This window comes from Streptomyces sp. BE303 (assembly GCF_036290945.1).
In the GTDB taxonomy this organism is placed as follows: Bacteria; Actinomycetota; Actinomycetes; order Streptomycetales; family Streptomycetaceae; genus Kitasatospora.
This window is the reverse complement of the sequence record NZ_JAQYWZ010000301.1, coordinates 1-55531: the sequence shown is the minus strand read 5'-3', so window position 1 is coordinate 55531 and position 55531 is coordinate 1. Positions and strand designations below refer to the sequence as shown.

Below are 55531 nucleotides of genomic sequence, written 5' to 3'. Positions count from 1 at the left end.
GTCGCGCGTCCGGCCGTCGTGTGTCCGGCCCGTTCCCGGCCCGTTCCTCCGGCCGTCGCGCCTCCGGCCGCCGCCCGGGAGGCGGCGCGACGCGGCCGTCCCGGCGCCGCCCGGTCCTACACTGACCCGCTGTGAACGAAACCATCGAGGACGCCGCGCTCGTCCTCGTCTTCATCGCCCTGGGCGGCCTGTTCAACGTCGCCGAGATCTCGCTGATCTCGCTGCGCGAGGGCCAGATCCGGACGCTGGGGGCCCGGGGCACCCGGCGGGCCGCCCGGGCCGCGCACCTCGCGGCCGACCCGAACCGCTTCCTGGCCGCCGTCCAGGTCGGCGTCACCTGCATGGGCTTCCTCTCGGCCGCGTTCGGCGCCGACACGCTGGCCGGCAAGGTGGCTCCGCTCTTCGTCCGGGCGGGGCTCTCCGCGGGGGTGGCCGACGCCACCGCGCTGGTCGGCCTCACCCTGCTGATCAGCTACGTCTCGCTGGTGCTCGGCGAGCTCACCCCGAAGCGGATCGGCCTCCAGCGGGCCGACTCCATCGCGGTGCTGGCCGCGCCCGTGGTGGACGTCATGTCGGTGGTGCTGCGGCCGGTGATCTGGCTGCTCGGTCACTCCACCGACCTGATGGTCCGGCTGTTCGGCGGCGATCCGACCGCGGGGCGCGGCTCGATGAGCTCCGAGGAGCTCCGTGGCCTGGTCGCGGCCAACACCGAACTCGGCAGTGACGAAAGGACGTTGATCGCGGACGTGTTCGCCGCCGGCGAGCGCCAGCTGCGCGAGGTGATGGTCCCGCGCACCGAGGTGACCTTCCTGGACGCCGAGCGCCCGCTGGCCGAGGTCCGCGAGCAGGCGGGCACCTCCCCGCACTCCCGCTACCCCGTGGTCGAGGGCAGCTACGACGCGGTGACCGGCTTCGTCCACGTCCGCGACCTGTACGGCGCCCGCGGCGAACGGGCCGCCAAGGTCCGTGACCTGGCCCGCCCGGTGAAGCTGCTGCCCGGCACCAAGCGGGTGCTGGCGGCGATGGGCGAGATGCGCCGCGAGGGCCACCACCTGGCGATCGTGGTCGACGAGTACGGCGGCACCGCCGGCATCGTCACCCTGGAGGACCTGGTGGAGGAGGTGATCGGCGAGATCCGTGACGAGTACGACAGCCAGGAGCCGACCACCACCCGCCGGCTGGTCGGCGGCGGCATGGAACTGGACGGCCTGCTGAACCTGGGCGACTTCGCCGAGGAGACCGGCGTCACGCTCCCCGAGGGCCCGTACGAGACGGTGGCCGGCTGCCTGGTGGCCGCGCTGGGCCGGCTGCCCGTCGACGGCGACGCGGTCCGGATCCCGGCCGGCCCGGGGGAGGAGGTGCTGCTGACGGTGGCCAAGGTGGAGGGCCGGCGGATCGCCCGGGTCGGGGTGAGTGCGGTCACACTGACGGAACCGCCGGGGGCAGAGGTTTCCTGACCGGTCGGTGGAACTGGAACAATGGCCCGCATGGTCAACGCAGCGGTCACTGGTCCGGTCAAGGACCGTCCCCGGGTTCTCTCCGGGATCCAGCCCACCTCCGGCTCGTTCCACCTCGGCAACTACCTCGGCGCGGTGCGCCAGTGGGTCGACCTGCAGGAGGACAACGACGCCTTCTACATGGTGGTCGACCTGCACGCGATCACGGTCGAGCAGGATCCGGCGACGCTGCGCGAGAACACCCGGGTCTCCGCCGCCCAGCTCCTCGGCGCCGGGCTGGACCCCGAGCGCTGCACCCTGTTCATCCAGTCGCACGTGCCCGAGCACGCGCAGCTCGGCTGGGTGATGAACTGCCTCACCGGCTTCGGCGAGGCCTCCCGGATGACCCAGTTCAAGGACAAGTCGGCCAAGCAGGGCGCCGCCGGCACCTCGGTCGGCCTCTTCACCTACCCGGTCCTGCAGATCGCCGACATCCTGCTCTACCAGGCGGACGCCGTCCCGGTCGGTGAGGACCAGCGCCAGCACCTGGAGCTCACCCGCGACCTCGCCGAGCGGTTCAACACCCGCTACAGCCCGACCTTCACCGTGCCGAAGCCGTACATCCTCAAGGAGACGGCCAAGATCCTGGACCTCCAGGACCCGGGCGCCAAGATGAGCAAGTCCGCCTCCTCCGCCAAGGGCCTGGTGAACCTGCTCGACGAGCCGAAGGCGAGCGCCAAGAAGTTCAAGAGCGCCGTCACCGACACCGGCACGGTCGTCTCCTACGACGAGGAGGAGAAGGCCGGCGTCTCCAACCTGCTGCGGATCCACTCGGCGCTCAGCGGCCAGTCGATCGACCAGCTGGTCGCGCACTTCGAGGGCAAGATGTACGGCGCCCTGAAGACCGAGCTGGCGGAGCTGTTCGCCGACTGGGTGACGCCGTTCCAGCAGCGCACCCGGGGCTTCCTGGACGACCCGGCCGAGCTGGACCGCGTTCTCGCGCTGGGCGCCGAGAAGGCCCGTGACGTGGCGTCGCGGACGCTGGAGACGGTGTACGACCGGATCGGCTTCCTTCCGGCCGCCAAGCGGTGACTCCGCTGACGAGCCTGCCCGGTGGTGGCGGTCTTCCCGGGACCGTCACCATCGGCGTGTCCGTGAGCGTCCCGGATCCGTACGGCTCGGCGATCCAGGACGCGCGGGCCGGGCACGGCGACCCGCTGGCCCGGTCGATACCCACGCACGTCACCCTGCTGCCGCCGACGGAGGTGCCGGCCGAGGCGCTGCCGAAGATCGAGGAGCACCTGGCGGCGGTGGCGGGCGCGCACCGGTCGTTCCGGATGGTGCTGCGCGGCTCCGGCTCCTTCCGCCCGGTCTCCCCGGTGGTCTTCGTCCGGGTCGAGGAGGGCGAGCAGGAGTGCCGGCTGCTGGAGGCGGACATCCGCTCCGGCCCGCTGGCCCGGGAGCTGGCGTTCCCGTACCACCCCCACGTGACGGTGGCCCACGGGCTCGCCGACGACGTGCTGGACCAGGCGTACGAGCAGGCGCGGTCGTTCCGGGCGGCGTTCCCGGTGCCGGGGTTCAGTCTCTCCCGCTTCGACGACGACGAGGTCTGGCGGCCCTGGCGGGCCTACGACTTCGGCTGAGCGCGTCCGAGTCCGAGCATCCGGTCGACCACCCGGCCCGCGGCGCCGCCGTCGTCCAGCGCGCAGTGGACGTCCCGGAAGCGCCGGTGGCGCTCGGCGTGCCCGGCGGGCAGCCCGCCGTCGTCGGCCAGTCCGCGCAGCGCCGCGACCACCTGGTCGGAGTCGTCGAGCAGCGGCCCGGGGGCCTGCGACTCGAAGTCGAAGGTGAAGCCGCGCAGGGTGTCCCGGTAGTGCGCCAGGTCGTAGGTGAAGAAGAGCATCGGGCGGCCGGTGACCGCGAAGTCGAACATGACGGACGAGTAGTCCGTGACCAGCACGTCGGCGATCAGCAGCAGGTCCTGCACGTCCGGGTAGTCGCCGCAGTCCCGCACGAAGCCGTCCCGGTCGCCCGCCAGCGGCTCGCGGACGTGCGCGTGCTGGCGGACCAGCAGGACGTGGTCGCGGCCGAGCGCCTCCCGGGCCCGGTCGAGGTCGAGCCGCAGGTCGAGCCGGAAGCCGTCGCCGTCCGGGCGCTGCTGGTCCTCCCGCCAGGTCGGCGCGTACAGCACCACCCGCTGGCCGTCCGGGACGCCGAGCCGGCGGCGGACGGCGGCGGCCCGTGCGGTGTCGGGCCGGGCCAGCAGGTCGTTGCGGGGGTAGCCGGACTCCAGGATCTCGCCGCGGTAGCGGAAGGCCCGGCGCAGGTGCGGGGTGGCGAAGCCGCTGGGTGAGACCAGCAGGCTCCACTGCGGGGTCTCCCGGGCGAGCGCGTCGAGGTAGCCGTGGTCGGCGAGCCAGGGGTTGTCGACGTCGTGGGCGATCCGCTTGAGCGGGGCGCCGTGCCAGGTCTGGACGACGACCTGGCCGGGGCGGCGGCGCAGGAAGTCCGGGAAGTGCGTGTTGCCGACCAGGTACCGGCTGGTGGCCAGGGCCCGGTACCACTCGGGGCTCCAGACCCGCACCGCCCGGACCCCGGGCGGCAGCTCGGCCTGGCCGTCGTCGATCACCCAGAGGTGTTCCAACGGGGCTCCCCGGCGCACGAGTTCGGCGTGCACGGCACGTGGCGAGTCGGCGTAGCCGCGCCCGCCGAAGACGTCGTACAGCACGGTCTCGCGCAGCGGCTCGCGGCGGGCGGCGGGGTAGCCGGCGGAGCGCTGGCGGGCCTGGGTCCAGGCGCTGCGCTCGGTGGCGGTGAGGACGGGCGTGGAGTCCAGCAGCAGGGTGTCGTGCCAGCGCCGCTGGAGCAGGACGCGCTTGCCGCCGGCCCGGGCGGCGGCCGGCAGGGCGGCCAGGACGGCGGGGGCGGCGATCAGCGGGCGCGCGGGGCCGGGCCGTCCGACCGGGTGGAGGGCAGCCTCCCAGAGCCCCTTGCGCAGCGGCAGTTCGGTGCCGTCGGAGCCGGTGCGGGTGGCGGGCAGCCGGACCAGGAACCGGTGGTCGGGGCCGAGGTCGACCGGCCGGCGGATCTCGCTGCCGGTGCCGCTGTGCCGCAGCACCAGTTCCAGCGGTCCGGGGGCGGGGCAGTGGCCGGTGAGCTCGAAGCCGCCGCTCCGGACGGCGAGCCGTTCGACGTAGCCGGCGGCGGGCTGGACGCAGAGCTGGAGCCGGCCGTCGGCGAGGTGCTTGAGGTAGAGCGCCCGGTCGTCGGTGCCGGGCAGCCGGTGCTGGCCGGCGACCGGGCCGTGGCGCTCGTCGAGGACGAGTGGTCCGGCGGAGCCGTCGGGGCGGAGCAGCTCCGGTTCCCAGTGCTCCGGCTCCTGGCCGCCGCGCCCGTCGGCGGTGAACGGCCGGTACGGCAGGTGGACGGCGAGGGACCGCCCGGAGGTGGTGACCGGGTGGATCAGGACGGCGCCGCTCTCGCGGTGGCGCAGTCGCAGCACGGTGCCGGCCGGGCAGGGGGCGGTGGTGGCGCCGCGCAGCCGCAGCCCGTCCGCCGCCGGGTCGGCGCCGGTGAGGCGGGCGCCGGGGCGTTCCAGCCGCAGGCTCAGCCGGCCGTCGGCGAAGTGCGGCTGGAGGCGGACGTCGTGGTCGACCCAGCGGGCCGGCGGGTACTCGCCGGAGCCGCACCAGTGGGCGCCGAGGGCGCCGTACTGCCGGCGCAGCCGGGTGGGGCGGGGACGGGTGAAGAGGGTGGCCTCGACGGTCCAGTCGCCGAGCAGCCAGTCGTCGCCGGGGCGGAGCCGGCGGGGTTCGACCAGGGCGGTGAAGCCGGCCCAGTCGTTGTTGTGGTCGGGGTGGGCGGCGTCGTCGGTGATCTCGGGAATGCGGCGCGGCCGGGTGGGGAGGTGGAGGGGCGGTTCGTGGTCGTCGCGACGCAGGGTGAGCCAGGTCCAGGCCGAGCCGGGGCGGGCGGTGTCCCGGTCGTCCGGGCGGGCGTAGCCGGTGAGTTCGAGGCCCCTGGCGGTCCAGCGGGCGCGCAGCAGCCCGAAGGCGGCGTCCTCGTCGCCCCCGGGTGACGGTTCGCCGGAGCGGGGTGCGGCGTGCGGGAGGACGAGCCGGGTGAGGACAGTCATCTTCCACGAACCTTTCTCGGCAAGAAATCGCGAAGTTACCGGGAAATGATTCCTGAAGTCAATTAAATGTTTACCTGAATATTGCCTGGGAGTTCTCTCGGAGAATGCGTTTTCGACGGTGCCCACGGAAAAGGGCGCCCGACGCGAACATCGCGTCGGGCGCCCTTTTCCGTGGACCGCGGCGGCTACGCCTCGCGGCTCAGCATCGCGTCCACCACCCGGGCGGCGGCCTGGCCGTCGTCCAGGTCGCAGTACTTCTCGCGGAACGCCGCGTACCGGTCGGCGTTCTCCGCGGCCACCTCGTCCACCCGGCCCAGCGCGGCGACCAGCTCCTCGGAGGTGGCCAGCAGCGGGCCGGGCGCCTCCTTCTCCAGCGGCAGCGAGAACCCGCGCAGGTTGTCGCGGTAGTGCGCCAGGTCGTAGGTGAAGAACAGGATCGGCTTGCCGGTCGCCGCGAAGTCGAAGACCGACGCCGAGTAGTCCGTCACCAGCACGTCGGCGACCAGCAGCAGCTCGGCGGTGTCCGGGTAGCTGCTGACGTCCCAGACGTAGCCGTTGCCGGCGCCCGGGATCGGCTCGCGCACGTTGGAGTGCCGGCGGACCAGCAGCACCTGGTCGTCGGCCAGCGCGGCCTGCGCCGCCTCCAGGTCCAGCTGCAGGTTCAGCTGGTAACCGCCGTAGTGGCGGCGGCGGTCCTCGCGCCAGGTGGGCGCGTACAGCACGACCTTCTTGCCCTCGGGCAGGCCGAGCCGCTCGCGCACCTGCTCGGCGGTCTTCTCCCGGTCGGGGGAGAAGAACAGGTCGTTGCGCGGCAGACCACTCTCCAGGATCTCGCCCTTGAAGTCGAACGCGCGACGCAGCACCGGAGCCGCCCAGGTGCTCCCCGCGACCAGCAGGTTCCAGTTCGGGACCTCCTTGGCGAGGCCCTTCAGGTAGTGCGCGTCGGTGAACCAGACCTTCTCGAAGTCGTGGCCGATGTTCTTCAGCGGGGTGCCGTGCCAGGTCTGCAGCACGATCTGCCCGGGCCGGCGGACGAAGAAGTCCGGCAGGTGCGCGCTGGTCACGATGTACTTCGCGGTGGCCAGCGTCTCGAACCACTCGGGGCTCCAGAGCCGGACCGCGCCGGCCGTCTGCGGCAGGTCGGCCTGGAGGTCGTCACTGCCCCACAGGTGCTCCAGCGGCAGGCCGCGGCGGACCAGCTCCTCGTGGATCGCCCGCGGCGAGTCCGCGTAGAGCCCGCCGAGCGCCACGTTGTACAGCACCGTGTCGCGCAGCGGCGCCCGGCGGGCGGCCGGGTAGTCGACCTTCCGCAGCTGGCGCTGGCGCCAGCCGCTGCGCTCCTCCGGAAGCAGTATGTTCTCCGACTCCAGCTGCAGGCCGTCGTGGTGGCGGCGCTCCAGCACGATCCGCTTCCCGCGGGCCTCCACCTCCAGCGGCAGCGAGCCGAAGCACTCGGGCGCGATCAGCGCGTACGAGCTCATGTCCGGGTTGTAGACGACGCCGGCCGGGCGGAACGAGATGTTCCAGCCGCCCTGCGCGAGCGGCGCGTTGCCCGCGAACGAGGCCGTCGGCACGGCCGGCAGCGCGGTCCGGAAGCGGCCGTCCGAGATCTCCACCGGGTAGACGTGCTGCTCCTCGCCCCAGTGGTGGCGGACCAGCAGCTCCCAGTGGTGGTTGCCGGGCAGCGGGAAGGTGCCGCTGAGCAGGAAACCGTCCGCGCCGCGCGAGGTGATCTCGTGGACCACCGGCTGCAGCAGCTGGTCGGAGAGCTGCAGGTAACCGCCGGGGGAGGGCTTGGAGTACAGCGTGCGCTGCGCCGCGACCGGGGCCTCGGGGTTCAGCAGCACGTTGAGCTGCTCCGGGGCGTTGCGGTCGTCCAGGGCGATCGGGACGCTGAGGCCGTTGGCCAGCTCCAGGGAGGCGTCCCAGCGGTCGCGGGCGCGCTCCTCGGCGATCGGGTCCAGCTTCGCCCAGGCCTCGCGGACGGCGGTCAGCTCGGCCGTCGGGAAGGAGATGTGGAACGGCTGGAGCGTGCCGACCGGGGTGCCCTGCGAGAGCGGGAAGAACAGCTCGCGCTCGGACTCCACGTGGGTCAGCCGCAGCCGCGCCCCGGCCAGCCGGACGCCGGCGCGGGCGGCGCCGGAGATCTCGACCGTGTTGCCGTGCGCGGCCAGCCCGGTCACCCGGACCTGGACGTTCTCGACCCTGACGTAGACGCTGCCGTCGCGGACGAACGGCACGATCCGGACGTCCGGCTCGACCCAGTGCGAGGGCAGGTACAGCGCGGTGTCCGCCCAGCCGGCCCAGATGCGGCCCTTGTAGACGCCGCCCTTGCCGGCGCCGGCCACCAGGACGCGCCAGTTGCCGTCCTTCCACTGGCCCCGGTGCTTGAGCTTCGCCGGGTCGAGGGCGACGGTGAAGCCGGCCCAGTCGCAGTTGTACAGGTCGTGGTGGTTGGTGGCGGTGGCCTCGGGGCTGTACTGGGTCTTCATCGGCACGGCGACGACCCGGCGGCCCTTGGTCTCGCGCAGCACCAGCGTGCGGACCATGTCGAGCTTGTTGGCGGCGCCCAGCTGCTCCGGGTAGGCGTGCCCGGTCAGCCGCAGCCGGCCGCCCTCCCACGCCGACCCGTAGAGCCGGCTGCGGATGACGGTGGAGTTGCGCAGGCTCAGCAGGTTCGACGGCACGCTCTTGCGGCCGCCGCGCAGGAACGGGTAGTCGGCGTACGGGCGCAGCAGGCCCTTGGCGACGACGCCGCCGTTGCTCTCGCCCTCGTACTTGATCTGCTCGACGAACTCGTCGACCCGGCCCTGGAGGGTCAGGTGGTACTTCAGGCGCAGCGGCGCCCGGAGCTTCTTCACCGGGTCCGGGCCGATCGACCGGAGGAGGCGGCTGACGCACTTCACGTAGGCGTCCCGGTACTCCTTGTCGCCGTCCACGACGGACCAGAAGAACATCGGGAGCTCCTCGACGAGGGTGTTCTCGTCGTAGGTGCGCAGGTACTCGGCGAAGCGCGGCTCGGTCTGCTTCTTCAGCCAGCCGCGGACCAGCTCGACCGAGGTGACACGGTCGATCAGGCCCTTCGGGTTGGTGCGCATCTGCGTGATCGACATCTCGCCGACCTCGCGCTCGCGCCAGTGGTAGATCGGCTCGGAGAGCACGTCCACGCTCTTGGCGAGGTAGTGGTGCGGCACGCTGACCGGCGCGTCCTCGTACAGGATGCCCTCGGGGTAGAGGATGCCCGCCGCGTCGAAGAAGGAGCGGCGGTACACCTTGTTCCACGCGGTGCGGTCGGTGACCAGCGAGGGGATCTCGGTGATGTGCGTCTTGAGCACGGTCTTCGCGAACGGGCGGCTGTGGCCGCCGGACTGGTAGTAGCCGATCGCGCGGAACCGCAGCACGTTGCCGGTGGCGAAGTCCGAGCCGGTCTCGTCGAGCGTGTTGATCATCAGCTCGTACGCGCTCGGCGGCATCGAGTCGTCGCTGTCGACGAAGCAGAGGAACTCGGAGTCCGGGTCGATGTGCCGGATACCCGTGTTGCGGGCCGCGCCGAGGCCCTTGTTGACCTGACGCACCAGGCGGAACCGCGAGTCCTCGGCGGCGTAGGCCTCGGCGAGTGCGGCGCTGGTGTCCTTCGAACCGTCGTCGACCATGACGCACTCGAAGTCGGTGAACGTCTGGGCGGCGATCGAGTCGAGACACTCCACGAGGTAGCGCTCGACGTTGTAGATCGGGACGACGATGGAGAGGCGGGGAGCCATCGGCTACGCAGGCCTTTCTCGGGAAGGAGCGTGGCAGCCCGTTCGGGGTCTGACCGCACTTTGAATCGGTGCGTACGTGCCTGTCGATCCTACCGTCCGGCCCAAGGGGCCCCCGGGCAACCGTGGTCCGCCGGCCACTACCCTGTGCCCATGCCCCGCTTCAGCGTGATCGTTCCGGTCCACAAGGTCGAGGAGTACCTCGTCGAGTGCCTCGACTCGGTGCTCGGCCAGGGTGGTCCGGACCTCGAACTGATCGCGGTGGACGACCGCTCCCCGGACGGCTGCGGCGCGCTGCTCGACGCGGCCGCCGTCCGCGACCCGCGGGTCCGGGTGCTGCACCTGCCGGAGAACGTCGGCCTCGGCCGGGCCCGCAACGCCGGCCTCGACGTCGCCACCGGCGACTACGTGGTCTTCCTGGACAGCGACGACACGATGACCCCCGGCCTGCTCGAGGCCGTCGACGACCGGCTCGCGGCCGGCGGCGACCCGGACGTCCTCGTCTACGACTACGCCCGCACCTACGCCGACGGCCGGATCACCCGGGCCGCCTCCTCGCACGTCTTCGGCGCGGCCTCCCCGGCCGTCTTCGACCTCGCCGCCCGCCCGGACCTCCTCGACCTGCTCCAGGTGGTCTGGAACAAGGCCTACCGGCGCGACTTCGTCACCGCGCAGGGCCTCGCCTTCCCGGCCGGCTACTACGAGGACACCCCCTGGACGTACCCGGCGCTGCTCGCCGCGCGGAGCATCACCCTGCTCGACCGGGTCGGCGTGCACTACCGCCAGCGCCAGGAGGGCGGCAACATCCTGGCCACCGCGAGCCGCCGGCACTTCGACGTCTTCGCCCAGTACGACCTGGTCTTCGCCTTCCTGGACGGCCGCCCCGGACTGGACCACTGGCGCCCGGTGGTCTACGGCCGGATGCTGCACCACCTCAACACCGTGGTCTCCCGGCCCGGCCGGGTCCCGCCCGGCGACCGCCGCGAGTTCTTCCGCCGCGCTGCCGCGCACTGCGCCCGGCTCCGCCCGGCCGGCTACCGCCCGCCCGCCGGGGTGGCCGGGATCCGGGCCGAGCTGCTCGCCCAGGGCCGGTACACCCCCTACCAGGCGGTCCGCGCGCTGGCCCGGGCCCGCCGGCTGGTGCGGCGCTGACGCTCCGCCCGCGGAGCGGGTCGGCGGACCTGCCGGTGCGCCGGGGAGTCTGACGGCCATTCGGGCGACCTGCCGGTATAACCGGACGGGTGGACTTCCTGACCCGCCTTCCGGTGATCGGCCCGCTCGTGGCACGGGTGCTGCACAGCCGCCCGTACCGTGCCTACGAACACTTCACCGCCGTCCGCGGCAACCGGCTGGCCGGCGCGGTCACCTTCTTCGGCTTCCTCGCGCTCTTCCCGCTGCTCACGGTGGCGCTGGCGATCGCCGTCGCCACCCTCAGCGACGCCCGCGTCCAGGACATCCAGGACCGCATCTCCGAGCAGCTGCCCGGTATCTCGGACGCGCTCAACCTGCCCTCCCTGGTGGCCAACGCCGGCGCGGTCGGGCTGGTCAGCGGCGTCCTCCTGCTGCTCTCCGGGCTCGGCTGGGTGGACACCATGCGCACCTCGATCCGGGACGTGTGGCAGCTGCCCGACGAGGAGGGCAACCCGCTGCTGCGCAAGGGCTGGGACTGCCTGGTCCTGGGCGGCCTGGGCGTGGTCTCGCTGTTCTCGCTGGGGGCCTCGGCCGCAGGGACGACGCTGGCCGGCCGGATCGCCGACTGGATCGGCCTGGGCCGCGGCGGGCCCGGCGGCTACCTGCTCACCGGCGTGGGCCTGCTGGTCGCGGTCGCCTCGGCGATGCTGCTCTTCGCCTACCTGCTGGCGCCGTTCGCGCGGATCGGCGGGCAGCGCCGGCGGGTCGTGCTGCAGGGGGCGCTGATCGGTGCGGTCGGCTTCGAGCTGCTGAAGATCCTGCTCTCCTCCTACCTCGGCTCGGTCGCGGGGAAGAGCCTCTACGGCGCCTTCGGGGTGCCGGTGGCACTGCTGCTCTGGATCAACTTCGTCTGCCGGCTGCTGATGTACTGCGTGGCCTGGACGGCGACGGCCGACCCGGAGGCCGCCCGGGACCGGGTCCGCGAGCGGGCCCGCACGATGGTCGAGGCCGCCGACGAGGCCGTCGACCAGGCCGCCGACCCCGCGAAGCCAGGAGCGAAGGCCGGAGCGACGAAGGCCGGAGCGGAGGCCCCGGCCGGAGGCGCTGCGGACGGCGGCACGGACGGCGGGCGTGAGAGCGGCCCCGGGGGCGAAGCGGACGGCGGCGCGACGGAGGCCCGGCCCCGGACGTGAGACCGGGCCCCGTCACGGGTTTCAGCCGCCGGCGGCGCGCCGCCGGTTGAGCAGCAGCAGCCCGGCGGCGCCGCCCGAGGTGAGGGCGAGCGCGACGGCGATCCAGCCGACCGGGCCGAGCCCGTCGCCGTCGCCGCCAGTGTGCGCGGCGGATGCCGTGTCCGCGGCGGTGGTCGTGGCGGCCGGCGAGGGGTGCGGCGGCGGTGCGGGTGCGCCGGCGGCGCCGCCCGCCTGGCCGGTCGGGACCGGTGCGGCGGTCTCGCCCTCCTCGACCAGCTTCCCGACCGGGCTGACCTTGCCGGCCGCGGCGAAGCCCCAGTCCAGCAGCGCCGCCGTCTCGTCGTAGACCTTCTGGTACGAGGTCGGGTGCATGACCGTCACCAGCAGGGTGCGGCCGTCCCGCTCGGCGGCGCCGACGAAGGTGGAGCCGGCGTTGGTGGTGAAACCGTTCTTCACGCCGATCAGGCCGGGGTACTTGCCGAGCAGCCGGTTGGTGTTGGCGATCCCGAAGCTGCCGCGCTGCCCGGTGTTCTTGTCCACCGCGCCGGGGAACAGCATGTCGCGGGTGGCGCAGTACCCGCGGAAGTCGGGGTTGCGCAGCCCGGCGCGGGCGAACAGGGTCAGGTCGTAGGCCGAGGAGACCTGGCCCTCCGAGTCGTAGCCGTCCGGCGAGACCACCCGGGTGTCCCGGGCCTGGAGCGCCTCCGCCCGGGCCTGCATCTCGGCGACGGTCTGCTGGACGCCGCCGTTCATGTGCGCGAGGACGTGCACCGCGTCGTTGCCGGAGCTGAGGAAGACCCCGCGCCAGAGGTCCTCGACCCGGTACTCCAGGTCCTCCTTGATGCCGACCAGGGAGCTGCCGGCGCCGATCCCCTGGATCTCCGCGTCCGCGACCTTGTGCACGGCGTTGCGGTCGAACTTGGGCAGCACGGTGTCGGCGAAGAGGATCTTGAGGGTGGAGGCCGGGGCCAGCCGCAGATGCGGGTTGCTGGCCGCCAGCACCTCGCCGGACACCGCGTCGGCGACTATCCAGGACTGCCCGGTGAGATCGCCCGGCAGGGCCGGGGCGCCGGCCAGTGGCGCCACCTGGACCCCGGGGAGGCCCAGCCGCTCGCCGCCGACCGCGGCCGGCGGCGGTGGTTCGTTCGGGGCCGCGACGGCCACCGGGGCGGCGAGGAGGAGCGGAAGGGCCGCGACGGGCGCGGCGATCACACGTGCGAGCTTCGAGCAAGTGGGCACCAGCAGACGGTACCCAGTGCAGGCCCCCGCCGTCCGCCACTCCGTCGTCCTCCGCCGCAGGAGGGGCCCGCCGTACTCCGAACGGCCGCCCGCGCATACTGGGGAGGCACGTCGTCTTCACCGCTCCGCCGCCTTCACCGCGTCGCCCCGCCGCCCCGCCGCCCCACCGTCCCACCGAGGAACGCCCCATGAAGCTCAGTCGCCGCACCTCCTGGTTCCTGACCGCCTTCGGCGTCTGGTCAATGATCATCTGGACCACCTTTGATGAGAAGGTACCTAGCAAAGCTTCGGCAAAGCGGAAAGCGCAGGTCAGACGGTGCGGCAAGCTCAGAACATGGCAACCTTTCTCGCTCCGGGCATCCCCTCGGACCAGCTAGACGTCGTCCGGGTCGGGCTGTACGCCCGTCAGTCCAGCAAGCGGCCGGACGCCTCCGAGGCGTCGCCCGAGGCACAGCTGAGCGCCGGTCACGCCCTGGTGGCCGCACGCGCCACCAGCAAGTGGCAGGTGGTCCGGGAGTACAAGGATGTGGGCAAGTCGGGGTGGGACCCGAAGGTTGTCCGGCCGGACTTCGAAGAAATGATGCTCTCCGTCGAACGCGGGGAATTGGACGTCATTGTTGTCAATGAGCTTTCGCGCCTGACCCGGCAAGGCGCTTACGAAGCCATGACGATTGACAAGAAGCTGCGCGAGTACGGCGTGCGACTTGTCAGCGTTCAGGAGCCGTTCCTTGACACCAGCAATCCTGTCGGTGAGGCAGTTTTTGCGCTCATCGCTGCGCTGGCCAAGCAGGACTCCGATATCAAGGCGGCCCGCACCGCCAGCGCAAAGGACGAGATTCAAGCCGTCGGTGGACGCCACTCCTCCACCCCACCTTTCGGGATGAAGGCCCGCCGCGAGATGATCGGAAAGCTCACCGTCACCACGCTTGAGCCCAATGAGGATCATTGGGAGGAAGCGGGGATGGCCTACGCCGAGGTGGTCCGGAAACTGGTTGGCCTGGCGTTCAAGGGGTACGCCTACAACCGTATTGCGGCAACCATGAACCAGGAAGGCGTACCCGCCCCGGGCACCACGGCGCAGCGCAACACCGAAGCGCGCAAGAAGGCCGTCCTGGAACGCGGATTCCCTGGCAGGCAGCGGACTGGGATCATTTGGCGGGCGCAGACCGTGCGTCACATCCTCACGCATCCCTGTATCGGAGGGTTCGCCTCCGCACGTCTCCCAAAGGGCCCCAAGGGTACACTGACCAACGTCATTGCCCGGGACGGGTCAGGGGCCCCTCTTACGCCACACAAGGGCATCATCCCCGGCCAGACATGGCTAGAGCTTCAGGAGAAAATCGGTCAGCGCGGCCTTGCTGAGCGGCAGTACGAGAACAGCGTGCCGGAGCTGCTTTCGGGGTGGAAGTTCTCCCGCTGCGCCAAGTGTGAGGGCTCGATGGGCAAGAGCGGGCGGTACTACATGTGCGCAAACCCGATTGGGCATGGCGGCCTTTCCGTGCAGATCACCCACCTTGACGACTTCGTGGCCCGCCGGGTGTGGGCAAAGATCAGCAATGCCGATCTCTCCGACCCGGAAGACCAGGCATGGCTTGTGGCAGCTGCCGTACGGTTTGCAGAGCAGCAGGACCTTGCCGGAGTCGAGGACGAACGGGCCGAAACGCAGGCGCACCTTGACCACGTCCAGCAATCCATCACGGATCTTTATGCGGACCGGAAGGCAGGCGTCTACAAGGGGGAGCGTGGAGCGGCGGCATTCCAGGGAACCATGCTCCAATACCTGGAATACGAGGAGACGTGCTTTGAGCGCCTTCGAGAACTGAACGATAAGTCGGCGAATGCGGTGCAGATCCCGGCGGAGTGGTTTGCTGCTGAATCTGACCCGCTGGGACCGGAGTCCCCGTGGGCAGGATGGGACGTCATCAAGCGTCGGCAGTTCCTCGATTTGTTCCTCTCCGGCGTAGCCGTTGGCCCTGGGCGGCGCGCTGACCGGTCCGTAATCCCTGTTGCCGACCGCGTCACCCTGGATTGGCGACCGACACCCGCACCCGAAGAGCTGGCGCACATTATGGGGAACAAGCGCCCGCTGGTGGTCATCTGACGATTCGCCGGAGCCGGCCCGGATTGCAGAGATTGAGTCTCTGTGGTCCGGGCCACTTTTGTGTCAGCGAGGTGCGACGACTGAATGTAGTTTGCCTCTTGGCAAGATCGCACAGCGAGTGTCTGACCTGCACGAATGTAGAAATGTAGAAATGTAGGGGTCCCCACATCCACCCTAAGTGCATCTAGATCCCTCTTACGGGGGAAACCGAGAGGCTCGACACTCCTACATTTCTACATCCATGCTGGTCAGAACGAGTGCCGCTCGGCGCTGGCTGCATGGAACTACATGGGGCCGACCATGGCAGCCCACCGCCCGACCTACCAGGCCGGGACGGGCGGTCCTCGGGCGCTCAGGGCCGACGGCGCCGCCGACCCCTCGCAAACCCCGTGCACGCCGGCAGGAGAGGGCGGCCGTTAGCTACTCCGCGTAGATCCCGTTAACGAGCCGCCGTAGATCCCTACGAGGACACCCCTCGCCACTTGGCCGGACAGGCGCTGAATGTCAGCCCAGCGAACCGACGGCCCGGGAGCGTACCGACGCGCCCCAACAATTGATCAACTGAATAGTGAACCCCGGCAGAGGCCCTACGGCCTTCTTGCCGGACCCGCCGACAGAGATCCGTCTCTTGTCGATAGGCCCGTGTTACGGATGCTGCTTTCCCAACGGTCAGGTCGGTGACCGATGGATGTGCAGCGCCCGTGATGCGGGGCCATTTTTGTACCCAAATTCGACTAGGGGCCGGCCTGTGGACCGGCGATCCGAAATCGCCAAGCACATCAACAACGCCCGCGCCGCAGTAGAGGCGGAGAAGGCCGCCAATGCGCCTACCCACGGAAATGTGACCCCGCAGCCGGCCGCCGACCTCTCCGCGCTGTGCCAGCAGATTGGCGCCAAGTTCTCCTCCCTGAGACATGGCGCGACCGCCTTACGGGCTCGAATGCCGAGGAAATCACGGCGGACGCTCGAAAGCTCGCCGAGCACTTCCGTTCGCCCCTCAAAATTACGCCTACGCCACTCGTCAGGGGTGGCGGCGCTGCCGAGCACGATCCCGGGAATGGAGAAATCGATCCGGTAAAGCTCGCCGCTCTAATCCTCCAGCGGCGAATGGCGGCCTAGAACTGCACCGCTAAGCCGCTTCTCTCTGAATTCCTGCCGACAAGGAGCCATATCAATGTCTTACATTTCGCCCGACGCCCGAATCACTCGACTCAACGCGCTGTACGACCAGGCGTCTCGGGAGGTCCCGCGCTACACGTATACGTGCACGCCGGAAAGCGTGAAGAACGCTCTCGATAAATTTGAAGAAATTCTGCGCAAGCGCGCGGAATCCGACGACGCCGTTTCTTTTGCCGAGGCTGACCTCGCCAAGGTGGAGGGCAGGGATCAGCTCGCTGTCAAGGTGGCCCTTGCACAGGGTAAGCCGCTTCCCAAGTCGACCAACCGTGGCCCGCTGGAGAGCCGCCTTGCGGAGGCTCAGCGCGTCCAGACGGCGGCCTATGAGCTTGCCGCCGAGGCCGCTTCGGCGGTCCGTGCTGCGGCTATCTCCGTGCGCGCTGACTGGCGCTCTGACGTCACCGGCTTGGCCGAGGAGAAGCGCTCCGCTGTCGTGGTCGCGGCAACTCAACTGGCTTGTCTCATGGATGAGTTGGTCACCCTGGCGGAAACCGTGGAGGACCTTGACGCGGACCTGGGCCATCCGTGGAACGGGAACGAGCAGCAGTGGCGCTACATGGCACCGCGCGGGGGCATCAATTGGAACGGCGACCGAATTGCGCTGGATCGAATTCTGACCGATCGGCTGGAGTTTAACGGCAATGCATATGGTGCCCTTCCCGGTCGCCTCGACCCGAAGGCGGACCCGGACGCCGAATTCGACCCGGCGGCCGGCCCGTCCTCTCCCGTCAGTGATATGGAGCCGTGGAATCGATGAGCTACGTTCTGACTGATCGGGACGTTGCACTCAAGGCGCTGGGTCACGTGATCCGCAGCGCCGAAACTGGCTGCCTCATTTCGGAAAGACTGGACCGGGGCGGTCGGGCAGTTGTGCGATACGGCGCGCATGGCCATACCAAGAAGGAACTTGCCCATCGTGTGATCTATCGAGCCCTTAATCGGCCGGTTGCGGCTAATGAAGAGCTGCGCCGGATCTGCCGGGACTCGCGTCGCCTGGAGCCTAAGCATTCTGAATTGGTGCGCCATTAGTAGGGACGCACCCCCTGGGGCATGACCCCCTCCCCGGGGTTCCTTCCCCGCAGAGGCTTAGCAGGAATCGGCCTCTGTACGGGTCTGGGACTTTCGGGTAGAGCAGTCTTCTTTGTGAAATGCCTAGTCAGACCCATTTCGTCACACAGAAGCAGCAGGGCCATGCGCGGGTGTGCACATGCGGGTGCGCGTGGGTGCGCGCACGCGAGGGAGGCTAACCACCAGAACGCCCTTAAATCGCTGCCACAGCGGACCGTGGACGGCTTTTCAGGTGGGGGTTGGACAGAGGGACCAACCCGCCCATCCAAAGCGCTCAGATTCCAGTTTCGAAACCGACGAGAGGTGTCCTTGAAGATCACCCACCCGGCATGCGGCCGGGAGTGGTCCGGCCGGCGCGCCCAACACTGCGCGGCCTGTTGCGAGACGTTCGGCAGCACGCGCGCTGGTGACGCCCACCGCACTGGCCCGCACGACGCCCGCAGGTGCCTTCCGCCCGTCACCGTCGGCCTGTGGCCAGACGCTTGCGGTGTCTGGCACCGGAGGCCCTACCGGGACCGCTGATTCGCCTCTTGCCCCCGTCTGACTCCTCACAGGGGCGGGCGGGGGCTTCTTTGCGTTCTCATGCCAGGCCAAATTGTTGGTCGGCGTAAGGGGCCCGCCGACGACGCCGGAAACCGGAGAGGAGGGCAAGGGTAGGTGCACATCAACTGAACTAATTCGTCTGACAGTTGGGCTGCTTGGCCAGCATACTGGCGCCCATGAGTGAGATTTGGGTGCCGACGCTTCAGCTCCCCGACGGTGACGACGAGGACGAGCACGTGAAGACCACGTTCGCGCACTACGGCCTAGCGATGTATCACGCCGAGGTCCTGGGGCACGGGCTCGTCAACGCGCTCGCTGTAACAAAGATCATCGAAGCCCGAGAGCAGGCTGAGGTTCTGATCCGCGACCCCTGGGTGCAGGGCTTCAGGAAGACCATGGAGAAGCTGATCACCCACGTCAGTCGGCAGACAGCCGCTGATCAGCAGCTTATCGACGACCTCAACGAGTGCCGGACTCGCCGCAACCATCTCGCCCATGCCTTCTGGCGCGATCACGCAGAAGAGTTCTGCTCGTACACGGGCCGAAACGGCATGATCGCAAAACTTGAGTCCGACGATGCCCTGTTCGTGCAGACGGACAAGCGTCTCGCTGAGGTTGTGGGCCCGCTCCACGGCCAGCTAGGCATCACTGAGGACCTGTTCAGTACGACCTTCAGCACGCTGTATCGCGAGGCCAAAGAGCGTTAGAGGGGGTGGGCGGCTGACTGGGCACTGCGTTCCTGCTCACAGTGGATCGTACGGTTGGGACGTGGCCCCAGGAGCTTCCACTAGCCGAGGTGCGGCGTGGTCCTGCCGTCTAGAAAGTGTCGGAGTCGAAGGCGCTGTGTGTGGTGCATCGGTAGATCACCGATGCCTTCAGGCGCGACGAACCGAAGGTCTGTGGACTCGTCAGAGATGCGCAGTTCACCGCCCGTGATTCGGGCCGTGAAGCAGACGTTGAACTGTTGTCGAACCTCGCCATCCGAATAGGCGATGACATGCCGAGGGTCTGTGTAGGTACCGACCAGTCCCGTGATCTCTACATCGAACCCGGTCTCCTCGCGAACCTCTCGCACCGCAGTGTCCGGAAGGGACTCGCCAAGATCCATCGCTCCGCCAGGCAGGGCATACAGTCCGTTGTCAGTACGTCGTTGGAGCAGGATGCGTCCAGCCTCATCCGTGACAACGGCGGAAGCCGCGACCACCAGCCGGTTTGGCTTGGGCGCGTTGGGGTCGTCGTAGTACTCGGTCCGTGCCATGTCTCAGCTCTCCTCGACTGGTTGTGATGCGCTCCACACCGCATCGAAGCTCGAAGCGTAGGTGTCGAACATCGTGCCCGCACCCGTCCGGCGGAGATGCCAGACCGGAGCACCGAAGGCGTTCACGCCCCAGACGTGGGCATTCACGAGAAGGTGATCGTCTGCCCGGTACAGGCTGTTGTAGAGCGTGGTCCCATGGGTGCGGATCTCGATACCGGGAGTGCCGATGAGTGGGCGGTAGTGCATCAGTGCGAGGCGGCATCGGGACTCGATGCCGTGGCCGAACCTCTCCTCTTCGCCGCGCTGTCTTACGTTCTCGCTCTCGGCGTCACCGAGGGCGATGCGGACCACGCAGCCATCGGCGGCACGCTCGCGAAGGAGATCGTTGAGCCTGGGGTACGCCTCGTGGAGGAACACGGCAGCGTAGACCAACACGTCAATGCGTTCAGCAGCCTTACCGAGCAGATCAACGAAGACGGACACCGGCAAGTCAGCCCGCTGCTCGTACAGCGCCACGAGCTCGGGGCTTATCGCCCGTGCGGCTCGTGGCTGCCGCAGGCTCGGCCACAGTGCGAACATGTCTACTCCCAGGGCTTCGGCCGCCAGACGCGCTGTCCCTAACCGGGGCGTCCTGCTTTGGTTGGCCCACCGCTCAACCGACTTGGTGTCCACGCCGGCCTTCTCGGCGAGGGCGGCACATGTCCAACCACCCGACACCATGACGCTCTTCAGTCTCTCGTTCGGCATCTCGCTTGTCTCCCCGCAGGCACCGGTCCTTTGCTAGGGACGTTCTATCGCGCGAGGGACGTTCAGAAGTGTCCTTTGCGCGAGGTTTCACCGTCCCGGGCGGTTGCCGGATCTTGGGGGCAACTCGGCGGGAGGAGCGACCAATGACGGCCAAGACGGGTAGCGGAAGCACGCTGCCTGAGTACAGGGCGGCGCGTCGCCAAGCGAAGGGGACCTTCAACCCGCTTGACGACTACGACGCTGAGGTGTCGGCCCGGGTGACGGTTGGCGGCATCCTGCGGGAGTGGCCCGCCTGCACCTGCGGCACGGACAACTGTCCCGACAAGGGGGCCTCGTGATGCGGCCGGGGGTGGCCTCTGAAGCCCCCGCAGTGTGCCCGGTGGGCCGGTCGTTCGCTCGCATGGCCGCCGTGTTCGCTGAGGCCCCCGCAGAGCTTCAGGACATGGATGCCATGCGCGACATTCAGAAGCCCCGGGACAAGCACATTGCGGAGTGCACCAAGGGGTGTGCGCCGTGAGGATGCTTCCTGAAGCCCCCGCGCGGGCCGTCAGCACAGAGTGCCCGGGGTGTGCCTACTTCGACGAGATCGAAGCGCAGTACCCGGCCGACAAGAACCCGACCATTGCCAGGCACCTGGGCCGGTGGCGGCAGCAGCACGCAGGCGACTGGGAGTGCTTGAACCAGGAGGCAGACCCGGATGAGTGATGACCGGGACGGCGTTCAGGTGCCCCCTGAGGGCCCCACGGAGGGCTCAGAGCCCGTAGACCCGTTCGCTTGGATCATGGCCCATCCTTGGCCCCGAGAGCGGCCTGCCGGGCCCCGCCCGGTTCTCACTCTGGAGGAACACTCTGCTGCGTCCCTGACGCCGGAGGAGCGGCAGCGCCGGGCGGTGCTGCTGGCCCGGGTCCGTGAGGCGAACCACCCGAGGCGCTGACGCGCCCAGAAGACCCCCGTCCTGGTCACCTGGGGAAGGAATCGGCCGGGACGGGTCGTACGACCCAGCGGGCGAGCGCCGGTTGGGCCCAACGGCACGGAGGTACTGAGATGGGGAAGCACGGCGGCGGCACCGGCGACGGCAAGGGTGGCAAGCAGCAGGACGACAGCAACAAGGGCTCCGGGCACGGGGGTGGCGGGTCCGACGAGGGCGGCAACACCTCGGACGGCTCGTCCCCGGCGGGCGGCAAGTGACCGGCGAGACGCGCAAGGAGGCGGGCCCTCAGGGGCTCGCCTCCGCGCTGGTGGCCAGCGGCGCGCTTTCCTCGGACTGGCTTCCGTCTTTCAGGGCCGTGCCCCGTGAGCTGTTCGTTCCGGATCGCATCTGGCCGGGCATCGCGGACGGCACGAAGCAGAACCCCGTGGTGCGCCGGTCGCAGGACCCCGAAGCGTGGCGAAGGGCGGTCTACTCGGACATCCCGCTGACCACGCAGTGGGACGACGGGGACCACGCGGGTGACGGGCTCGGTACCACCCCCAGTTCGTCCAACTCCATGCCCACGATGGTGTTCTCGATGCTCCGAGATCTCGACGTGCGCCCCGGTGACAGGGTGCTGGAGGTCGGAGCCGGCACGGGGTGGAACGCGGGCCTGCTGGCCCACCGCCTGGGCAGCCCCAACGTGGTCACCGTCGAGTACGACGCGGACGTTATCCGTGGCGCACGGGAGAACCTTGATCGGGCCGGACTTGAGCCGACTGTGATCGAGGGCGACGGACGGCAGGGCTGGCCGGAGGGCGCTCCCTACGATCGGATCATCGCCACGTGCTCCTTGCTGGAGATCCCTCCGGCGTGGCTGGAACAGACGGCGCCCGGCGGGGCCATCCTCGCCCCGTTTGGCACCGAGTACGGCGGCGAGCAGATCGTCCGGCTGACCGTGAACGACGACGGGACCAGCGCGAGCGGCAGGTTCACCCGGAGTTCGGCGTTCATGCGGCTGCGCCAGCAGCGCACCGACCGGCCGCCCTTCGAGGACTACCTACGTGGTCAGGAATGGCCTGCCGACGCCGAGAGAAGCACCACCGCCCTGGCCCCTCCAGACACAGGTGGGTGGTTCGAGCTGTTCGTCATCGGGGCGGCTGTGCCCGGGACGTTCTGGCGGGCGGAGCGCTACGACAACGGCGCGTACACGCTGTGGCTCTACAGCCGGGACGCCCGGTCGTGGGCCTCCGCCGACTATGAGCGGGACCGCGCGGAGTACGAGGTGTACCAGTCCGGCCCCCGGAACCTATGGGACGAGGTGGAGGCCGCCTGGCGCTGGTGGGATGACCAGGGCCGACCTGGCTTCGACCGGTTCGGGCTCACGGTGACCCTGGACGGCCACACGGTGTGGCTGGACAGCCCGGAGACCCCGGTGCCGGTCCGAGGCTGAGCCAGAACGGCCCCGTCCCTGCGCTGCCCCAAAGCGCATGGGCGGGGCCGCCGTTCCTGGCGAAGGACTCCGCCTACTTCTCGGCGCGGCGGGCCGCGAGAATGCCCCGGAGGCCGATGACGCCGACGGCCGTACCGAGGAGGAACGAGGTGATGGCGAGGAGCAGGTGGACCCAGAAGAAGGCAGTCGGCTGGGAGTGGTCGCCGTTCACGAACGCCTGCCCGCCGGAGTCCTTCCAGAGGTTCTTGGCGAAGGTTGACCAGATCACCCAAGACCACACGCCGAATGCTGCGAGGAACCAGGAGACGGGGCGGGTGAGCTTCACGGGGATGTCCTTCATGAGGGGAGGCGTTCCCTCCAGTATGTGACCCGCCCCTGTTCGGCTGACCGGCGGGGAAGCTTCCGATTCTCCTAGGTGGCTTCCATTCAACGACCTTCGTCAAGAACCTCTGGAAGGACTCCGGCGGCCAGGCCTTCGTCGACGGCGACCACGGGCAGCCCACCGCCTTCTTCTGGATCCACCTGCTGCTCGCCGTGACCTCCTTCGCACTCGGCGTCGCCGTCGGCGCGGTCGGCGTCCGCGGCCTGCGGGCCGCCCGGCGGGAGCCGGGCGCCGGCTGACGCGATACCCGGTTGCCTGACGGTCCGGCAGGCTGGAAGTATCCCCACCGCTCGATCGCGATCGAATCTTCTTTCGCGTCCTTCATCGCACCAAGGGTGGGGTACTCCATGAAGCCTGCGCACCTCCGTCGGCTCGGCGGGGCGGCTGCCGTCGCCGTGGCGGCAGGTCTGCTCGCCGCGCCGACCGCCGGCGCGGCCGAGACCGGCCTCCGGGTCACCGGGACCACCGCGTCCCCGCGGCCCGGGAACGTTTCCGAGGGCGTCGTCACCGACGCCTGCGACGCCACCACCGCACCCGGCTGGATCGGGCGGACCACCGACGGCCCGACGCTCAGGGCGACCGTCGCCTCGGACACCGCGGGCACCCTCTCCGCCCGCTTCTCGGTCCGGGACCTCACCGCGGACGGCGCCGCCGTCTTCAGCGCCGTCCGCGAGGCCTCCGCCTGGAGCAAGGAGGCGACCACCCTCGTCCCCGGCCTGGTGGACGGCCACGGCTACGCCTGGAACGCCCGCGCCCTCCAGGGCCACAAGATCTCGGCGGCGTCCCCTGACTGCCACTTCAAGGTGGACCTGACCAGCGCCCAGCCCACCGTCTCCTCCCCGGACTTCCCGCCGCTCGGCTCCGGTCAGACGCCCGGCAAGTACGCGGGAGAGACCGCCGCCTTCGTCATCAGCGGCACCGACCCGGCCCCCGCCGGCGGGGGCGAGGCCTCGGGCCTGGCCTGCTACCGCTACGCCTTCAACGACAGCCTCCTGATGTCCGGCGGCTGCGACAGCGGCGCCAGCGTGAAGCCCGGCCCGGGCGGCACCGTCACGCTCAACGTCAAGGTGAGGGAGTGGGGCACCAACGTCCTGTACGTCAAGGCGGTGGACAACGCCGGCAACAGCAGCTTCCACACCGGCTACCACTTCTACGCCCCCTCGGACCCGCGGCCGAAGCCCAGCGCCGTCGGCGACGTGGACGGGGACGCCGTCCCGGACATCCTGCTGCCGGACACCGCAGGCAACCTGCAGATCATCAGCGGCCGGGCGACCGACACCACGCCGTCCTCCGTCCTCCCGGCCGACCTCGCCCCGGGGTCGGTCAAGAACTGGAACAACTACCAGGTGTCGCACCGCGACCGGAACTACTCCACGGCCGACGACCTGCTCGTCCGGGAGGTCGGCGGGCCCGGCAGCGTCTACCTGCTCCGGAACGTCTACGGCACCGGGGAGTTCAGCCGCTCCGGCACCGGCTACGTCGACTGGCCGCGGTGGTGCGCCAACCCCGGCCCCTGCGCGCCGGGCTACCCGGTCGGCTGGGACGGCGTCCAGGACCTCGTGCTGCCCGGTCGGATCGGCACCACCGGCCCGGCCGGGTCGGGCCTGCTCAGGATGCAGGCCGGCGATCTCTGGGTGGCCACGCCCTTCCCCGGCGGGGGGAGCTTCAACGACGCCGAGCGACTCACCACCGGTGGCCTCTGGGCCGGCTACGACCTGGTGACCCCCGGCCCCGACGCCTCCGGAGGTCTCGTGCTGTGGGCGCGTGAGCGGGCCGACGGAGCACTGCACGCCTACGCGATCCCGAAGAAGGCCGACGGCACCCTCGACTTCTCCGCCCTCGCCGACCCGTCGGCCGGCGTGGTCGCCACCGGCTTCACCGTGGACGCCTACCCGACCCTGGGCAGCTCCGGCGACCTCGACGGGAACGGCACCGCCGACCTCTGGGCCGTCACCGCCGACCGTCACCTCGTGACCTACAGCGGCTGGACCGCCCCGAAGGACCTCGGCGTGCTGCGCTGAGCCTTCTCCGGGTACGGCGAAGGCCCCGTCCGATCGTGAGATCGGACGGGGCCTTCGTCAGGGAGCGGGGATCAGAAGCGACGGGTGACCAGCGCCCGCTTCACTTCCTGGATCGCCTTGGTGACCTCGATGCCACGCGGGCAGGCCTCCGAACAGTTGAAGGTGGTCCGGCAGCGCCAGACGCCCTCACGGTCGTTCAGGATCTCCAGCCGCTGCTCCGCACCCTCGTCGCGCGAGTCGAAGATGAAGCGGTGCGCGTTGACGATCGCGGCCGGACCGAAGTACTGGCCGTCGTTCCAGAAGACCGGGCAGGACGACGTGCACGCGGCGCACAGGATGCACTTGGTGGTGTCGTCGAACCGCTCGCGGTCCTCGGCGGACTGCAGGCGCTCGCGGGTCGGGTCGTTCCCCTTGGTGATGAGGAACGGCATGACGTCCTTGTACGCCTGGAAGAACGGGTCCATGTCCACGATCAGGTCCTTGAGGACCGTCAGGCCCTTGATGGCCTCGATCGTGATCGGCTTCTCCGGGTTGACGTCCTTGACCAGGGTCTTGCACGCCAGCCGGTTGCGGCCGTTGATCCGCATCGCGTCGGAGCCGCAGATGCCGTGGGCGCAGGAACGGCGGTAGGTGAGGGTGCCGTCCTGCTCCCACTTGATCTTGTTGAGCGCGTCCAGGACGCGCTCCTTCGGGTCCATCTCCAGCTGGTAGTCGACCCACACCGGGTCCGGGTGCTCCTCCGGGTTGAACCGGCGGATCCGGAAAGTGACGGTGATCAGCTTGACGGCCCCGCTCTCGGCCGCGTCCAGAGCGGCCGAGTGCTTCTCCACGGTCGGAGTGCTCATCAGTACTTACGCTCCATCGGCTGGTAGCGGGTCGTGACGACCGGCTTGTAGTCGAGGCGGATGGAGGTGGTGCCGTCCGCGGCAACCTCCTGGTACGCCATGGTGTGCTGCATGAACTTCACGTCGTCACGGGTCGGGAAGTCCTCGCGGTAGTGACCGCCGCGCGACTCCTCGCGGGCGAGCGCGGAGACGGCCAGGACCTCGGCCAGGTCGAGCAGGTTGCCCAGCTCGACGGCCTCCAGCAGGTCCGTGTTGTAACGGAAGCCCTTGTCCTGGATCGCGACGTTCTTGTACCGCTCGCGCAGCGCGGCGATGTCCTCGACCGCCTGCTTGAGGGTGGCACCGGTGCGGTAGACCATCGCGTTGGTGTCCATGGTCTCCTGCAGCTCCTTGCGGATCACCGCCACGGACTCGGTGCCGGTGGACTCGCGCAGGTTGTCGACCAGGGCCTGGACCTTCTCGGCCGGGTTCTCGGGCAGCTCGGTGTAGCCCACCGTCTGCGCGTAGTCGGCGGCGGCGATGCCGGCGCGCTTGCCGAAGACGTTGATGTCCAGCAGCGAGTTGGTGCCCAGGCGGTTGGCGCCGTGCACGGACACGCAGGCGACCTCGCCGGCCGCGTACAGGCCGGGGACCACGTCGGTGTTGTTGCGCAGCACCTCGCCCTCGACGTTGGTCGGGATGCCGCCCATGGCGTAGTGCGCGGTCGGCTGGATCGGGATCGGGTCCGTGTAGGGCTCGATGCCGAGGTAGGTGCGCGCGAACTCGGTGATGTCCGGGAGCTTGGCGTCCAGCTGCTCCGGCGGCAGGTGGGTGAGGTCCAGGTAGACGTGGTCGCCGTCCGGACCGCAGCCGCGGCCTTCGCGGATCTCGGTGTAGATCGCGCGGGAGCAGACGTCACGGGACGCGAGGTCCTTCATGACGGGGGCGTAGCGCTCCATGAAGCGCTCGCCGTCCTTGTTGCGCAGGATGCCGCCCTCGCCGCGGGCGCCCTCGGTGAGCAGGATGCCCATGCGCCAGATGCCCGTCGGGTGGAACTGGAAGAACTCCATGTCCTCCAGCGGCAGGCCGCGGCGGTAGACCAGGGCCTGGCCGTCACCGGTGAGGGTGTGGGCGTTGGAGGAGACCTTGAAGAACTTGCCGGTGCCGCCGGAGGCGAAGACGACCGACTTGGCCTGGAAGACGTGGATCTCGCCGGTGGCCAGCTCGTAGGCGACGACGCCGGCGGTCTTGCCCTCGTTGAGCAGCAGGTCGAGGACGTAGAACTCGTTGAAGAACTCGACGCCGTGCTTGACGCAGTTCTGGAACAGCGTCTGGAGGATCATGTGACCGGTGCGGTCGGCCGCGTAGCACGAGCGGCGGACCGGGGCCTCGCCGTGGTTGCGGGAGTGGCCGCCGAAGCGGCGCTGGTCGATCCGGCCCTGCTCGGTGCGGGAGAAGGGGAGACCCATCTTCTCCAGGTCGAGGACGGCGTCGATGGCCTCCTTGCACATGATCTCGGCGGCGTCCTGGTCGACCAGGTAGTCACCACCCTTGACCGTGTCGAAGGTGTGCCACTCCCAGTTGTCCTCCTCGACGTTGGCGAGGGCGGCGCACATGCCGCCCTGGGCCGCGCCGGTGTGGGACCGGGTGGGGTAGAGCTTGGTGAGCACCGCGGTGCGGCTGCGCTGGGTCGACTCGATGGCCGCGCGCATGCCGGCGCCGCCGGCGCCGACGATGACGGTGTCGTACTGGTGAATCTGCATGGGGGTTCTAACTCGCCTCTGGCCTCTGCCGATTGCCGATTAGATGTTCGGGTCGAAAGTGAAGATCACCAGGGTGCCGAGCAACACGGTGAAGACCGTGGCGGCGCCCATGAGGCCCTTCAGCCAGAGCCGGGTGGAGTCCTTCTCGGCGTAGTCGTTGATGACCGTCCGCATGCCGTTGGAGCCGTGGAGCATGGCCAGCCAGAGCATCAGGAGGTCCCAGCCCTGCCAGAACGGCGAGGCCCAGCGGCCGGCCACGAAGGCGAAGCCGATCTTGGAGACGCCGCCGTCGAGCACCAGCATGATCAGCAGGTGGCCGAGGATCAGCACCACGAGGACGATGCCGGACAGGCGCATGAAGAGCCAGGCCAGCATCTCGAAGTTGGTACGGGTGCGGCGCGGGGTCTTCTTCGTCCGCTGGCGCGCCGGCTCGATCACGAAGTCGTCGGCGGGGTTGCCCGTGCCGAGACCCTTGCCGGTGTGCGCCTGGGCGGAGGGGACCACCAGGGCGTCGGAGATTTCCGTGGACATGTCTCAGATCACTTCCCGAACCAGGAGGTCAGCGTGTGCTGCAGGATCGGGTAGAAGGCGCCGGCCATCAGGACGACCCAGACCCCGACCACGGACCAGAGCATCTGCCTCTGGTACTTCGGGCCCTTCGACCAGAAGTCGACGGCAACGACCCGCAGGCCGTTCAGGGCGTGGAACAGGATGGCGGCCACCAGGCCGTACTCCATCAGGTTCACGAGTGGCGTCTTGTACGTCTGAATGACGGTGTCGTACGCCTCGGGGGACACGCGCACCAGTGCGGTGTCCAGGACATGTGCAAACAGGAAGAAGAAGATGAGGACGCCGGTGACTCGATGAGCCACCCAGCTCCACATGCCTTCCCGGCCGCGGTACAGCGTTCCAGCCGGCACGGAAAAACCCTCCGGAAGCGATTGGGGGCTCGGCCGGCTTCGGTGTCGGTCAGCCCGGCCGGGTACGGTCCACCGGCCGCGAGCATCCTATCGACGCCGTGTCGGGAACCGCCTCCGGGGGCCCGAGGTGTGATCAATCAGGCACGACTGGCCTAGTCGGGCGGGAACCCGGGCGTCGGTTGTTACGGAAAGTGATGGTTCGGGCGCGCTACCGTGCGCACCCCCCGAACCCTGCCGCCGACACCCTGCCGAGGCCCCCGTGCTGCCCTCCCCTCCCCGCCCCTCGCCCGTTCCGCCGCCCCGTCTCCCGCTCCGCCGTTCGCCCCGCCTATCGCTCAGGCCCTCGACCCGCCCGCTGTCCGGCCTGGTGCTCGGCGCCCTGCTCCTCGCCACCGGCTGCGCCACCGTGGACGGCTCCGCCGACCGGGCCCGGGGCGGCGGCCCGGGCCGGGAGCTGTCGGCGGCCGAGCTGCGCGCGGCCGTGGTGACCGACGCCGACCTCGGCCCCGGCTACACGGTCACGGTGATGACGCCGGGTCACGGCGAGACCGGCTCGGGGGGCGGGCGGGAGGTCGCCGACCTTCCGGTGTGCCAGCCGCTGCTGGACGCGGTGACCCCGGCGGTGGCGGCCGGCGCGGCCTCGGCCCCGCCCGGCCCGGCGGCGCCGTACGCGGAGACGGACCTGGGCGTGGCGCGGGCCGCGGACCCGGAGGGGAGCGTCTACGGGGGGCTGCTCGGCTACCGGGGCGACCGGGCGGCCCGGCTGCAGGCGGAGCTGGGGGGCCTGTTCGGTCCGTGTGCGGACTTCACCTCGACGGCGCCGCCGCCGCCGGCGGAGAAGGGACGCAAGGAGGTGCGGACCCGGCACCGGCTGAGCCGGAACGACACGCCCACGCCCGGGGGAGCCGACGCCGTGACCGGATTCACCCTCACGAATGAATCGGGCTCGGTGGTGCTCGCTCAGCGTGCGGTGCTGGCGCGGGTCGGTCCGGCGCTGGTGGTGTTCAGCACGGTCGGCGTGGGCCCGGCTCCGGCCCCCGAGCCGGACGGGCGGGTCGTCGGCCAGCAGGTGGCCAAGCTGCGGGCGGCCCAGAAGGGCTGAGCCGCCCGGAGGACGACCGGGCCGCCCGGTCCGGCCGCACCGCCCGGGTGGGACGGTGCGGCCGGACGGGCGGCTCAGCGGGCCGAGGCCCCGGAGTGGGTGGCGACCAGGTGTTCCAGGCGGGTGAGGGCGATCCGGCGCAGTTCGTCGGACGCCACCAGACGCTCCTCGTCCCGGTCGTTGGCGAGCCGGGTGCGGATCGAGCTGAGGACGGTGTCGAGCATCTCCTCGGGGACGACGTTCTCCAGGCAGACCACGAAGACGTGGCCGAACCTGGCCTCGTAGGCGGCGTGGGCCGCCCGGAGCGCGGTGTGCGCCGCCTGGCTGCCGGGTGCGCGCATGCCGAGGAGCGGCTGCGGCATCCAGCTCTCGTCCGCCAGCGCCTCGGCCAGGTCGGCCGGGCGCAGGTCGTACGAGGCCTCGCTGGCGGCGGCCAGCAGGGACTCTATGTCGGGGTAGGGCCGGTGCGCGGTGAGCCTGAGGGCCCACCGGTGGCTGCCGCAGCAGGCCAGCAGGGCCTCTTCGGCGGCGCCGGCGTCGGCCTCGTTGAAGCGGTGCAGTCCGAGGAGGGTCGGCTCGGTCCGGGGGTCGAGCCGCTGTGACGGAATGTCGCTGGCCAGCGGGTCCTCCTCGTGAGGGCGGGAAGGGGCCGGTGAAGTGGTGGTGAAGTCAGGTGAAGTATGAGGCTGCGGGGCGGCGTCCAACGCCCCTCCGTCAGCGACTCAAAGGTAGTTGAGCGGTCATCAGTTGGGGAGAGCGCACGCGGATTTCATCCGAACGAGCTATCAAGTTGTGACGTTGACACCTCGGTGTCAGCACCCTCCCCATCTTCATCTGCTACGACGTGCCGTCCCCCGTGTCCCTTCCGTCAGCACCGCGTTCCACGGGGTCGCTCCGCACGGCGCCCGGCAACGCGTCAGGAACACCTGGTCCCGGCGGCCGGGAGCGTTCCCTCGGTGAGGTAGGCGGCGTAGGCCGCGTCGATGCAGCCGTTGCCCTTGCCGAAGGCGCCGTGGCCCTCGCCGACCCGGGTCAGCAGGGTGGCGTTGGCGAAGCCCTTGGCCAGCGACTCGGCGGCGGCGTACGGGGTGGCCGGGTCCCCGGTGGAGCCGACGACCAGGATCGGCGCGCTGCCCTCGGCCCGGACGGTGTGCGGCTTCTCGGGCGACCTGAACGGCCAGCCGGTGCAGGAGCCCTCGGTGAAGTCCTCCGCGGTGACGTCCTTGGTGAGCAGCGGGGCCTCCTGCCGGAGCTTCGCCACGGCCGCCTGGGCCTGCTCGGGCGTCGGGGCCGAGGAGGCGCCGTCGGCGCAGCGGACGGCGACCAGGGCCGCCTCGCTGGGGTCGTAGTGGCCCTGGTCGTCCCGGCCGTTGGACTCGTCGGCGGAAGCGAGCAGGACGTTGCCCTGGCGGGCCTGCATCGCCTCGGCGAAGGCGAGCCGCAGGTACGGCCAGTAGGTCTTCTCGTCGCCGTAGAGCATCTGCGTGACGCCGGTCCAGGCGAGGCCGCTGCCGACCTTGCGGCCGTCCTTGGTGGGCAGCGGCTTGTCGCGCAGCCCGTCGAGGAAGTCGGCGGCCTTCTTGGCGGCCTTGGCGGAGGACTTGCCCAGCGCGCACTCGTCGGCGTGGTTCTCGACGCAGTCGACGGCGAAGCGCTCGAAGGACTTCGCGAAGCCGATGATCTGGTTGACGCTGCTGTCGAGGCTCTCCTGGGCGGGGTCGACGGCGGCGTCGAGGATCAGCCGGCCGGTGTTCCCGGGGAACTCCTCCGCGTAGAGCGCGCCGAGGTAGGTGCCGTAGGAGATGCCCAGGTAGTTGAGCTTCTGGTCGCCGACGGCGGCGCGCAGCACGTCCAGGTCGCGCGCGGTGCTGCGGGTGCCGACGAAGGGCAGCAGCTTGCCGGACTTGGCCTGGCAGGCGGCGATGTACTCGGCCTCCTGCTTGTCCGACAGGGCCTTCGCCTCCTGCGGGTCGAGCGGGTCGTCCTGCGCGTTGAGCGCGTCGCGCTGCTTGTCGTCCAGGCAGACCACCGGGGAGCTGCCGCCGGTGCCGCGCGGGTCGAACCCGATCACGTCGAAGCGGTTGTGCAGGGTGCCGTCGAACTGCTCGGCGCCGAACTTGACCATCTCCACGCCGGAGCCGCCCGGGCCGCCGGGGTTGACCATCAGCGAGCCGATCCGCTGGTCCTGCTTGCCGGCGGGCAGCTTGATCAGCGCGAGGTCGAGGGCCTCGCCCGCCGGGTCGGCGTAGTCGAGCGGGACGTGCAGCTTGCCGCACTTCATCAGGGACGTGTCGATCTTCGCCTCGGCCGCCTCGGCGTCCGGGGCGCAGGCGGCCCAGCTGATCTGCTGGCCGTAGAACGGCTTGAGCGCGGGGTCGGCGGCGCCGGTCGGCTTCGCGGTCGGGGTGGGCGTCGGCGTCCCGGCGGCTGTGGTGGCGGCCGTCGGCGGGGTGGTGGCGGCCTGGTCCTGGGCGGGCTTCTGGTCCCCGCCGCACGCCGTGGTGAGGAGAAGGGTGCCGGCAGCGACCGCGGCCAGCAGAAAGCGCGGGCGGGCGGCCCGATAATTCGTCATCGCACGTATGTACCACTGTCGGGTGACAGCCCCGGTGCGCACCCCCGGGGTGTCGGCCCCGGAAGGCCGGTGCCGAAAGGATCGAACGCATGCGAACGGGCTGAACGCCGCCATGGGCCGGGCCGCACCGTGGCGGCCCGGCGGCCGGGGGAGGGGTCAGAGCTCCCGGTGCACCTTGTGGTTGGCGGCCTGGGCGCGCGGGCGGACCACCAGCAGGTCGATGTTGACGTGGGACGGCCGGGTGACCGCCCAGGCCACGGTGTCGGCGACGTCCTCCGAGGTCAGCGGCTCGGCGACGCCCGCGTACACGGAGGCGGCCTTCTCCTCGTCGCCGCGGAACCGGGTGACGGCGAAGCCCTCGGACTTGACCATGCCCGGGGCGATCTCGATCACCCGGACCGGCTCCCCGCACAGCTCCAGCCGGAGCGTCGCGGCGATGGTGTGCGCCGCGTGCTTGGCCGCCACGTAGCCGCCGCCGCCCTCGTACGCGGCCAGCGCCGCGGTGGAGGAGAGGACGAGGATGGTGCCGTCGCCGCTCGCCCGCAGGGCCGGCAGCAGCGCCTGCGTCACGTGCAGCACGCCGAGCACGTTCACCTGGTACATGGCCAGCCAGTCCGCCGGGTCGCCCGACTCCACCGGCTCGGCCCCGATCGCCCCGCCGGCGTTGTTCACCAGGACGTCCACCCGGCCGATCCCGGCCGCGAAGGCGTCCACGGCGGCCCGGTCGGTCACGTCCAGGGTGTGGGCACGCCCACCGATCTCCTTGGCCAGCTGCTCGATCCGGTCGGTCCGGCGGGCGGTCAGCACCACGTCGAAGCCCTCGGCCGCGAGCCGGCGGGCGGTTGCCGCGCCGATCCCGCTGCTCGCGCCGGTGACGACGGCCACCTTCTGCTCGGTCATTGCCACTCCTGAGATATCCGGTCGGTTCAGCCGATCATCTCAAGGCCGCTCGCCCCCGGGCCGCCGGCGTTACATTGCGAGGGGAGGGGACCGTCCGGCCGAACACCGCGGAGGACACCATGACCCCCGAACCGCCGCCCGAACCGCGCCGCACCGAGTCGGGCCTCCCGATCGCGCCGCTCTACGGCCCCGAGGCCCGGGCCGGCCGGGACCCGGCCGAGCGGCTGGGCCGGCCGGGCGCGTACCCGTACACCCGGGGCGTCCACCCGTCGATGTACACGGGCCGGCTCTGGACGATGCGCCAGTACGCCGGCTTCGGCACGGCGGCCGAGTCCAACGCCCGCTACCGGCAGCTGATCGCCGGCGGCTCCACCGGCCTCTCGGTCGCCTTCGACCTGCCGACCCAGATGGGTTACGACTCGGACGCCCCGCTCGCCGCCGGGGAGGTCGGCCGGGTCGGCGTCGCGGTGGACAGCGTCGAGGACGTGGCCGACCTGTTCGAGGGCATCCCGCTCGGCGAGGTCTCCACCTCGATGACCATCAACGCACCGGCCGCCCTGCTGCTCCTGCTCTACCAGCTGGTCGGCGAGGCCCGGGGGGTGCCGCCGGCCCGGCTCACCGGCACCGTGCAGAACGACGTGCTCAAGGAGTACATCGCCCGCGGCACCTACATCTTCCCGCCGCGGCCCTCGCTGCGGCTGGTCGCGGACGTCCTCCGGTACTGCCGGGCCGAGATCCCGCGCTGGAACACCATCTCGATCTCCGGCTACCACATGGCCGAGGCCGGGGCGACGCCCGCGCAGGAGGTCGCCTTCACCCTGGCCGACGGCATCGCGTACGTGCGCGCCGCACGGGCGGCGGGTCTGGCGGTGGACGACTTCGCGCCCCGGCTCTCCTTCTTCTTCGTGGCCCGGACCACGCTGCTGGAGGAGGTCGCGAAGTTCCGCGCGGCCCGCCGGATCTGGGCCCGGGTGATGCGCAACGAGTTCGGTGCCCGGGACCCCCGCTCGCAGATGCTGCGCTTCCACACCCAGACCGCCGGGGTGCAGCTGACCGCCCAGCAGCCCGAGGTCAACCTGGTCCGGGTCGCGGTGCAGGCCCTCGCGGCGGTGCTCGGCGGCACCCAGTCGCTGCACACCAACTCCTTCGACGAGGCGATCGCGCTGCCCACCGAGAAGGCGGCCCGGCTCGCCCTGCGCACCCAGCAGGTGCTCGCGTACGAGACCGACGTGACCGCCACCGTCGACCCGTTCGCCGGCTCGTACGCCGTGGAGGCGCTGACCGACGCGACGGAGGAGGCCGTGCTCGTGCTGATGGCCCGGGTCGAGGAACTCGGCGGCGCGGTGGCCGCGATCGAGGCCGGGTACCAGAAGACGGAGATCGAGCGGAACGCCTACCGGATCCAGCGGGAGACCGAGGCGGGGGAGCGGACGGTGGTCGGGGTCAACCGGTTCCGGCTGGCGTCCGAGGAGCCGTACCGGCCGCTCAGGGTGGACCCGGAGGCCGGCCGGCGGCAGGTGGCGCGGCTGGCCCGGGTGCGGGCGGCGCGGGACCGGTCGGCGGTGGACCGCTCGCTGGCCGCGCTGTGCCGGACGGCCGGGGGGCCGGACAACGTGCTGTACCCGATGCGGGAGGCGCTGGCCGCCCGGGCCACCGTGGGCGAGGTCTGCGACGCGCTGCGCGAGGTCTGGGGCGGCTACGCCCCGGTCGAGCGGTTCTGAGTGGTGCGGGGCCGGACCGTCGGTGCCGCCGTGCGATTCCGAGCCATCGTCAATTCCCCTGGTGGGAGGGGCGTGACCTTGATCGCCGACGGTCGTTGCACTGGGCAGGAACCTGGGGAAGGCGGCTGAAATAAGATGTCATACCCACCTGCTCGGCCGGTATGCGCCCATCCGGGGACTTCTTTTCCGGAAGTCGGGCCAAATCCCCCCAACGGGCCTACCCTTGTTGAGATGAACCGTCGTGAGTCCGCCCAGTCGGCCGTCACCCTCACCGCTGCCCGTCCCGCCGCCGGTCTCCGTGACCGGGTGAGCGGGCTGGAGCCCGAGCTGATCGCCTTCCGGCGGGACCTGCACCGGCACCCGGAGCTGGGCCGCCAGGAGTTCCGTACCACCGGCCTGCTGCGCGACCGCCTGGTCGCCGCGGGCCTCGCCCCCCGGATCCTCCCGGGCGGCACCGGAATGCTCGTCGACGTCGTTCCCGAGTCCGCACCGCGCGGGGCCGGCTTCCTGGCCTTCCGTGCCGACATCGACGCCCTGCCGATCGACGACGCCAAGACCGACGTCCCCTACCGTTCGACCGCGCCCGGCCGGGCCCACGCCTGCGGCCACGACGTGCACACCTCGGTGGTGCTGGGCACCGCGCTGGTGCTGGCCGAGGCGGCCCGCACCGGCGAGCTGCGCCGTCCGGTCCGGCTGGTCTTCCAGCCCGCCGAGGAGGTCATGCCCGGCGGTGCGCTGGACGTGATCGCGGCCGGCGGGATGGACGGCGTCGAGCGGATCTTCGCGGTGCACTGCGACCCGAAGGTGGAGGTGGGCCGGGTCGGGCTGCGGGTCGGGGCGATCACCTCGGCCTGCGACCGCCTGGTCCTGAGCCTGGACGGTCCCGGCGGCCACACCGCCCGCCCGCACCTGACCACGGACCTGGTCACCGCGATCGCCCGGATGGCGGCCGACCTCCCGACCCTGCTGGCCCGCCGGATGGACCCGCGCTGGGGCGTCTCGCTGGTCTGGGGCCGGATCGCCGCCGGCTCCGCGCCCAACGTGATCCCGCAGCACGCGGAGCTGGAGGGCACCGTCCGCTGCCTGGAGCTGGCCGGCTGGCGGGATGCGCCGGAGCTGCTGCACGAGCTGATCGCCAGGCTCGCCGAGACGTACCGGGCCAAGTGGACGCTGGACTACCACCGGGGTGTCCCGCCGGTGGTCAACGAGGCGGTCTCGGTGGCCCTGCTGGAGGAGGCCATGACAGCGCGTTTCGGCCGCTCCGGCCGCCAGGTGGTGGAGGACACCGAGCAGTCGCTCGGCGGCGAGGACTTCTCCTGGTACCTGGAGCACGCTCCGGGTGCGCTGGCCCGGCTCGGCGTCCGCACCCCCGGCGACACCGCCGTCCGTGACCTGCACCAGGGCAGATTCGACGTGGACGAGCGCGCGATCGCGATCGGTGTGGAGCTGTTCGCGGCGCTGGCACTGGATCCGGACACGGAGCCCGGGGAAGGCTCCGAGGTCCTCTGAGGGCCCTTTCGGCGGTCGTAAACCGGACACTCACCATGAGTGTCCGGTTTGTCGCAATACAGGCTTTATTTACGGTTACGTACACTGGGCTGCGCCAGTTCCGACCGCCGTTCCTGCACGGAAAAGGGGCGTCGGGAGGGCCGTGAGACCACGGTTTGATAACAACCCGAATGCTCCGGCGGCCCGTAACCCAACCGTGTTCTACGCGCGTTACGGTGGCGTCCGACCACGCTAATCGGGTGCGTGTGAGAAGGAGATACTCCCTTGCGCCGTTCTACTAAGCTCGCCGCGGTTGTGCTCTCGGGTTCCCTGGGCATCGCCTCGCTCGCCGCTTGCGGCGCAAAGAGCAACGACACCGCCGCCTCTTCCGGCTCCGCCGACGGCGGCCTGAAGGTCGGCATGGCCTACGACATCGGTGGCCGTGGCGACCAGTCGTTCAACGACTCCGCCGCGCGCGGCCTGGACAAGGCCAAGAACGAGCTCGGCGTCGCTGTGACCGAGGCCGACGCCAAGACCGGCGAGGCCGAGGCCGACAAGGAGACCCGGCTCAAGAACCTGGTCACCGCCGGCTACAACCCGATCATCGCGGTCGGTTTCGTGTACCAGGCTGCGGTCGAGAAGATCGCCAAGGAGAACCCGAACACCAAGTTCGCGATCATCGACTCGGCCTCCGAGACCCAGCCGAGCAACGTCACCTCGCTGACGTTCTCCGAGCAGGAGGGCTCGTACCTGGCCGGTGTGGCCGCCGCGCTCAAGTCGAAGAACAAGCACGTCGGCTTCATCGGCGGCGTGCAGACCGAGCTGATCAAGAAGTTCGAGGCGGGCTACCGCGCGGGCGTCAAGTCCGTCGACCCGAACATGCCGGTCGAGGTCACCTACCTCACCACGCCCCCGGACTTCTCCGGCTTCGCCTCGCCCGACAAGGGCAAGGAGGCCGCCCAGGGCCAGCTCGACAAGAAGGCCGACGTCATCTACACCGCCGCCGGCTCCTCCGGCAACGGTGCGATCGAGGCCGCTGCCAACGCCAACGCCCTGGCCATCGGCGTCGACTCCGACCAGGCCGCCCAGCCGGCCCTGGCGAAGTACAAGAACAGCATCCTCACGTCGATGGTGAAGAACGTCGACAAGGCCGTCTTCTCCTACGTCGAGTCGATCAAGAAGGGCACCCCCTTCACCGGCGTGAAGAACTTCGACCTCAAGGCCGACGGTGTCTCGCTGGCCACCACCGGCAACAAGATCGACGACATCAAGGCCAAGCTCGACGAGGCCGGCAACGCCATCAAGAGCGGCGCCACCACCGTCCCGACCGACCCCACCAAGTAGGGGTTCGACCGGACGTCGCTGCCGCTGCCGCCTGCCCGGCAGCGCCATGATGGACGCAACATCAGGGAGGGGCCCGGAAGGGTGCGCTCAGTGCGTACCCCCGGGCCCCGTCCCGTCCCTCCACCGCTTTTCGCTTTTGGCCCTCCAGCGCAACGACGCGCCTCCAGACCACCAGGAGATCGCCATCACCGCATCCGACCCCGCCCCGCACACGGGCGGTACCCCCAGCGCGGGGACGGCGACACCGGCCGTCGAACTGCGCGGCATCACCAAGCGCTTCCCCGGTGTCGTGGCCAACCACGACATCAACCTCACCGTCCGCACCGGTACCGTGCACGCCCTCATGGGCGAGAACGGCGCCGGCAAGTCGACGCTGATGAAGATCCTCTACGGCATGCAGAAGCCGGACGAGGGCACCATCGCGATCAACGGTGAGCTGTGCGAGTTCAACACCCCGGGCGAGGCCATCGCGCGCGGCATCGGCATGGTGCACCAGCACTTCATGCTCGCCGACAACCTCACCGTCTGGGAGAACGTCGTCCTCGGCGGCGAGCACCTGTTCGGCATCGGTGCCAAGGCCAAGGCGAAGATCAAGGAGATCTCCGACCAGTACGGCCTGGGCGTGCGCCCGGACACCCTGGTCGAGGACCTCGGCGTGGCCGACCGCCAGCGCGTCGAGATCCTCAAGGTGCTCTACCGCGGCGCCAAGATCCTCATCCTCGACGAGCCCACCGCGGTGCTCGTCCCGCAGGAGGTCGACGCGCTCTTCGACAACCTGCGCGAGCTCAAGTCCGAGGGCGTCACCGTCATCTTCATCTCGCACAAGCTGCACGAGGTGCTCTCGGTGGCGGACGCGATCAGCGTCATCCGCCGCGGCACCACCGTCGGCGACGCGGACCCGAAGAGCGTCAGCGCCCGCCAGCTGGCCGAGCTGATGGTCGGCTCCGAGCTGCCCTCCCCGGAGAGCCGCGAGTCCACCGTCACCACCGACGTGATGCTGGACGTCGCGGGCCTGCGGATCGCCAAGACCGACGCCGAGGGCATCGAGCGCGTGGTCCTGGACGACATCTCGCTGCGCATCCACAAGGGCGAGATCCTCGGCATCGCCGGTGTCGAGGGCAACGGCCAGGCCGAACTGGTCGAGGCCGTCATGGGCATGCTGCCGCTCGACGCAGGCGCCGTCACCCTCGACGGCAAGGACCTCTCCGGCACCCTCACCCGGGCCCGCCGCCAGGCCGGCATCGGCTACATCCCCGAGGACCGCCACCGGCACGGCCTGCTGCTGGAGGCCCCGCTCTGGGAGAACCGGATCCTCGGCCACGTCACCGAGGCCCCGAACTCCAAGGGCGTCCTGCTCGACCCCGCCGGTGCCCGCAGGGACACCGCGCGGATCGTCGAGGAGTACGACGTCCGCACCCCCGGCATCGAGGTCACCGCGGCCTCCCTCTCCGGCGGCAACCAGCAGAAGCTGATCATCGGCCGCGAGATGAGCCACCGGCCCAAGCTGCTGATCGCCGCCCACCCCACCCGCGGTGTGGACGTCGGCGCGCAGGCGCAGATCTGGGAGCACATCCGGGTCGCGCAGCGCGAGGGCCTCGCGGTCCTGCTGATCTCCGCCGACCTGGACGAGCTGATCGGGCTCTCCGACACCATCCGGGTGATCTACCGCGGCCGGCTGGTCGCCGACGCGGACCCGGCCACCGTCACCGCCGAGGACCTCGGCACCGCGATGACCGGTGCGGCCCGCGGCCACATCGAGTCCGAGCCCGAGGCCGTCGAGGAGTTCCAGGCGACCCGGGTCGAGGGCACCGAGGCCGAGCCCGCCGCCGGGGACGACGCCCCGTCCGTCACCGCCGGGGACGACACCCCCACCGACACCGCCGACGACCAGCAGGCGGGGGAGTAGCCACATGACCAGTCCCAACCCCGCAGCCAAGCGTTCGCTGGCGCAGCGGATCAGCGGCGAGAAGATCGTGCTCGCCCTCGCAGCGCCGGTGCTCGCCGTGCTGCTCTCCGTCGTGATCTGTTCCGTCCTCCTGGCGACCTCGGGCAAGAACCCGTTCGACGCCTGGAACGTGATGATCACGTACGCCACCAAGTCGGACGGCCAGGTGGCCATCCTCAACCGGTCCACCACGTACTACCTGGCCGCCGCGGCCGCCGCCTTCGGCTTCCGGATGAACCTCTTCAACATCGGCGTCGAGGGCCAGTACAAGGTGGCCGCGCTGTTCGCCGCCTTCGTCGGCAGCCGGCTCGACCTGCCGTCGTTCATCCAGATCCCGCTGCTGCTGATCACCGCCATGCTGGTCGGCGGCCTGTACGCGAGCATCGCCGGTCTGCTGAAGGTCCTCCGCGGCGTCAGCGAGGTCATCTCGACCATCATGCTGAACGCCATCGCGGTCGCCATCGTCGGCCTGCTGCTCGTCCCCGGCATCTTCGCGCCGGAGAAGAGCGGCACCAGCAACTCGATCCAGACCGCCCCGGTCTCGGAGTCCAGCCACTTCTTCGCGATCAACACCGACGGCGGCCCGCTCTACGGCTTCCTCTTCATCGCGATCCTGGTCGGCGTGGCCTTCCAGTTCACCCTGACCCGGACCCGCTTCGGCTTCGACCTGCGCGCCACCGGCCGCTCGGAGTCCGCGGCGACCGCGTCCGGCGTGAACGTCAAGCGCATGGTCGTCATCTCCATGGCGGTCTCCGGTGCGCTGGCCGGTCTGATCGGTCTGCCCGAGCTGCTGCAGAACTCGTACAACTACGGCCAGAGCTTCCAGGGCGGCCTCGGCTTCCTGGGCATCTCGGTCGCGCTGCTCGGCCGCAACAGCCCGATCGGCATGGCCTTCGCGGCCCTGCTCTTCGCCTTCCTGGACGCCACCGGCTCCCAGCTGCCGCTCCAGGGCGGCTTCCCGTTCGAGATCGTCCCGGTCATGCAGGGCACCATCGTCATCTGCGTCGTCGTCGCCTACGAGCTGGTGCGTCGCTACGGCCTCAAGCGCCAGCAGCAGAAGGTCGGCGCCGAACTCGCCGCCCAGGCCGCCGCGGCCAACGAGAAGAAGGAGGTGTCCGCATGAGCACGGCCACCGCAGCCCGGGCGAAGGCGCCGGGCGCTCCCGCCAAGAAGCGCAAGATGTCCTGGCCGGTGGTGCTGCTGCTGATCGCGGGCGCCCTGGTCCTCTTCTCGGCCGTCGGCATGATCACCGACAACCACTCGCTGACCTCCTCCGGTCAGGTCACCGCCGCGCTCAGCGCCGCCGTGCCGATCGGCATGGCGGGCCTCGGCGGTCTCTGGTCCGAGCGGGCCGGCGTGGTCAACATCGGCCTCGAAGGCATGATGGTCGCCGGCACCTTCGCCGGCGCCTGGGGCGGCTACCTGGTCAGCCCGTGGTTCGGCCTGGTGGCCGGCATGCTCGGCGGTGCGCTGGGCGGTCTGCTCCACGCCGTCATCACCGTGACGTTCGGCGTCGACCACATCGTCTCCGGCGTCGGCGTCAACCTGCTGATCCCCGGCATCTGCGCGTACGTCAACCGGATCTACTACAAGGACTACATCTCCGCCGGTGCCGGCGCGAACCAGTCCCCGCCGGCCGATCCGCTGCCGTACATCACGATCCCCGGCCTCTCGTCCGGCCTGAAGGACATCGAGACCCACCACTGGTTCCTGGTCTCCGACGTGGCCGGCGTGCTCGGCGGTCTGGTCACCAACATCTCGGTGGTCGTGCTGCTGGCCGGCGCGCTGATCGTGGTCAGCTACTTCGCGCTCTGGCGCACCGTGTTCGGCCTGCGGCTGCGTTCCTGCGGCGAGAACCCGACCGCTGCGGAGTCGCTGGGCGTCAACGTCTACAAGTACAAGTACCTCGCGGTCATCACCTCCGGCGCCTTCGCGGGCCTCGGCGGCGCGTACCTCTCGCTGGTCGCGGCGCACTTCTACAAGGACGGCCAGACCAACGGCCGTGGCTTCATCGGCCTCGCGGCGATGATCTTCGGCAACTGGATGCCGGGCGGTCTCGCCATGGGCGCGGGCCTGTTCGGCTTCACCGACAGCCTCCAGCTGCGTGACCCGGAGTCGGTGCACGTGCTGATCCTGGTGGTCGCCATCGCGATGGTGCTGCTGGCGCTCTGGAACCTGTACCGCCGCAAGATCCCGGCCGCGCTGATCACCTTCGTGGTCGCCGGTGGCCTCTTCACCTGGTACTTCACCACTGAGGAGGTGCAGCGTCCGCTGATCGTGGCGACGCCGTACGTCATCACCCTGGTGGTGCTCTCGCTGGCCTCGCAGCGGCTGCGCCCGCCGAAGGCCGACGGCCAGATCTACCGCAAGGGCCAGGGCAAGTGACGGCCGCGGCCGCGACGGTCGACTGGGAGGCGCTCCGCGAGGCGGCGCGCGAGGCGATGACCCACGCCTACGCCCCGTACAGCAGGTTCCCGGTCGGCGCGGCCGCCCTGGTGGACGACGGCCGGGTGGTCACCGGCTGCAACGTCGAGAACGCCTCGTACGGGATCGGCCTCTGCGCCGAGTGCGGTCTGGTCTCCGCGCTGCACGCCGGCGGAGGCGGCCGGCTGACCGCGTTCACCTGCGTGGACGGGGCCGGCGAGCTGCTGATGCCGTGCGGGCGCTGCCGCCAGCTGCTGTACGAGCACGGCGGGCCGGAGCTGCTGATCGAGCTGCCGTCCGGGGTGCGCCCGATGAGTGAGGTCCTGCCCGACGCGTTCGGGCCGGAGCGGCTCTAGCACTGCCATTTGTTACGCGCGTAGAGTGTCGCGAGTGGGCCCTGACCGGGCCGACTCGCGGCACTCTTCGCTTTTCGGGTGCCGCCTGCGCGCGATGCTTTCCGCGTGCGGCACCCCCGCACGCCGCTTTTGAATGCCGCTTTTGAACGCTGCTTTTCCGAAACCCCCTCCCGGGAGCAATGGAGCAACCATGGACGCCATCTCCGTCATCAGGACCAAGCGCGAGCGCGACGAGCTGAGCGACGCTCAGATCGACTGGGTCATCGACGCCTACACCCGCGGCGAGGTCGCCGACGAGCAGATGTCCGCCCTGGCCATGGCCATCCTGCTGAACGGCATGAACCTCCGCGAGATCAGCCGCTGGACCGACGCGATGATCCGCTCCGGCGTCCGGATGGACTTCTCCTCCCTCGCCCAGCCCACCAGCGACAAGCACTCCACCGGCGGCGTCGGCGACAAGATCACCCTGCCGCTCGCCCCGCTCGTCGCCGCCTGCGGCGCCGCCGTCCCGCAGCTCTCCGGCCGCGGCCTCGGCCACACCGGCGGAACCCTCGACAAGCTGGAGTCCATCCCCGGCTGGCGCGCCCTGCTCTCCAACGACGAGATGATGGACGTGCTGCGCTCGTCCGGCGCGGTGATCTGTGCGGCCGGCGACGGCCTCGCCCCCGCCGACAAGAAGCTGTACGCCCTGCGCGACGTGACCGGCACCGTCGAGGCCATCCCGCTGATCGCCTCCTCGATCATGTCCAAGAAGATCGCCGAGGGCACCGGCGCACTCGTGCTGGACGTCAAGGTCGGCTCCGGCGCGTTCATGAAGAACCTCGGCGACGCCCAGGAGCTGGCCCGCACCATGGTCGGCCTGGGCAAGGCCGCGGGCGTCAACACCGTCGCGCTGCTCACCGACATGTCCACCCCGCTCGGCCTCACCGCGGGCAACGCGCTGGAGGTCCGCGAGTCCGTCGAGGTGCTGGCCGGCGGCGGCCCCGCCGACGTCGTGGAGCTCACCCTGGCGCTGGCCCGCGAGATGCTGGCCGCCGCCGGCGTCCACGGCAAGGACCCGGCCGACGCACTGCGCGACGGCTCCGCGATGGACCACTGGCGCCGCATGATCACCGCCCAGGGCGGCGACGTCGACGCCCCGCTGCCGGTCGCCCGCGAGCAGCACGTCATCACCGCCCCGGCCTCGGGCGTGCTGACCAGCCTGGACGCCTACGCCGTCGGCGTCAGCGCCTGGCGCCTCGGCGCGGGCCGGGCCCGCAAGGAGGACCCGGTGCAGGCGGGCGCCGGCGTCGAGATGCACGCCAAGCCCGGCGACACCGTGGTGGCCGGCCAGCCGCTGCTCACCCTGCACACCGACACGCCCGAGCGCTTCGAGTACGCGGTCGAGGCCCTCGCGGGCGGCGTCGAGGTCTCCCCGGCCGGCACGGCGTTCACCCCGAACCCGATCGTGCTGGACCGCATCGCCTGATATCGCCTGATCCCGCGCCCGCCCACCGGGCCCCCGGTGGGCGGGCGTCCACGGGCCGGCGTCAGCCGGCGGCGGCGAGGGCGGCCTTGAGGAACTCCTCGGGAGCCTCGCGGATCAGGTCGTGGCCGAAGGGGAGGGTGATCACCGTCCAGGTCGGGTCCTCGCTCAGCCGCGCGAAGGTCTCCAGGAGCGGGCTCTCCTCGAAGGCCGAGGCGTGGAGGTAGGTGCGCCGGGTGACGGCGTCCAGGGCGCCGGTCAGGGTGATCGACTGCAGCAGGGACGCCAGCGGGTGGACGCCGGCGCGCGGGTCCAGCGCGGGGTTGCGGCCCGCCGTGGTGAGGCCGTCGGCGGACGCGCCGGCCAGGTACCGCTGCTTCCAGACCTCGTCGACGATCCCGTACGCCGACTCGCCGTCGCGCGGGACGAAGGCGTCCGCGTACAGCAGCGAGGCGATCCGCTCCGGCACCCGGTCGGCCGCGCCGGAGGCGACCATCCCGCCGTAGCTGTGCGCGACCAGCACCACGTCCGTGAGCTGCTCGGCCTCCAGCACGGACACCACGTCCTGGATGTGCGTGTCGAGGTTGACCGTCCCGTTGTTCAGGTGGCCGCGCTCGGCCACCCCGGTCAGCGTCAGCGGGTACACCTCGTGCCCGGCGGCGCGCAGGCCGTCCGTGAGCGGCCGGAACCACCAGCCGCCGTGCAGCATGCCGGGGATCAGGACGAAGGCGGTCATCGTGCGCTCCTCTGCTCGTACGGGTCGTTCGGGTCGTACGGGAGGAAAGCTACGGCGGATACCTGACAGCGAACGTCAGGTATCCGCCGGGCGGCGACGGAATCGGCAGGTCCCGGTGGCGTGATCCGGTGGCGTGATCCGGTGGCGGCGTCCGACGGGGGGGACCCGGGAGGGCTACCGGGCGGAGAGCCCGCCCGGCAGACCTTCGGCCCGCCGGAGGGTGGCGGCGGTGTGGGCGCGGCGGGTGGCGTAGAGGGTGACCCCGGCGGCGAGGGCCATGGCGGCGAGGCCGACGGCGGCGGCGCCCGGCCAGCCGGTGGAGTGGTAGGCGTCCGCGCCGACGGTGCCGCCGAGGCTGTTGCCCAGGTAGTAGGCGATCAGGTACAGCGCGGAGGCCTGGGCGCGGCCCTCGGTGGCGGTGCGGCCGACCGCCGAGGACGCGGTGGCGTGGCCGGCGAAGAAGCCGGCGGTGATCAGGACCAGGCCGAGCAGCGCGCAGGCCAGCGAGTCGGCGAGCGAGAGCAGCAGACCGGCGGCGGTGGTGCCGATCGCGACGTAGAGCGCGCCGCGCCGGCCGAGCCGGCCGGAGAGTCGGCCGGCGGCGGCCGAGGTGCCGGTGCCGACCAGGTAGACGACGAAGATCGAGGCGGCCACCGACTCCGGCAGGTGGAACGGCGCGGCGATCAGCCGGTACCCGACGGTGTTGTAGACCGCGCCGAAGACGGCCATGAAGAGCATCCCGAGCAGGTACAGCCGGACCAGCAGCGGGTTGCCCAGGTGGCGGCCGACCGTGCGGGCCAGGGCGCGGGCGTCCACCGGGGCCGGGGCGAAGTGCCGGGCGGCGGGGATGAGCAGCCGGAAGGCCAGCGCGGCCAGCAGCGCGAGGGCGGCGGAGGCCGCCAGGCCCCAGCGCCAGCCGAAGCCGGCGGCGACCCAGCCGGAGAGCAGCCGGCCGCCCATGCCGCCGATGCTGTTGCCGGCCACGTACAGACCCATCGCGGAGGCCAGCGCGGAGGGGTGGACCTCCTCGGCGAGGTAGGCCATGGCGGTGGCGGGGAGCCCGGCGAGGGCGGCGCCCTGGAGGACCCGGAGCACGACCAGGGTGGTCAGGTCGGGGGCGAAGGGCAGCGCCAGCGCGAGGGCGGAGGCGGCGAGGACGGACGCCGTCATCACGGCGGTGCGGCCGTACCGGTCGGAGAGCGCGCTGGCGGGGAGCAGGGCGAGGGCGAGTCCGAGGGTGGCGGCGGAGGCCGTCCAGCTGGCCTGGCCGGGGGTCAGGTCGAGGTCGGAGGAGAGGACCGGCAGCAGGCCCTGGGTGGAGTAGAGCAGGACGAAGGTCGCGATACCGGCGGCGAACAGCGCGAGGTTGGCGCGGCGGAAGGCGCGCTGCCCGGGGCGGTGGCGGTCGTCGGCGGTGGCGGCGGCGACGGTCTCCGCGGTGGCGGCGTTGGTGGCGGCGTCCGCGGCGATCTTCGGCCCTGCGGCGGTGGCGGCGGACCTTCGCGCCGCGGTGCTCTGCCGGGCGGCGGCGTCCTGCCGGGCGGCGGCGTTCGCTTGGGCCGCGGCGGTCTTCGGTCCCGCGGCGGTCTTCGGGGTCGGCTGGGCGAGGGCGTCCGGAGTGGCCACGGACGCCCCGGTACTGGAGGGCTGCATGAGATCGACCGTAGGCCCGGCCGAATGATGCGTCCAATGCATGAGACGTCGATAATGCATGCCTACGGGTATGAGTCGAGCGTGCGGCGGTGAGGGTGGTGCGTGCAGGCGTGGAGGACGACGGGGGAAGCGGGGCCCCGGCCCGGCTCGCGGAGTTGGGGCCGGACCTTCCGGCGACGCAACTGGCCCCGAGGCTGGCCCAGTTCGCGGCGGTGGCGCGGCTGGAACACGTGACGCAGGCGGCCGCGGTGCTGGGCATGCCGCAGCCGACGCTGTCCCGGGCGGTGGCCCGGCTGGAGGCCGAGCTGGGGGTGGACCTGCTGGCCCGTCAGGGCCGGACGGTCCGGCTGACCAGGGCCGGCCGGCTGCTGCTCGACTCGGTCGAGCGGGCCCTGGCCGAGGTCGAGCGCGGTGCCGAGGCGGCCCGCGCGGAGGCGGACCCGGCGACCGGCCGGGTGGCGTTCGGCTTCCTGCACACCATGGGGACGGACGCGGTCCCGGCGCTGCTCCGGGACTTCCGGGCCGCGTACCCGCAGGTGCGGTTCCAGCTGGTGCAGGACTACGTCGGCGCGATGCTGGGCCGGTTGCGGGCCGGGGAGCTGGACCTCTGCCTGGTCGCGCCGGTGCCGGACGACGATCCGGCGCTGGTGGCCCGCCGGCTGGACGAGCAGCGGCTGCACCTGGTCGTCCCGGCCGACCACCGGCTGGCGGGTCGGCGCCGGATCCGGCTGGCGGAGGTGGCGGAGGAACCGTTCGTCGGGTTGGAGCAGGGGTACGGGCTGCGGGCGATCACGGACGGGTTCTGCGCGGAGGCGGGGTTCGTGCCGAGGCTCGCGTTCGAGGGCGAGGAGGCGGAGACGCTGCGCGGGCTGGTGGCGGCCGGCCTGGGGGTGGCGCTGCTGCCGCCGGCGCTGGTGCCGCGGCCGGGGGCGGTGGAGCTGGAGGTGACGGCGCCGCGCACCCGGCGGGCGATCGGGCTGGCCTGGGCGGCGGGGCGGCCGATGACCCCGCCGGTGGCGGCGTTCCGGGACTTCGTGCTGTCGCGGCGGGGGCGGCTGCTGGAGCACGACTGAGGCGGGCGGCGGTCCGGACGACCGACGAGTAGGTTGCCCGGATCGTCCCTTTGGTGGAATTCCCGGTGGACATTGGCCGATTCGGCCGGTGAACGGTGGCCCGTCTACGCGCGTAGGAGCTACACTCCCGCAATGGAGAAGCAGATCCCCGTCACCATCGCGGGCGCCGGCCCCCGCATCCCCACCGCCGATCAGATCGTCCGCGCTCCGAAGGTGCTCCTGCACGACCACCTCGACGGCGGACTGCGCCCCGAGACCGTGGTCGAGCTGGCCGCGGCCGTCGGCTACCAGGGACTCCCCACCACCGACCCCAAGGAGCTCGGTGAGTGGTTCCGCGAGGCCGCCGACTCCGGCTCGCTGGTCCGCTACCTGGAGACCTTCGCCCACACCTGCGCCGTCATGCAGACCCGCGACGCCCTGATCAAGGTCGCCGCCGACTGCGCCGAGGACCTCGCCGCCGACGGCGTCGTCTACGCCGAGGTCCGCTACGCCCCCGAGCAGCACCTCGAAGGCGGCCTGACCCTCGACGAGGTCGTCGAGGCCGTGCAGGACGGCTTCCGCCTCGGCGAGGCCAACGCCCGCGCCGCGGGCCACCGCATCCGGATCGGCACCCTGATCACCGCGATGCGGCACGCCGCGCGTTCGCAGGAGATCGCGGAGCTGGCCAACCGCCACCGCGACTCGGGCGTCGTCGGCTTCGACATCGCCGGCGCCGAGGCGGGCTACCCCCCCACCCGCCACCAGGCCGCCTTCGACTACCTCAAGGGCGAGAACAACCACTTCACCATCCACGCGGGCGAGGCCTTCGGCCTGCCGTCGATCTGGGAGGCCCTGCAGTGCTGCGGCGCCGACCGGCTCGGCCACGGCGTGCGGATCGTCGACGACATCACGGTCGACGAGGACGGCAGCGTGCAGCTGGGCCGCCTGGCCGCGTACGTCCGCGACAAGCGCATCCCGCTGGAGATGTGCCCGACCTCCAACCTGCAGACGGCGGCGGCCACGTCGTACGCCGAGCACCCGATCGGGCTGCTCAGCCGGCTGAAGTTCCGGGTCACGGTGAACACCGACAACCGGCTGATGAGCGGGACCAGCATGAGCAAGGAGTTCGGCCACCTGGTCGAGGCCTTCGGCTACACGCTGGGCGACATGGAGTGGTTCACCGTGAACGCGATGAAGTCGGCGTTCCTGCCGTTCGACGAGCGGCTCGCGATGATCAACGACGTGATCAAGCCGGGCTACGCCGAACTCAAGGCCGAGTGGCTGTTCAGCGCCGGCAGCTGACGCCGTCGCCGTTCGTCGGATGAACGCCCTTCCAGGCCCGTCCTGAACGCCCTTTTCGGGCAAGGAATTTGGCGTTCATCCGACTACCCACTCGTGTGGGTGAACCGCCTTTGGTCCTCGTGCGATCCAATCAATACGGTGTGCCAGTCAATGCTGACCGGCCGTGGCGGACGGAACCCGTCGTGCCAGCCGTACCGGTCGGCCACCGACGAGGACCCAAGGGGACCAACCACATGAAGCAGGCCACTCTCAAGGCCGCCGGCACCGCCGCGCTCGGCCTCGCCATCGCCGCCGTCGGCGCCGGCAGCGCGTCCGCCGCCCCCGCCGCCACCGGTGGCCTGGGGCTCCCGACCGGCGCGCTGACCAACCCGGCCGTCACCGGTGCCGTCACCGACACCGCCGCCAAGCTGCCCGGCGGTGACCGGGTCGCCAACACCCTCGGCACCCTCGCCCCGAGCGCGGGCCAGGCCACCGCCCCGGTCGCCGGTGCGGCCGGCAACCGCGCGGGCGTTCCGAGCATCCCGGGCCTCGACAAGACCCCGGTCGGCGGGCTCACCGGGCTCCTCCCGGGCCTCGGCGGCTGACGCTCCGCACCCGCGCACGGCGAACGGGCCGCTCACTCCCCCCGGAGTGAGCGGCCCGTTCGCCGTGGTCGACCTGTGGTGGTGGTCCCGGTGGTCCTGGCCGGTGGTTCTGGTGCTCTCGCCGGGGAGGTTCGCGGTGGCCGTCCCCGGCGGGGCGGTCACGGCTCCTGGGGGAGTACCAGCCAGAGCGCCAGGTAGATCAGGAACTGCGGGCCGGGCAGCAGGCAGGAGACCAGGAAGATCGCGCGGACGGTCCACGGGGTGAGTCCGAACCGCTCGGCGATCCCGGCGCAGACGCCGGCGATGACGCGGTTGTGGCGGGGGCGGGCGAGGCGGCTCATGGCGTACTCCGTTGCTGTGGCGCCGGTGGCCGGTCCCTCCGGCTGGCGTACCTCCATGCTCCGCCGGATTCCCGGCCGGTACCTCAGCCCGCAAGCCGATCCGGCCCCTGACGTCCTTCCCCTCGCAGGGCGACCCGGCCTCCGGGTTTTCCTCAGGGTCGCCCCGGAGGTTGGCGTGCGGACGGAGTGGGAAGTCGGCCGGTCCGACGTCTCGTGCGGGGTGCCCGACCGCACGGGGACGGCGCGCCCGCCGTGCCCGGCCGGGCACGGCGTCCCGGGCGATCCGCTGCCGTTCCGGTGTGGTTCCGGTGTGGTTCCGCTGTCGGTCCTCGGCGATAGCGTCGTGCCATGAGCTCCTCCCTGAGTGTGTACCTGTTGGACCCCGAGGCCACGCGCGCCCTGGTCGGCTCCGGTGACGACCAGCTGCTCCAGGTCGTCAAGGACCGCTTCGGCGCGGACCTGGCGTCGGACGACGAATGGTTCGAGTCGGAGATCGAGGCCGGCGCCCCGACGGCCTACGAGGCGCTGCACGCCGTGGTGCACGCCGGGCCCTTCGTGGAGAACAGGGAGCACGCGTTCCAGTACGGCTACGCCTACAAGCGTCTCTGCGGCCTGACCGGGTCCTTCCTGGACAACTCCTCCTTCAGCCCGTTCAAGGGCGACTGGCTGTCCGTCGTCGACGAGGGCCTGAAGGCGCTGAGGATCACCGCCGTGTCCGTGTCCGAGTTCGGTTACTCCGGGCTGCCCGCGCCCGTTCCGTCCTCGTACCTGCCGGGTTGCGGCGAGTGGACGCACGAGCAGTGCCTGCGGGCCCTGGAGGAGTTCGAGGAGACCAAGCGGCAGGGGCACGCGCCGCCGCTGGAGCCGGAGGTGGTCGAGGCCGTCATGGACGTCATCAAGTGGCTGCGCCACGTCGAGGCGCGTCCGGGCTTCGGCGTCGTGGGCTTCGTGTCGTAGCGGCGTCGGGCTCGTCCCGGCCGCGGGCGGCGCCGGGACGAGGCTCGGGACCACCACTCTCCGGGGGCCCGCGCCCCCGGCTACGGCACGAGAACGACCTTGCCGAGGTTGCGGCGCTGTTCGATGACGGCGTGGGCACGGGCGGCCTCGGCGAGGGGGATCTCGGCGTGGACGGCCGGGCGCAGGGTGCCCGCGTCGCGCAGCTGCCAGAGCTCGCGCAGCCGGCGGGCGTGGACGTCCGGCTTGCCGAGGGCGACGGCGCGCATCTGGAAGCCGATCAGGGACGCGCCGCGGAGCAGGAGTTCGTACGCCTCGACGGTGCCGCCGCCGGAGCTGTAGGCCACCAGCCGGCCGCCGGTGGCGAGGGCGCGGACGGCGGGTGCGAGCAGGTCGCCGCCGACGCCGTCGAGGATCACGTCGTACGGGGCGCCCCAGTCGGCGTCGTCGTAGTGGACCACCTCGTCGGCCCCGAGGCCGCGCACGAAGTCGTCCTTGGCGGGGTTGCCGACGGCCGCGACGACACGGCCCGTTCCGCCGGCCCGGGCGTACTGGAGGGCGAGCGTGCCGACCCCGCTCGCGGCGGCCGTGACCAGGACGGACTCGCCGGGCTCCACGCGGGCCGACTCGTAGGCCCCGCACGCCACGAGTCCGCTGCGGACCAGGGCGACGGCCTCGACGGCGGTGGCGTCGTCGGGGATCCGGGAGGCCATCGCGGTGTTCAGGACGGCGAACTCGGCGTAGGCGTCGGCGAAGCAGAGCCCGGTGACGTGGTCGCCGACGGCGAAGGCGGCGTTGCCACCGGGTGCGCCGTCTCCCGGGCCCGTGGCGACGACCCGCCCCGCGACCTCGCCGCCGAGGGGGACCGGCCCGCCGCCCTCGCGGACCTTGCGGACGGTCGGCAGGGTGACGCCGACCGCCTCGACCCGGACCAGCAGTTCCCCGGCTCCCGGGGTGGGGGCGGCGGCCTCCTCGGCGCGGAGCGCGGTGTGGCCGTCGTCGATGTCGTGGCGGATGCGCAGCACAGGACCTCCCGGCCTGAAGTCATTGGATGTTCCAACGATAGGACGAAAGTCATGGGGAAGTCCAATGAAAACCCGAGTAGCCTGGGACCATGACCTCGCCCCTCCAGCACCTCCAGTCCCTGCCGAGCTGGCTCGCCGGTCGCGTCGCGGCGCGCGGCCGGGGCCTGGTCGCCGACGCGATCGCCGGGGAGGGACTGAGGCTCATGCAGCACGCGGCGTTGGCCGCCACCGCCGAGTACGGCCCGGTGGCCCAGGCCGACCTGGGGCGGCTGCTCGCCGTCGACCCCAAGGACATGGTCGGCATCCTCAACCACCTCCAGCGGGCGGGATACGTCCTGAGGTCCCCGGATCCGGCCGACAAGCGGAAGAACGCGGTGACGGTGACCCCGGAGGGGGCGGCGGTGCTCGCCCGCTGCGCGGCCCTGGCCGAGGCGGCCAACGAGGAGCTGCTCGCACCGCTGAACCCGGACGAGCAGCGGCAGTTGATGGCCCTGCTGGCGCGGGTCCACGAGGGGGCGTAGGGCCGCCGGGCGGTGCGGGGTCGCGCGGTGGCGCCGGCTCCGGCCGGAGGGATCTCGGCCTGTCCGGGGGTGGTTCGGCCGTGGATCCGTCGGCAACCGATCCGTCGGTAGCCTGGGCGGATGACCGAGAGCCTTGATGCGACGGACTGGGCGATCCTGGTGGAGCTCCAGCGGGACGGCCGGGTCGCGTTCACGGAGCTGGCGCGGCGGGTGAACCTGAGCGCGTCGGCGACGACGGAGCGGGTGCGGCGGCTGGAGTCGGTCGGGGTGATCACGGGCTTCCGGGCGGAGGTCGACCTGGAGCGGGCCGGGTACCCGGTGCACGCCGTGGTCCGGCTGAAGTACCCGGGGCCGGGGACGCGGCACGAGCCGTTGCGGCGGTTGCTCGGGGAGCGTCCGGAGATCCTGGAGTGCCTGCGCACCACCGGGGACGACTGCTACGTCATGAAGGTGGCGACCACGTCGCTCGCGCATCTTGAGGAGATCGTCGACGAGCTGGCCCAGTTCGGGAGCACGACCACCAGCCTGGTGCTGAGCCGGACGCAGTCGTCCCGCGGCCCGGCCGCACCCCGGGCGGTCGCCGCGTCGTCGTGAGGCGGGGCGCGGGTGGCAAGGATGCAATCCGCGTGCGGTCGGGGCTCGCGTCCGGGCGTTCGTCGTCCTCCGGAGGGGTCAGGGGGTGTCCGGGGCCGGCAGGGGGTGGCCGTCGCCCGCGGACAGGCTGAACACCTTGACGTGCATGTCGGTCGTGACGGTGATCCGGTCGGGGCCCGTCCACGTCGCGGACTTGAACGCTCCGTAGCCCGGGTACTGCCCGGCCATCTCGTGGACGGTCCACCGGCGGGCGCACCAGCCGGTGCCGGCCTCGACCAGGATCGACCAGTACTGGCTCTCGGTCTCGCCTCCCGGATCGGCCTGGAGGCGTACGACGAGCGCCCGGTCGGGCCGGTCCGGGGCCTGCTCGCGGCTCATCGTCTCGGTGACGCGCAGGCCCTGGAGCAGGACGCCGCCGATCATGACCGTGATCCAGACGAGCACGGTGAAGAGCGCCGCGACGATGCGGTCGCGGCCGGGCTTCATGAAGCAGGCGGCGAGCACCAGCAGGGCGAGCGAGCAGCTGATCAGCAGTATCGGGCGGTCGAAGGCGTCGGCGACGAGCAGGTGTCCGCCCGAGCGGCTCTCCCAGATTCCCGCGGCGTACAGGCACACCGGCAGCGCAGCGGCTCTGGAGAGGAGTCGGCGCGTCGTCCGGCGATGTGCGGTGGGGAACATGTGTACGGACTATGGGACTTCGCCCGTAGGCACGTCAAGGACGGTGCACGGGTCGGAGTGGGAAGTCGGTGGTGTCGACTTTTGGTGCGGGTGCGGGTGCGGGTGCGGGTGCGGGTGCGGGTGCGGGTGCGGCTGCGCGGTGGTGGGCGGCGGCTGGGGCGGCAGCCGCCGTGCGGGTGGGGCGGGATCAGCGCGGTATGCGCCTGTCGGGCTCGTCGTCGGCCGGTTCGCGGTGGACCTTGAGGGCGGTGATGACGCCCAGGGCGACGGTGGTGATCGCGAGGGCGAGGAGGACGGCGAAGGCCGCGCCGACCAGGTAGTCGACGGTGCCGGGCCTCACCGCTGGATTCGCAGGAGGCGGTGGCCGAGCCGGGCGGCGAGGGCGTGGAGGAGGTCCTCGGCCTGGTCGCGGGTGAGGGGGACGGCGAGGTGCTCGCCGGGGGCGGCGTGGATGTCGAGGTCGGGGGCGAGGCGGAGTTGGAGGGGGCGTCGGGAACGGTCTCGACGGTGACGTGGGCGACGGTGGTGCGCTCGGTGTGGACGGCCTCGGTGACGAGGGGGATCAGGAGTCCCACGGGGGGTCGTTCCTTTCGGTGGAGCGGAGGAGGTGGAGGAGGTTGAGGAGGGTGGCGACGGGGGCGTTGCCGAAGTCGACGAGGAGGCGGCCGTCGACGGCGCCGGGGAGGGTGGCGGCGGATCCCCACTGGATGCCGAAGGGGCGGCCGAGTTCGTGGAGTTCGGCGAGGAGGGCGGTGACCTCGGGCTCGGTGTACGTGCGGATGACGGGGTCGTGGGGGGTGAGGGGGGTGCGGTCGTGGTTCACGCGGCGGCGTCCAGTTCGAACCAGACGGATTTGCCGTTCTTGCGGGAGTCGGCGCCGAAGCGGTGGGTGAGGGCGCGGACGAGGTGGAGGCCCCGGCCGGACACCTCGTAGGGGTCGGCGGAGATACGCGGTTCGGGGAGGGCGGGGCTGTCGTCGCAGACGCAGACGCGGAGGGTACGGGGGAGGAGGACGACGATGACGAGGGGAGCCTGGCAGTCGGCGTGCCGCCAAGCGTTGAAGTAGAGCTCGTGGAGGGCGAGTTCGGCATCGTGGACGGCGTCCGGGTGTCAGCCGGAGGAGGTGAGGGCGGCGCGCAGCTCGTTGCGGGCGGCCGACCAGTCGGGCGGATTGAAGGTGCGCATGGCAGACCTCCGAGGGGAGAGGTGGGGAGGAGAGGAGTCGACGTGCGTCGCCGTGAGCCAGGCCGGACCGGACCCGGGTGCTCTGCGGTGCGTGAAGGCAGCAGGCGCCTACTGCCTTGGAAACAGGCGTTACTGACGCTCCGCCGTGTGATCGGTGCAACACTGACAGTAGGGTTGCGAGTCATATTGTTGCAACCAAAACGGCAAGGTTGACCCTTGTGGGTGACGGGCCGCCGGTGGCGGCGGGTCGCGCCGATGCGGAACACTTCGGGGAGAGGGAAGGAACGCTGTGGGGCTCAGGGGAGAGATCAGCCAGCGGCAGCGCCGCTTCGGAGACGAGCTTCGCCGTCTGCGGTCGGCTGCGGGCTTGTCGGCTCCGGAGGCCGGCGCGCTGGTGGGAATGAAGAGCCCGGCGGTCAGCCACACGGAAGCGGGCCGGATCAGCCTCAACCAGGAGCGGTTGAGCGTGTGGCTGGACGCCTACGGCTGCGAGGATCCGGCGTATCGCGCCGGGCTCGCGGACATGGGGCGGGGTTCGGGCAAGGGCTGGTGGAGCGCCTTCGCCAACAAGGTCCCGGACCTTGCTCTCGATCTCGCGGAGCTGGAGGACCGGTCCGTTCGGCTGGACAGTTACGACACGCTGTACATCGCCGGGCTGCTTCAACTTCCCGCGTATGCCGAGGCCATCTACGAGGATGCCTACAGGGCCGGCGCCAGTTGGGACATCTCGACAGCGGTCGACTTCCGCATGCAACGGCAGCGGATCCTGACCGATGGCAAGGATCGGCAGTTCCGGTTCGTCATCCACGAAGCAGCTCTACGCATGCGCTTCGCCGGGGATGCCGTGATGAGGGCGCAACTGCGCCACCTCCTCGACGTGGCGGAACTGCCCAACGTCACCATCCAGGTGCTGCCGTTCACCGCCCCGAAGCACGGACCGATCTCGGCTTCGTTCCTGGTCTGCGACCCGGGATGCTCCGACCTCTCCACGATCGTTCTCTCCGGCCCCAAACGGGCCGAACATCTCGGCGATCCGACGGACGTCGGCGACTATCGCCACGCGTTCCAGCGGTTGGCCGACAACGCCTTGCCTGCCGTCGACGGGCGGAGAGACTTGTGTGAACTCCCCTCGCGAGACTCCTGGGGCCTGGTCCAACATCTCCTCTACCTGCTGCAGACCTGAAAGGCGTCCGATGTTCCACCTGTCCTGGCAGAAGTCTTCCTTCAGCGGCGCAGACGGCGCTGACAACTGCCTCGAACTGGCCCGAGGTGCTGACGGCCTGAGGCATGTTCGGGAGTCCGATGACCCGGGCACAACGCTGACGAGTGATGCCACTAGGCTCCGTGCGTTCCTCCTCGCGGCCAAGGCCGGCGAGTTCGACCACCTGGTCTGACCTTGTGATTTATCCATCGGGCTCGAACAGGCCGACTCGGTGATCACTCGTCCGGGTGATCACGGGACACGGGAGCGGCCTTCGCGTGATCCTGAACTCGACCAAGAGGCACAGGACTTGACGCGAAGGCCGCTGTG

General features: G+C 71.0%; 51 protein-coding genes and 2 pseudogenes. 32 read left to right on the top strand and 21 right to left on the bottom strand.

Features of this window, described 5'->3' with window-relative positions:
* Positions 1-131 precede the first annotated feature (131 nt).
* The 3 genes from PUR56_RS03100 to PUR56_RS03090 all read left to right on the top strand — a co-directional run bounded on the left by PUR56_RS03100 (position 132) and on the right by PUR56_RS03090 (position 3079).
* Entirely contained in the window at positions 132-1457 is a 1326-nt protein-coding gene (locus tag PUR56_RS03100; RefSeq protein WP_329947737.1) for a hemolysin family protein, read from the top strand.
* A gap of 30 nt (positions 1458-1487) precedes the next feature.
* Positions 1488-2528, top strand: coding sequence for a tryptophan--tRNA ligase (gene trpS, locus PUR56_RS03095; protein ID WP_329885320.1), 1041 nt, complete (start codon positions 1488-1490; stop codon positions 2526-2528).
* A gap of 62 nt (positions 2529-2590) precedes the next feature.
* Entirely contained in the window at positions 2591-3079 is a 489-nt protein-coding gene (locus PUR56_RS03090) for a 2'-5' RNA ligase family protein (protein WP_329885319.1), read from the top strand.
* Here PUR56_RS03090 and PUR56_RS03085 read toward each other — a convergent pair.
* Positions 3064-5571, bottom strand: coding sequence for a CDP-glycerol glycerophosphotransferase family protein (locus tag PUR56_RS03085; protein ID WP_329947736.1), 2508 nt, complete (start codon positions 5569-5571; stop codon positions 3064-3066). The two genes, PUR56_RS03090 and PUR56_RS03085, sit on opposite strands and share 16 nt — an antisense overlap.
* A 185-nt stretch (positions 5572-5756) precedes the next feature.
* A complete protein-coding gene (locus PUR56_RS03080) occupies positions 5757-9332 on the bottom strand; it encodes a bifunctional glycosyltransferase/CDP-glycerol:glycerophosphate glycerophosphotransferase (RefSeq protein WP_329885317.1) in 3576 nt (1191 codons plus the stop codon).
* Between the two features lie 150 nt (positions 9333-9482).
* Here PUR56_RS03080 and PUR56_RS03075 point away from each other — a divergent pair, with 150 nt between their 5' ends.
* Together PUR56_RS03075 and PUR56_RS03070 are read left to right on the top strand one after the other, a co-directional pair.
* Complete coding sequence (locus tag PUR56_RS03075; protein ID WP_443034429.1) at positions 9483-10481, top strand: glycosyltransferase family 2 protein; 999 nt, start codon at positions 9483-9485, stop codon at positions 10479-10481.
* An 89-nt stretch (positions 10482-10570) separates the two neighbouring features.
* A complete protein-coding gene (locus PUR56_RS03070) occupies positions 10571-11653 on the top strand; it encodes a YihY/virulence factor BrkB family protein (protein ID WP_329947735.1) in 1083 nt (360 codons plus the stop codon).
* A 21-nt stretch (positions 11654-11674) separates the two neighbouring features.
* On the opposite strand, the gene PUR56_RS03065 is transcribed toward PUR56_RS03070, so the two are convergent.
* Positions 11675-12892, bottom strand: a complete 1218-nt coding sequence (locus PUR56_RS03065) for a D-alanyl-D-alanine carboxypeptidase family protein (protein WP_443034428.1) — start codon at positions 12890-12892, stop codon at positions 11675-11677.
* 334 nt (positions 12893-13226) lie between these two features.
* On the opposite strand from PUR56_RS03065, the gene PUR56_RS03060 reads away from it, so the two are divergent.
* The 5 genes from PUR56_RS03060 to PUR56_RS03045 all read left to right on the top strand — a co-directional run bounded on the left by PUR56_RS03060 (position 13227) and on the right by PUR56_RS03045 (position 18487).
* Positions 13227-14993, top strand: a complete 1767-nt coding sequence (locus tag PUR56_RS03060) for a recombinase family protein (RefSeq protein WP_329947734.1) — start codon at positions 13227-13229, stop codon at positions 14991-14993.
* A gap of 1174 nt (positions 14994-16167) precedes the next feature.
* Positions 16168-16926: a hypothetical protein gene (locus tag PUR56_RS03055; RefSeq protein ID WP_329947733.1), complete on the top strand. Its 759-nt coding sequence runs from the start codon at positions 16168-16170 to the stop codon at positions 16924-16926.
* Complete coding sequence (locus PUR56_RS03050) at positions 16923-17198, top strand: hypothetical protein (protein ID WP_329947732.1); 276 nt, start codon at positions 16923-16925, stop codon at positions 17196-17198. The genes PUR56_RS03055 and PUR56_RS03050 overlap by 4 nt, the downstream gene beginning before the upstream one ends.
* 21 nt (positions 17199-17219) lie before the next feature.
* Positions 17220-17759 carry an FDXHR family putative zinc-binding protein gene (locus PUR56_RS43250; protein WP_443034427.1) on the top strand — a complete coding sequence of 180 codons (540 nt, stop codon included), beginning with the start codon at positions 17220-17222 and terminating at the stop codon, positions 17757-17759.
* A gap of 197 nt (positions 17760-17956) precedes the next feature.
* Complete coding sequence (locus PUR56_RS03045) at positions 17957-18487, top strand: hypothetical protein (RefSeq protein ID WP_329947731.1); 531 nt, start codon at positions 17957-17959, stop codon at positions 18485-18487.
* Positions 18488-18567: 80 nt separating this feature from the next.
* Here PUR56_RS03045 and PUR56_RS03040 read toward each other — a convergent pair whose 3' ends face one another.
* Positions 18568-19038: an NUDIX domain-containing protein gene (locus PUR56_RS03040; RefSeq protein ID WP_327679661.1), complete on the bottom strand. Its 471-nt coding sequence runs from the start codon at positions 19036-19038 to the stop codon at positions 18568-18570.
* 3 nt (positions 19039-19041) lie between these two features.
* Positions 19042-19785, bottom strand: a complete 744-nt coding sequence (locus PUR56_RS03035) for a helix-turn-helix domain-containing protein (protein WP_329947730.1) — start codon at positions 19783-19785, stop codon at positions 19042-19044.
* 143 nt (positions 19786-19928) lie between these two features.
* On the opposite strand from PUR56_RS03035, the gene PUR56_RS03030 reads away from it, so the two are divergent.
* From PUR56_RS03030 to PUR56_RS03020, 3 genes are all read left to right on the top strand, one after another.
* Positions 19929-20123 (top strand): hypothetical protein, encoded by a 195-nt coding sequence (locus tag PUR56_RS03030; RefSeq protein WP_329947729.1) that lies wholly within the window; start codon positions 19929-19931, stop codon positions 20121-20123.
* 706 nt (positions 20124-20829) lie between these two features.
* On the top strand, positions 20830-20973 hold the full coding sequence (locus PUR56_RS03025; RefSeq protein ID WP_329947728.1) for a hypothetical protein: 144 nt from the start codon (positions 20830-20832) through the stop codon (positions 20971-20973).
* A complete protein-coding gene (locus PUR56_RS03020; protein ID WP_329947727.1) occupies positions 20970-22148 on the top strand; it encodes a methyltransferase domain-containing protein in 1179 nt (392 codons plus the stop codon). The genes PUR56_RS03025 and PUR56_RS03020 overlap by 4 nt, the downstream gene beginning before the upstream one ends.
* A 73-nt stretch (positions 22149-22221) precedes the next feature.
* Here the strand turns inward: PUR56_RS03020 and PUR56_RS03015 are convergent, their stop codons facing one another.
* The gene (locus tag PUR56_RS03015) at positions 22222-22473 is read right to left on the bottom strand and encodes an SCO4848 family membrane protein (protein ID WP_329947749.1); all 252 of its coding nucleotides are present in this window, start codon (positions 22471-22473) and stop codon (positions 22222-22224) included.
* 107 nt (positions 22474-22580) lie between these two features.
* Between PUR56_RS03015 and PUR56_RS03010 the strand changes: the two are divergent.
* Both PUR56_RS03010 and PUR56_RS03005 read left to right on the top strand, forming a co-directional pair.
* A pseudogene (locus tag PUR56_RS03010) lies at positions 22581-22769 on the top strand (SCO4848 family membrane protein); the annotation flags it as partial.
* A 108-nt stretch (positions 22770-22877) separates the two neighbouring features.
* Positions 22878-24551, top strand: a complete 1674-nt coding sequence (locus PUR56_RS03005; RefSeq protein WP_329947726.1) for a hypothetical protein — start codon at positions 22878-22880, stop codon at positions 24549-24551.
* Positions 24552-24622: 71 nt separating this feature from the next.
* Here the strand turns inward: PUR56_RS03005 and PUR56_RS03000 are convergent, their stop codons facing one another.
* From PUR56_RS03000 to sdhC, 4 genes are read right to left on the bottom strand one after another with little or no spacing between them, the layout of a single operon-like run.
* Entirely contained in the window at positions 24623-25396 is a 774-nt protein-coding gene (locus PUR56_RS03000; RefSeq protein WP_329885313.1) for a succinate dehydrogenase iron-sulfur subunit, read from the bottom strand.
* Positions 25396-27138, bottom strand: a complete 1743-nt coding sequence (sdhA, locus tag PUR56_RS02995) for a succinate dehydrogenase flavoprotein subunit (RefSeq protein WP_329885312.1) — start codon at positions 27136-27138, stop codon at positions 25396-25398. The genes PUR56_RS03000 and sdhA overlap by 1 nt, the downstream gene beginning before the upstream one ends.
* 39 nt (positions 27139-27177) lie before the next feature.
* Positions 27178-27669 carry a succinate dehydrogenase hydrophobic membrane anchor subunit gene (locus PUR56_RS02990; protein WP_329885311.1) on the bottom strand — a complete coding sequence of 164 codons (492 nt, stop codon included), beginning with the start codon at positions 27667-27669 and terminating at the stop codon, positions 27178-27180.
* 8 nt (positions 27670-27677) lie between these two features.
* Positions 27678-28058 (bottom strand): succinate dehydrogenase, cytochrome b556 subunit, encoded by a 381-nt coding sequence (sdhC, locus tag PUR56_RS02985; RefSeq protein ID WP_329885310.1) that lies wholly within the window; start codon positions 28056-28058, stop codon positions 27678-27680.
* 367 nt (positions 28059-28425) lie between these two features.
* Between sdhC and PUR56_RS02980 the strand changes: the two genes are divergently transcribed.
* A complete protein-coding gene (locus tag PUR56_RS02980) occupies positions 28426-29160 on the top strand; it encodes a hypothetical protein (RefSeq protein ID WP_329947725.1) in 735 nt (244 codons plus the stop codon).
* A gap of 74 nt (positions 29161-29234) precedes the next feature.
* Here the strand turns inward: PUR56_RS02980 and PUR56_RS02975 are convergent, their stop codons facing one another.
* The 3 genes from PUR56_RS02975 to PUR56_RS02965 all read right to left on the bottom strand — a co-directional run bounded on the left by PUR56_RS02975 (position 29235) and on the right by PUR56_RS02965 (position 32632).
* Positions 29235-29780, bottom strand: coding sequence for a 2-oxo-4-hydroxy-4-carboxy-5-ureidoimidazoline decarboxylase (locus tag PUR56_RS02975; RefSeq protein ID WP_380358639.1), 546 nt, complete (start codon positions 29778-29780; stop codon positions 29235-29237).
* 296 nt (positions 29781-30076) lie between these two features.
* Positions 30077-31732 (bottom strand): alpha/beta hydrolase, encoded by a 1656-nt coding sequence (locus tag PUR56_RS02970; protein WP_329947724.1) that lies wholly within the window; start codon positions 31730-31732, stop codon positions 30077-30079.
* Positions 31733-31888: 156 nt separating this feature from the next.
* A complete protein-coding gene (locus PUR56_RS02965; RefSeq protein ID WP_329885307.1) occupies positions 31889-32632 on the bottom strand; it encodes an SDR family oxidoreductase in 744 nt (247 codons plus the stop codon).
* Between the two features lie 119 nt (positions 32633-32751).
* On the opposite strand from PUR56_RS02965, the gene PUR56_RS02960 reads away from it, so the two are divergent.
* The 8 genes from PUR56_RS02960 to PUR56_RS02925 all read left to right on the top strand — a co-directional run bounded on the left by PUR56_RS02960 (position 32752) and on the right by PUR56_RS02925 (position 43378).
* Positions 32752-34353: an acyl-CoA mutase large subunit family protein gene (locus PUR56_RS02960; RefSeq protein WP_329947723.1), complete on the top strand. Its 1602-nt coding sequence runs from the start codon at positions 32752-32754 to the stop codon at positions 34351-34353.
* A 231-nt stretch (positions 34354-34584) separates the two neighbouring features.
* Positions 34585-35862 carry an amidohydrolase gene (locus PUR56_RS02955; RefSeq protein WP_329947722.1) on the top strand — a complete coding sequence of 426 codons (1278 nt, stop codon included), beginning with the start codon at positions 34585-34587 and terminating at the stop codon, positions 35860-35862.
* 264 nt (positions 35863-36126) lie between these two features.
* Positions 36127-37185, top strand: coding sequence for a BMP family lipoprotein (locus PUR56_RS02950; RefSeq protein WP_329885304.1), 1059 nt, complete (start codon positions 36127-36129; stop codon positions 37183-37185).
* Between the two features lie 49 nt (positions 37186-37234).
* Positions 37235-39091: an ABC transporter ATP-binding protein gene (locus tag PUR56_RS02945; protein ID WP_380358636.1), complete on the top strand. Its 1857-nt coding sequence runs from the start codon at positions 37235-37237 to the stop codon at positions 39089-39091.
* 4 nt (positions 39092-39095) lie between these two features.
* Complete coding sequence (locus PUR56_RS02940; RefSeq protein WP_329885303.1) at positions 39096-40253, top strand: ABC transporter permease; 1158 nt, start codon at positions 39096-39098, stop codon at positions 40251-40253.
* Positions 40250-41515: an ABC transporter permease gene (locus tag PUR56_RS02935; protein WP_329885302.1), complete on the top strand. Its 1266-nt coding sequence runs from the start codon at positions 40250-40252 to the stop codon at positions 41513-41515. The genes PUR56_RS02940 and PUR56_RS02935 overlap by 4 nt, the downstream gene beginning before the upstream one ends.
* A complete protein-coding gene (locus PUR56_RS02930; RefSeq protein ID WP_329947721.1) occupies positions 41512-41910 on the top strand; it encodes a cytidine deaminase in 399 nt (132 codons plus the stop codon). The genes PUR56_RS02935 and PUR56_RS02930 overlap by 4 nt, the downstream gene beginning before the upstream one ends.
* Positions 41911-42100: 190 nt before the next feature.
* Complete coding sequence (locus PUR56_RS02925) at positions 42101-43378, top strand: thymidine phosphorylase (RefSeq protein ID WP_329885300.1); 1278 nt, start codon at positions 42101-42103, stop codon at positions 43376-43378.
* Positions 43379-43439: 61 nt separating this feature from the next.
* Here the strand turns inward: PUR56_RS02925 and PUR56_RS02920 are convergent, their stop codons facing one another.
* Positions 43440-44111: an alpha/beta fold hydrolase gene (locus tag PUR56_RS02920; RefSeq protein ID WP_329947720.1), complete on the bottom strand. Its 672-nt coding sequence runs from the start codon at positions 44109-44111 to the stop codon at positions 43440-43442.
* 174 nt (positions 44112-44285) lie between these two features.
* The gene (locus PUR56_RS02915) at positions 44286-45764 is read right to left on the bottom strand and encodes an MFS transporter (RefSeq protein WP_329947719.1); all 1479 of its coding nucleotides are present in this window, start codon (positions 45762-45764) and stop codon (positions 44286-44288) included.
* Between the two features lie 155 nt (positions 45765-45919).
* Here PUR56_RS02915 and PUR56_RS02910 point away from each other — a divergent pair, with 155 nt between their 5' ends.
* From PUR56_RS02910 to PUR56_RS02900, 3 genes are all read left to right on the top strand, one after another.
* A complete protein-coding gene (locus PUR56_RS02910) occupies positions 45920-46837 on the top strand; it encodes a LysR family transcriptional regulator (protein ID WP_329885725.1) in 918 nt (305 codons plus the stop codon).
* A gap of 132 nt (positions 46838-46969) precedes the next feature.
* On the top strand, positions 46970-48118 hold the full coding sequence (locus PUR56_RS02905; RefSeq protein ID WP_329885297.1) for an adenosine deaminase: 1149 nt from the start codon (positions 46970-46972) through the stop codon (positions 48116-48118).
* Between the two features lie 233 nt (positions 48119-48351).
* Entirely contained in the window at positions 48352-48702 is a 351-nt protein-coding gene (locus tag PUR56_RS02900) for an ATP-binding protein (RefSeq protein ID WP_329885296.1), read from the top strand.
* Positions 48703-48860: 158 nt separating this feature from the next.
* Here PUR56_RS02900 and PUR56_RS02895 read toward each other — a convergent pair whose 3' ends face one another.
* Complete coding sequence (locus PUR56_RS02895; RefSeq protein WP_329885295.1) at positions 48861-49043, bottom strand: PspC domain-containing protein; 183 nt, start codon at positions 49041-49043, stop codon at positions 48861-48863.
* A 348-nt stretch (positions 49044-49391) separates the two neighbouring features.
* Between PUR56_RS02895 and PUR56_RS02890 the strand changes: the two genes are divergently transcribed.
* Positions 49392-50000, top strand: a complete 609-nt coding sequence (locus tag PUR56_RS02890) for a DUF7691 family protein (RefSeq protein ID WP_329947718.1) — start codon at positions 49392-49394, stop codon at positions 49998-50000.
* 80 nt (positions 50001-50080) lie between these two features.
* Here the strand turns inward: PUR56_RS02890 and PUR56_RS02885 are convergent, their stop codons facing one another.
* Positions 50081-51022, bottom strand: a complete 942-nt coding sequence (locus PUR56_RS02885; protein ID WP_443034426.1) for a quinone oxidoreductase family protein — start codon at positions 51020-51022, stop codon at positions 50081-50083.
* 89 nt (positions 51023-51111) lie between these two features.
* Between PUR56_RS02885 and PUR56_RS02880 the strand changes: the two genes are divergently transcribed.
* On the top strand, positions 51112-51543 hold the full coding sequence (locus PUR56_RS02880) for a MarR family winged helix-turn-helix transcriptional regulator (RefSeq protein ID WP_329885293.1): 432 nt from the start codon (positions 51112-51114) through the stop codon (positions 51541-51543).
* 120 nt (positions 51544-51663) lie between these two features.
* Positions 51664-52137 carry an Lrp/AsnC family transcriptional regulator gene (locus tag PUR56_RS02875; RefSeq protein ID WP_329947717.1) on the top strand — a complete coding sequence of 158 codons (474 nt, stop codon included), beginning with the start codon at positions 51664-51666 and terminating at the stop codon, positions 52135-52137.
* A gap of 78 nt (positions 52138-52215) precedes the next feature.
* Here the strand turns inward: PUR56_RS02875 and PUR56_RS02870 are convergent, their stop codons facing one another.
* The 4 genes and pseudogenes from PUR56_RS02870 to PUR56_RS02855 form a co-directional block, all read right to left on the bottom strand.
* Complete coding sequence (locus PUR56_RS02870; protein ID WP_329885291.1) at positions 52216-52815, bottom strand: hypothetical protein; 600 nt, start codon at positions 52813-52815, stop codon at positions 52216-52218.
* 187 nt (positions 52816-53002) lie between these two features.
* A complete protein-coding gene (locus tag PUR56_RS02865) occupies positions 53003-53155 on the bottom strand; it encodes a hypothetical protein (RefSeq protein ID WP_329947716.1) in 153 nt (50 codons plus the stop codon).
* A 222-nt stretch (positions 53156-53377) separates the two neighbouring features.
* The gene (locus PUR56_RS02860) at positions 53378-53638 is read right to left on the bottom strand and encodes a hypothetical protein (protein ID WP_329947715.1); all 261 of its coding nucleotides are present in this window, start codon (positions 53636-53638) and stop codon (positions 53378-53380) included.
* Positions 53635-53910: pseudogene (locus PUR56_RS02855) on the bottom strand (ATP-binding protein); the annotation flags it as partial. The pseudogene PUR56_RS02855 and the gene PUR56_RS02860, both read right to left, overlap by 4 nt.
* A gap of 379 nt (positions 53911-54289) precedes the next feature.
* On the opposite strand from PUR56_RS02855, the gene PUR56_RS02850 reads away from it, so the two are divergent.
* Both PUR56_RS02850 and PUR56_RS02845 read left to right on the top strand, forming a co-directional pair.
* The gene (locus tag PUR56_RS02850) at positions 54290-55183 is read left to right on the top strand and encodes a helix-turn-helix domain-containing protein (protein ID WP_329947714.1); all 894 of its coding nucleotides are present in this window, start codon (positions 54290-54292) and stop codon (positions 55181-55183) included.
* Between the two features lie 10 nt (positions 55184-55193).
* Positions 55194-55394: a DUF397 domain-containing protein gene (locus PUR56_RS02845; protein WP_329947713.1), complete on the top strand. Its 201-nt coding sequence runs from the start codon at positions 55194-55196 to the stop codon at positions 55392-55394.
* The last annotated feature ends 137 nt before the right edge of the window (positions 55395-55531 follow it).

What these genes read in the sequence shown, in the direction of transcription:
- PUR56_RS03055 (WP_329947733.1), top strand. Translation starts at nt 16,168, where the DNA reads ATGTCTTACATTTCGCCCGACGCCCGAATCACTCGACTCAACGCGCTG.
- PUR56_RS03005 (WP_329947726.1), top strand. Translation starts at nt 22,878, where the DNA reads ATGAAGCCTGCGCACCTCCGTCGGCTCGGCGGGGCGGCTGCCGTCGCC.
- PUR56_RS02880 (WP_329885293.1), top strand. Translation starts at nt 51,112, where the DNA reads ATGACCTCGCCCCTCCAGCACCTCCAGTCCCTGCCGAGCTGGCTCGCC.
- sdhA (WP_329885312.1), bottom strand. Translation starts at nt 27,138, where the DNA reads ATGCAGATTCACCAGTACGACACCGTCATCGTCGGCGCCGGCGGCGCC.
- PUR56_RS02965 (WP_329885307.1), bottom strand. Translation starts at nt 32,632, where the DNA reads ATGACCGAGCAGAAGGTGGCCGTCGTCACCGGCGCGAGCAGCGGGATC.
- PUR56_RS03040 (WP_327679661.1), bottom strand. Translation starts at nt 19,038, where the DNA reads ATGGCACGGACCGAGTACTACGACGACCCCAACGCGCCCAAGCCAAAC.
- PUR56_RS02925 (WP_329885300.1), top strand. Translation starts at nt 42,101, where the DNA reads ATGGACGCCATCTCCGTCATCAGGACCAAGCGCGAGCGCGACGAGCTG.
- PUR56_RS43250 (WP_443034427.1), top strand. Translation starts at nt 17,220, where the DNA reads ATGACCCCCTCCCCGGGGTTCCTTCCCCGCAGAGGCTTAGCAGGAATC.
- PUR56_RS02905 (WP_329885297.1), top strand. Translation starts at nt 46,970, where the DNA reads ATGGAGAAGCAGATCCCCGTCACCATCGCGGGCGCCGGCCCCCGCATC.
- PUR56_RS03035 (WP_329947730.1), bottom strand. Translation starts at nt 19,785, where the DNA reads ATGCCGAACGAGAGACTGAAGAGCGTCATGGTGTCGGGTGGTTGGACA.
- PUR56_RS02915 (WP_329947719.1), bottom strand. Translation starts at nt 45,764, where the DNA reads ATGCAGCCCTCCAGTACCGGGGCGTCCGTGGCCACTCCGGACGCCCTC.
- PUR56_RS02870 (WP_329885291.1), bottom strand. Translation starts at nt 52,815, where the DNA reads ATGTTCCCCACCGCACATCGCCGGACGACGCGCCGACTCCTCTCCAGA.
- PUR56_RS02875 (WP_329947717.1), top strand. Translation starts at nt 51,664, where the DNA reads ATGACCGAGAGCCTTGATGCGACGGACTGGGCGATCCTGGTGGAGCTC.
- PUR56_RS02895 (WP_329885295.1), bottom strand. Translation starts at nt 49,043, where the DNA reads ATGAGCCGCCTCGCCCGCCCCCGCCACAACCGCGTCATCGCCGGCGTC.
- PUR56_RS02845 (WP_329947713.1), top strand. Translation starts at nt 55,194, where the DNA reads ATGTTCCACCTGTCCTGGCAGAAGTCTTCCTTCAGCGGCGCAGACGGC.
- PUR56_RS02955 (WP_329947722.1), top strand. Translation starts at nt 34,585, where the DNA reads ATGAACCGTCGTGAGTCCGCCCAGTCGGCCGTCACCCTCACCGCTGCC.
- PUR56_RS02890 (WP_329947718.1), top strand. Translation starts at nt 49,392, where the DNA reads ATGAGCTCCTCCCTGAGTGTGTACCTGTTGGACCCCGAGGCCACGCGC.
- PUR56_RS03080 (WP_329885317.1), bottom strand. Translation starts at nt 9,332, where the DNA reads ATGGCTCCCCGCCTCTCCATCGTCGTCCCGATCTACAACGTCGAGCGC.
- PUR56_RS03050 (WP_329947732.1), top strand. Translation starts at nt 16,923, where the DNA reads ATGAGCTACGTTCTGACTGATCGGGACGTTGCACTCAAGGCGCTGGGT.
- PUR56_RS02970 (WP_329947724.1), bottom strand. Translation starts at nt 31,732, where the DNA reads ATGACGAATTATCGGGCCGCCCGCCCGCGCTTTCTGCTGGCCGCGGTC.
- PUR56_RS02900 (WP_329885296.1), top strand. Translation starts at nt 48,352, where the DNA reads ATGAAGCAGGCCACTCTCAAGGCCGCCGGCACCGCCGCGCTCGGCCTC.
- PUR56_RS02990 (WP_329885311.1), bottom strand. Translation starts at nt 27,669, where the DNA reads ATGTCCACGGAAATCTCCGACGCCCTGGTGGTCCCCTCCGCCCAGGCG.
- PUR56_RS02945 (WP_380358636.1), top strand. Translation starts at nt 37,235, where the DNA reads ATGGACGCAACATCAGGGAGGGGCCCGGAAGGGTGCGCTCAGTGCGTA.
- PUR56_RS03045 (WP_329947731.1), top strand. Translation starts at nt 17,957, where the DNA reads ATGAGTGAGATTTGGGTGCCGACGCTTCAGCTCCCCGACGGTGACGAC.
- PUR56_RS03085 (WP_329947736.1), bottom strand. Translation starts at nt 5,571, where the DNA reads ATGACTGTCCTCACCCGGCTCGTCCTCCCGCACGCCGCACCCCGCTCC.
- PUR56_RS03025 (WP_329947728.1), top strand. Translation starts at nt 20,830, where the DNA reads ATGGGGAAGCACGGCGGCGGCACCGGCGACGGCAAGGGTGGCAAGCAG.
- PUR56_RS02920 (WP_329947720.1), bottom strand. Translation starts at nt 44,111, where the DNA reads ATGACCGCCTTCGTCCTGATCCCCGGCATGCTGCACGGCGGCTGGTGG.
- PUR56_RS03030 (WP_329947729.1), top strand. Translation starts at nt 19,929, where the DNA reads ATGACGGCCAAGACGGGTAGCGGAAGCACGCTGCCTGAGTACAGGGCG.
- PUR56_RS03075 (WP_443034429.1), top strand. Translation starts at nt 9,483, where the DNA reads ATGCCCCGCTTCAGCGTGATCGTTCCGGTCCACAAGGTCGAGGAGTAC.
- PUR56_RS02940 (WP_329885303.1), top strand. Translation starts at nt 39,096, where the DNA reads ATGACCAGTCCCAACCCCGCAGCCAAGCGTTCGCTGGCGCAGCGGATC.
- PUR56_RS02935 (WP_329885302.1), top strand. Translation starts at nt 40,250, where the DNA reads ATGAGCACGGCCACCGCAGCCCGGGCGAAGGCGCCGGGCGCTCCCGCC.
- PUR56_RS03060 (WP_329947734.1), top strand. Translation starts at nt 13,227, where the DNA reads ATGGCAACCTTTCTCGCTCCGGGCATCCCCTCGGACCAGCTAGACGTC.
- PUR56_RS03000 (WP_329885313.1), bottom strand. Translation starts at nt 25,396, where the DNA reads ATGAGCACTCCGACCGTGGAGAAGCACTCGGCCGCTCTGGACGCGGCC.
- trpS (WP_329885320.1), top strand. Translation starts at nt 1,488, where the DNA reads ATGGTCAACGCAGCGGTCACTGGTCCGGTCAAGGACCGTCCCCGGGTT.
- PUR56_RS02960 (WP_329947723.1), top strand. Translation starts at nt 32,752, where the DNA reads ATGACCCCCGAACCGCCGCCCGAACCGCGCCGCACCGAGTCGGGCCTC.